Origin of the sequence: Methanobrevibacter sp. (assembly GCF_015062935.1) — an archaeon.
In the GTDB taxonomy this organism is placed as follows: Archaea; Methanobacteriota; Methanobacteria; order Methanobacteriales; family Methanobacteriaceae; genus Methanocatella.
Map to the genome: position 1 here is coordinate 57,672 of NZ_SUTM01000009.1, position 47,016 is coordinate 104,687.

Sequence of the window (47,016 nt, forward strand, 5' to 3'; positions counted from 1 at the left end):
CATCACTTACTACTTTATCAGTGAATTTTAAATGGTTTTTCTCAATGTACAATACGGAAGTACTGTCCCAAGACCATTTATCTCCTTCAGTACCTACTGTGGAACTGTGTTCACTTCTTTCAGAAATGATTTCAATTTCAGAAATAAAATCGGTTTCAGTTAAAATTCCAGATAATTTTGCATCATCATCTAATGCTAAAACAGATTTTAAACCAAACTGATTCATAGTTTCAAAAGCAACATTTAATGGAGCTTTTTCCCAGGTAGTTGGAACTGTAGTAATCATATAATTTTCAACAGCATCATTTATTTCGATTTTAGTTAAAGCTTTAGACACTAAATCAAAAGAGGTGATGATTCCTACTAATTCACCATCATCATTAACAACAGGAACTCTTCTAACATCATTCTCCATCATTTTACGAGCAGCGTCAATTACATCATCACCAGGTTTAACTGTGACTAAGTCTCTGCTCATTAACATTGCAATTTGTTCTTCATCAGGATTATTAATTAAATCAGAACGAGTTACTAGTCCTACTAAAATATCAGTATCTTCTTTAACTACAGGAAGTACTGCTTTGTTTTCTTTTCTCATTAAGTCTAAAACTTTTTCACGGTTCCCAGGTACGGAAACACTTACAACATTTTTAGACATTGTTCTTTTAACTAACATATAAACACCTATAATTAACAAATATATAAAAATTAAATGATAATATTTAATGAACCACAAGTACTGCGCATTTAGCTGAATTTACAACCTTGTCTGCTACACTACCCATTATAAATCTATCGAATCCGGATTTCCCAGAACTACCCATCACGATTAAATCAACATCTTCATCGGCTGCCACTTCCAAAATACACTTGGCCGGAGAACCTTCTTTTATTACATGAGTTATCTTTAAATCATCATCATTTAATTTATCAAACTCTGCAAGATTCTCTTCTGATCTTTCTTTTAAGATTTGATTTAACTGGTATACTTCATCATCCAATGGAAGTCCGTTAACAAAATTATTTTCTGTGACACTCACAGCGATTAATTCAGCACCAGAAACACTAGCTAAGAATAATGCATGTTTTTGAGCTTTTTTAGCAAATTCTGACCCATCTGTAGGGACCAATATTTTTTTATACATCATTAACATCTCCCATAATATATAGATTTATATCCATGATATTATACAATACATTTTTTATTAATGATATATAATATATTTTTCGTTTCTACACGATTACATATATTAAGGTAAGGATTTTTAGAAAAAGATTTGAAAATAACAAATTCAGCCAGATTACCCTCATTCATGACCGCTTTTTGTATAACATTATTTACATCATGTCTGCAAACGTTAGTTGTAGCCATCTGCAATAACTTTGACGGTTCAATATAACCATTATAATATACAGACATTAATTTTAAAGTGAATTCCAACTCCCTTAACATATTTGGGGAGTTTAACATTACATTATCTGTTCCAAGAAGTGGAGTCATACCCATATCCAACATTTCATTCAGCCTGCAGACCCCAACATTAAGTGTGGCGTTTGCCCTCGGACATACCACCGTATTGGTATTGGCTTTTAAAACAAGCTCCAAATCATTGTTTTTGGGGTTTGTTAAATGAACCAGCTGGTCAAAGTTACTGTCAACACCTTTTTCTATTTCAGTTTTTCCAAATTTATCCAATGATTCAATCTGGTTTGAATCTGATTCCGCCACATGAATTGAGGATATTTTATTTTGCCTTTTACATTCACTGGCAATTATTCGAGCAACATCGTCAGTTATTTCACCAAAACCGCTTGGAGCAATGCCGTCACAAACCTTCAATAGCTTTCTGATTGCATTTTTCACTTTACTTAAATCAGGATCTTCACCATAGAAACTATCGTCACGGCCCAGAATTATCGGTTTGATTGGAATATCCTCACTGGCTTTTCTTAAAAGTTTAGCTCCCTTAAGTCCACCTTCACGGTAATCTATAAAATGAGTTGTGCCTGAGTTGACCATGTCCCACATTGACTGTTTCATTGCTTCAATCAATTCATCATCACTGGCATTGGCCAAGGCTTTATGCTTGACGCCATTCGGTGGCTTTACCATTTCACTTAAGGATAATCCATATCCTTCATCTTTAATAATTGAATCCCCAATATGAATATGGCCATTGATAAATGAAGGACATACAATTGCCCCTTCGACATCAATAATTTTACCTTCGTTTAGGTCTTTTCCAATATTAATGATTTTACCATCATCAACGACGATATTTTCTTTGGCTGGAATTAAATTTTGACCTTTTAAAATAATTCCGTTAGCTATTGTAAACATTAAAGTAGAATCTAATTTTTTTTATTAAAATAATTTTTCATTCATTACATTTATTTAATTGAAATTAATAATAATATACTATAACGGTTGAAAAACCACAGATACTTAAAACCTCACTAAATCCCTTTTAGCAAACGGAGATGATTTCTATTAACTCTCAGGAAATAAGATACTTCTACAGAAATATTGTAAAAACTGGCGATGTATACAGAGTTAAACATAACAATAAAGATTATGGAGAGTTCAGGAAATTATCCGATGCACTGTATGAACGTGACGCGCTGTTTTTTTGTAATTTCGACTATGATTTGCTTGTTGAATGCGACCTCGAAAACAAATATGAACATATGGAACTGCCACCATTTCCTGAAAAAAGACCTAAAGGCCGTATAAGAGGTACAAAATTCAACAAAAAGGAAAGGGAAGGTGAAATTCTTTTTGACCACAAGGTGAAAGGATTCTATATTAAAAGAATGGACGATATTATCGGTTATTATGATACCATGACCGAAGCATTTTATTACAAAAAGCTATTGATGGACAATGACTGGGACATGAGCGTTTTAAAAAGCAACATTACCGAAAGAATTGAAGTCAATAAGGTTATCGACCAAACCAAAGAGTATAAAGTTCAATTAAATTATTGTCCTAAATGTAAAAGCAAGTTAAAAATCGATGCGAAAGAGTGTCCTTCCTGCGGTATCAATATTGAAGAATATCTGTATAATAATTAAAAAAAAGAGATGGAAAATGATTATTCCCCATCTGCATAGTCATTTAAAGATTTAACATTGAGTTCATTATCCTGTACTGCTGCAATTGCATTTAATACTGCTCTTGCACCTGACAATGTGGTAACATATGGAATACCCAGTTCAATTGCTAATCTTCTGATAATATAACCGTCTTTAGCAGACTGTTTACCTTCAGATGTGTTAATAATCAAATCAATTTCCTTGTTTAAAATTGCATCACGGATGTTTGGAGATCCTTGAGATACTTTTTTAATGAATTCAACATTATCCAAACCTGTTGCAATTCCAGTACCTTCAGTGGCTACAATTTCAAATCCTAAATTAGAAGCTTTTTCAGCGATAGGTCTGATTTTCTTTTTATCGGCTTCTTTAACACTCATAAATATTTTACCTTCTTTAGGCAATTCCATACCTGCGGAAAGTTGGGATTTATAAAATGCCATTCCAAATGATTCATCAATACCTATACTTTCACCGGTAGATTTCATTTCAGGACCTAAAACAGTATCTGATTCAGGTAATTTCAAGAATGGGAATACGGATTCTTTTACAGCCACATGATCAATTTTAATTTCTTTTGTTAAATTGAAGTCTTTTAATTTAGCACCATGCATAATCCATGTCGCAACTTTGGCTAATGGTACGCCAATAGCTTTACTTACAAATGGAACAGTCCTACTTGCACGAGGGTTCGCTTCAATGATGTAAACCATTTCTTCATCAAGTTTGACTGCATATTGGATGTTCATTAAACCTTTAACATCTAATTCCAATGCTAATTTTCTTGAATTTTCACGGATAGTGTCTAGAATATGTACTGGAATAGTTTGAGGTGGTATTACACAAGCGGAATCACCTGAGTGAACACCTGCTTCTTCAATGTGTTCCATAATTCCTGCGATGAATACATCCTCACCATCACATAAAAGGTCAACATCAAGTTCAATAGCATCTTCCAGGAACTTGTCTACAAGAATAGGGTGGTCTGGTGAAACTTTCACAGCCTCTTTCATATATTCTTCAAGTTCATTAACATCATAAACAATTTCCATAGCTCTTCCACCAATAACATATGATGGACGTACTAAAACAGGATATGTGATTCTTTCAGCAATTTCTTTTGCTTCATCAAAGGAATTAGCTGTTCCATATGGTGCTTGATGAATGTGTAATTTTTCTAAAACTTCTGCAAACAATTCTCTGTCTTCAACTCTGTCAATACTTTCATAAGGAGTTCCCAGGATTTTTACACCAGCGTTTGCCAGAGGAACTGCCAGGTTAATGGAAGTCTGACCACCGAACTGTACAATGACACCGTCAGGTTTTTCCTGTTCAATTACTCCCATTACATCTTCAAAGGTTAATGGTTCAAAGAACAGCTTATCTGAAATGTCATAGTCAGTACTTACTGTTTCAGGGTTGTTGTTGATTAAGATTGTTTCAATTCCATCTTCTTTTAAAGCTAAAGATGAATGTACACAACAGTAATCGAATTCAATACCCTGACCAATTCTGATTGGTCCCGCACCAAGAATTACAACTTTCTTTTTATTGGTGGAAACTAATTCATTACCTTTATCGTAACTGCTGTAGTAGTAAGGAGTTTTTGCTTCAAACTCTGCCGCACAGGTATCCACCATTTTATAAGATTGTTTGATGTTGTATCTTGAAAGCAAGTTTCTGACATACTCTTCAGTCTGACCGGCCAATGTAGCCAATCTTTTATTTGAAAATCCGAGTTGTTTTGCTTTTCTTAAGTAATCTTCATCATTTAATTTATCTGCAGTAACATCATTTTCAAAGTTGACGATGTTTCTGATTTTGTATAGGAAGAAATTATCAATTTTTGTAAGTTCTCTGATTTTGTCAATGTCCATTCCATCTTTAATAGCTGAATAGATTTGGAAATAAATCAAATCAGTAGGATGGGATAAATCTTCTTCAGACCATTCAACATATTCAAACCCATCAAAGCCCATATCAAGTGATCTTAATGCTTTTTGGAATGCTTCTTCAAATGTTCTTCCGATAGCCATTACTTCTCCGGTTGCTTTCATTTGAACACCAACTTCACGGCTGATTCCTTTAAATTTATCAAACGGCCATCTTGGTATTTTAATTACAACATAATCGATTGCCGGTTCAAATGAAGCAGGGGTTTCTTTGGTAATGTCGTTTTTGATTTCATCCAGGGTCATTCCTAAAGCCACTTTTGATGAAATTTTTGCAATAGGATAACCGGTTGCTTTTGAAGCAAGTGCACTACTTCTTGATACACGAGGGTTTACTTCAATAACTTTATATTCATCGGTTTCAGGGTTTAAAGCGAACTGAATATTACATCCGCCTCTGATTCCTAATGCTCTGATAATTTTTATGGATGCATCACGCATTTTCTGAATAGTTTCATCACAGAGGTTTTGAATCGGAGCGACTACAACACTGTCCCCGGTGTGAATTCCCATAGGATCAATGTTTTCCATGGTACATACGATGATACAGGTATCTTCCTTATCCCTCATAACCTCAAATTCTATTTCTTTCCAACCAAGAACTGATTCGTCAATGAGAACCTGATTAATGAAACTCATGTCCAAACCATGATTTGCAATTTCGATTAATTCCTCTTCATTGTGGGCGATTCCCCCACCGGTTCCACCTAATGTGAATGCAGGTCTGACAATGACCGGATAACCAATTTCCTTTACAGCTTCCAGTGCTGCATCTACGCTTTCTACCGCTTCACATTTTGGAATTTCCTCACCGATTTCTTCCATTAAGTTTGCGAATAAATCACGGTCTTCCACATCTTTAATTGTTTGAACATCAGAACCAATAACTTTGATTCCTTCGAGTAAACCTAAATCTCCAAGTCCTGTTGCAATATTCAATCCAGTTTGTCCACCCATGGTTGGTAAAATAGCATCAATGTCCTCTTCTTCAATAATTTTTGCAACAACTTCAGGAGTCAATGGTTCTGTATAAACAGTATCGGCCATATCAATATCAGTTTGAATAGTAGCAGGATTACTGTTAACTAAAACAGTTTCAATTCCTTCCTCTCTTAATGATTTACATGCTTGTGAACCTGAATAATCGAACTCGGCAGCCTGTCCAATTTGAATAGGTCCAGAACCAATAATTAATACTTTTTTAATATCTTTATCTACTGGCATTTGTAATCCTCACTAAATATTTTAATAATCATCCATCATTTGACTGAACTCATCAAAAGTGCTTCTTGTATCATTTGGACCCGGACCTGCTTCAGGATGGTACTGTATACAATGCAAAGGTAATTCCTTGTGTGAAATACCTTCCGGAGTTCCGTCATTCAAGTTAACATGAGTTAATACTAAATCTGTTTCTTTTAAGGATTCCTTATCTATTGTGAATCCATGGTTTTGTGATGTGATAAATACTTTTCCAGTGTTTAAATCTTTTACTGGTTGGTTTTCACCACGGTGTCCAAATTTCATTTTGTATGACCTTGCACCGAATGATTTGGCAATCAATTGCTGACCCATACAAATTCCAAAAATAGGGAGTCTGTTTGATAACTTTTTCATAGTTTCAATAGTTTCAGTCACCCTATCAGGATTTCCAGGTCCTGAAGTAATCATCAAACCATTTGGAGAGTAATCTAAAATAGTTTTATAATCAGTATCATAAGGGAATAGAATAACTCCAATGTCCCTTTCTAAAAATGAGTTAATGATATTCTTTTTAACACCACAGTCAATTAGTGCAACTTTTTTATCGGCGTCTTCATTGAATATTTTAATTTCTTTAGTTGAAACCAAAGGCACAACATCAATATCTTCAATACTTGGTTGAGACTTTGCCATTTCAATTAACTTGTCGTCATCTATGTCTTCTGTTGTTATTGCGGCTTTAAGTGAACCTCTTTCCCTGATTTTTAAAGTTAAATCACGAGTATCGATTCCACTAATTCCAGGGGTTTCAAATTCTTTTAAGAATTCATCCAAAGTTTTTTGAGGTCCCCAGTTGGAAACTTCACGACATACCTCACGACAGACAAATCCTTCAACCTGAATTTTATCAGATTGATACCACTTCTCACTTACACCATGATTTCCTTCCAATGGGTAAGTAGACATTAATATTTCTCCTTTAAAAGACGGATCAGTTAATGATTCAGTATAACCACCCATACCTGTAGAAAAAACAAGTTCTCCTAATTTGGTGGTTTCATAACCGAATGCTTCACCTTTTAAAACAGTTCCATCTTCCAAAGCCAATTTAGCTATTTTTACCATTAAATCACCATTTTAAGAAAATATAATTCTCTATCTTTAATATATATTATTTTACTATATTATTAAATTATGGTTTTTTAAAAAATTTAAGAAAATTTTTGAATATTTTTTAAAAGTAATATTTTTAGGTATGCCAAAATATTTAAATGAAAACTTAAAAAATCATAACAAGGAGATGAAAAAATGAGAAAAAACTTTGAAAAAGCAATGGTAACTCCGCTTCCAGTCCTAATGATTGGAACTTATGACGAAGAAGGAAACGCAAATGTAATGAATATCGCTTGGGGAGGTCAATGTGGACCAAAACATATCGCAATCAACATTGGACTTCCAGAAGTGGAAAAAAAGACTTTAACAAACATTAAATCTAAAAAAGAATTCACACTAAGCTATGCAACTAAAGACACAATGGCGATATCCGATTACTTTGGATTATTCTCTGGAAATGTAGTTGACAAAATAGCTGAAGCAGAAGTGACTGTCGAAAAAGCAGAAAATGTAGATGCTCCAATAATTGCAGAATATCCTTTAACAGCAGAATGCAAAGTAATAGAAATGGTCGAAAATGATTTGGGAGAAATGCACGTTATTGGTGAAATCGTTAATGTCAGTGCAGACGAATCAATTTTAGACGACGATGGAAATGTATCTGTCGACAAATTACAGCCAATAGCATTTGATTCAATAGGAAATACCTACAGAATTGTTGGAGATGTTGTTGGAACCGCATTCGAAGATGGAATTAAAGTTAAAAAATAATTTTAATCCATTTATTATTTTTTTAAAGCAATCACACCAAATACTATTTAATAACTTAAAATATAAATTAGTAGTATTGAATTCAAAAAGTGTAAAAAATGGATTTGGAATCTCAAAACCTTATTAAAAAACACCTGAAGAGCAAAGATTTTGCCAAATTTAAAAAACTGATTAGCAAAACCACACTGTATGATGTACCTGAGTCCTTAACTGGAGAATTGAGGCCCTATCAGAAAATAGGTTACTCATGGCTGGTTCAAAACATCAGATACGGTTTTGGGAGCATACTTGCCGACGATATGGGTCTTGGAAAAACAATACAGGTACTGTCTGCAATCCTACATTATAAAGAAAAAGACCTTCTCGAAGACAGAACAGTGCTGATTATTGTACCGCCAACATTAATTTCAAATTGGGAAAACGAAATCAAGAAGTTCACACCAGATTTGACTTATTTTATTTATCACGGATCCAACAGAAGCTATCCTTTAGAAAAATATGATATCATTTTGACTTCATATGGGGTTGTAAGACTGGATTTGGACATGTTTTTGGATGAAAGATGGTTTATATGCGTCATTGATGAAGCTCAAAACATTAAAAATCCGAATACCGAACAAACAAAAGCGATTAAAAGCGTTAATGCAAGGTCCAAAATAGCTTTAACAGGAACACCAATTGAAAATAGATTAATGGACTATTGGTCAATATTTGACTTTACCAACAAAGGATACCTGTCAACAAAAGATGACTTCAAAAAGCAATTTGTCATGCCAATAGAAAAGCTTGAAGATGAAGAAACTCTTCTGGAGTTAAAGACAATAGCTAAACCGTTTGTTTTAAGACGTCTGAAAAGCGACGACGACATTAAAGATGAGCTTCCTGAAAAATTCATAAATGACATTTACTGCACATTATCCAAAAAGCAAGTTAAACTGTATAATGCAATCCTGGAAGAGATTTTCTTCGATATTGAAAACTCCAAAGGAATTCAGCGAAAAGGAATAATTTTAAAGATATTGACTGCACTAAAACAAACTTGCAATCATCCGGCACAGTTTTTAGCTATTAAAAATCCTAAAATCAGTGAATCCGGCAAGATGGAGCTTTTGGTAAATATTTTGGAAAATATATTGGCTAACGATGAAAAGGTCATAATATTTACCCAATATGTGGAAATGGGCAAATTAATCCAGGAGTTAATCTCCAAAAAATTTAAACAGGAAGTGCTCTTTTTACATGGCTCACAAACCCTTAAAGAAAAAACCAGAGTGATTGATACTTTCCAAGAAGATGAAAACTATAAAATTTTTGTTGCAACCCTTAAGACTGGAGGAACTGGTTTGAATTTAACCGCCGCACAAAATGTAATCCATTATGACTTGTGGTGGAATCCTGCAGTGGAAAATCAGGCAACAGACAGGGTTCACAGAATAGGTCAGGACAAGGACGTGATGGTTTACAGATTCATTACAAAAGGAACACTTGAAGAGACAATAGATGCCATAAGCAAACATAAAACTGATCTTGCGGCCAAATCCATAAGTAACGATGAAACATTCCTTACAGAAATGACCGACGAAGAGTTAAAAGAAGTGTTAGAGTTGAGATTATAATCAGAATCTCATACTGAAATTAAGGCTTCTTGATGAATGTGTTAATGCACCGATAGATATGATGTCCACACCCAATTTTGCATATTCCACAATAGTTTCATCAGTTATTCCACCAGATACTTCAATCAATGAATTTTGACGAATGTTTAACTCAGATAACTTATCAATGACTTCACTTACTTCATCAGGCGACATGTTATCAAGCATTACGATATCCGCACGATTTTCAACACATTTTATTGCATCATCTAAAGTTTCCACTTCAATTTCTATTTTTTTAGAAAAGCTGGTGTTTGCCTTTGCTTTTAGCAGCGCATCCAATGGACTTTCACATGTTGCAATATGATTGTCTTTAATTAAAACCATATCATCCAAACCGAAGCGATGAGTATCCGCACCACCTACTTTAAGGGCGTATTTGTCAAATTTGGCTATTGCAGGTGAAGTTTTACGTGTTCCCGCAACCCTCACATCATAATCCTTAACCATATTAACATAATGATTGGCTGCGCTAGCCACTCCACTCATTCTCATTGACAAATTTAAAACAGTCCTCTCCAAAAGCAGAATTGTCCTTGCATCTCCGGAAACAGACATCAGCAAATCATTTTTAGAAATTGGAGTCCCATCCTTTAACCAGAACAGAACATTTATCCCATATTCTTCAAATACATCTCGAATTATATCCATACCTGCTAAAATACCTTCATCTTTAGAAATTATTTGGGCGCTGACCTCACAACCTTCATCAACAACTGCCTGTGAAGTTATATCCCCAAATCCCATATCTTCATCTAACATGTATTGAATAATCTTGTCCAAAAAATCACCTAAAAATTTAATATAATTATGAATATATATTATTTAAAGAACTATAAAAGTGATTACATTATGGAAATAATATTTTTAGGGACTTCATCTGCGGTCCATTCAAAAGAAAGAAATCATCCTTCAATAGCTCTGAAGGCTTTTGGTGATGTCATGCTGTTTGACTGTGGTGAAGGAACTCAAAGACAAATGCTTCATACAAAAGTAAGTCCTATGAAGATATCTAAAATATTTATCAGCCACTTTCATGGAGACCATATTTTAGGCCTTCCAGGGCTGTTACAGTCATTGGGGCTTCAGGACAGAAAGGAAAAATTAACAATATACGGTCCAAGAGGATTGAATAAAGTTAAAGATGCAATCTATAACTTTGGTTACTGTAAATTTGATTTTCCAATTGATTTTATTGAAATTGAATCTCAAATCATTGAAGAAACTGATGAATATATCATTAAATCACAGTTGGTAAAACATAATGTTCCATCACTTGCATATTCAATTGAAGAGAAGAAAAAACCGAGATTCTTACGTGACAAGGCTATTGAATTGGGAGTTCCTGTAGGTCCTGCTTTTGGTAAACTGCACAATGGTGAAGAAGTTGAAGTAAATGGCAAAATCATTAAACCTGAACAGGTACTTGGAGAACCTAGAAAAGGAATTAAAATAACTTACTCCGGAGATACAAGGCCCTGTGAAGAAATGATTGATCTGGCAAAAGACAGCACCATACTGATTCATGAATCCACATTTTCACTGCAGGATGAAGAAAATGCGCTTGAGCATGGCCATTCAACAGCTTCCGATGCTGCATATGTTGCCAAACATTCAAACAGCAAAGAATTGATATTGACCCATATCAGTACCCGATATAATGGAGAATTTTACAAAATACTGTTGAAAGAGGCCAGAGAAATTTTTGAAAATACCCGAATGGCCTATGACCTAATGGAAATTGAGCTATAGTGATACAATGAATATTCCTCAAACAACAATCAATGACCCCTGGATGACCCTTATTTATATACTGATTGTAATTATAATCACAACAATTATAACAAGACTTATTGCATTTTCAATGAATAGAATGAAACGATTCCATGAAAATGCGACTGTAATTTATCTTATTCGAGATATAATTAATTATATCATTTATTTCATTGCATTAATGGTTATTTTACAATTCTTTGGAATAAATCTTGCAGGAACTCTGCTGAGTGTAGGTATTGTAGGTATAGCTGTGAGTTTTGCGGCAAAAGACATTATATCCAATTTATTTTCAGGAATACTTTTGATTCTGGGAAAAAGTATTAAAGTTGGAGACACCATTGAAGTTAATGGAAAAAAAGGTTTCGTTGAAAGAATTTCACTTAGATCAACCGTTATTGTTGATGATTTAGGTGTTAAAAATCATGTTCCAAACTCAACATTAACAAATGACTATTATCTCCAGTTCAAACCTCCTGAAAAGTATAGGGTGGACATTTTGACAGGATTGCCACTTAATATTGATGTGGAAGATTTTGTAGAACATATAGTGGCAAAAATGGAAAGTTATGATGCAATAGCTGAAGACCCGAAACCTGCCGTTTTTGCGAATCAGATAAGTTTTAAACAAAGTAAGGTTAAAGTTTCATTTTGGGTAAAAGATTATAATAATAAAGACCAATATAAAATAATAATCACAAACGATATTAGAAAATATATTACAATGGGTGAGACAAATGAGTAACTCTCTTCAAGAAGAAATTTTAAAATTGAAAGACGAAAAAAATGCAATTATTTTAGCACACAATTACCAACCAAAAGAAATTCAAGAAATTGCAGATTTTCTTGGAGATTCATTGGAATTATGCATTAAAGCATCTAAAATTGACGACAAGGATTTAGTTATCTTTTGCGGTGTTGATTTCATGGCGGAAACCGCTTTTATTTTAAATCCTGATAAAAAAATTGTCATACCAACTTTAGAAGCGGAGTGCCCAATGGCACACATGTTGCCTGAGGACGTTTTACTTGAAGCAAAAAAAGAACATCCTGATGCAGGTGTTATTTTATATGTGAACAGTATTGCTGAAGCAAAACAACATGCTGACACTTTATGTACTTCCGCAAATGCAGTTAAAGTTACTGAAAGTTTACCACATGATAAAATACTATTCGGCCCTGATAAAAACTTAGGAACCCATGTTGCAGAAAAATTAGACAAAGAGATTATTCATGTCCCAAAAGACGGCCATTGCTATGTCCACAGACTATTCCATGTGGAAGATATTGAACTAAAAAGAGAACAGCATCCTAATGCAGAGGTAATTTGCCATCCAGAATGTAATATCAATGTTCAAAATGCAGCAGATAAAGTAATGTCAACCGGAGGCATGTTAAAATACATCGCTGAAAGCGACAAGGAAGAGTTTATTATCGGAACAGAAGTTGATATGATTACAAGAATCAATGCAGAAGTTCCTGGAAAAAAACTTTACCCACTCCTGGAAGGTGCAATCTGTGAAACTATGAAATTGCACACCCTGGAAAAAGTAAGGGATGCTCTTGTTAATGAAGAGCCTCAAGTAACATTACCTAAAGATGTTGCAGAAAAATCCAGAAAAGCCGTTGAACATATGTTAAATGCTAGTTAAACTAGCTTTAACTATTCTTTTAATAATTGCTCAAAAAATGAAATTACCTCATCTCCAAGATAAGAGTAATCTTCATTTTCGAAAAAATAACTTTCAAGACCCTGGTCCTGAATCAAGGTTACTGAATCTTTTACACAATCCTTAAATGGCATTAAATCCAAATCATAATCAAAATAATTCTTATTTGTCGCCACAAATAATGATTTGGCCTTTATTTTATGTAACTTATCTATAACATCAAATTGAAGATCGCATTCATTTCTAAATTTGAAATCATAAATGTCAACAAATAAACCTTCATCCAGAAAATCATCAAAAATTGCATGAATCTGATTGTTATCCAATTTACTGAAAGCTTTTTTGGAAGCTGAATGAGCAAATAATAACGAATTTATTGCAATGAGCGCCTTATTTTTTGAAATACTATATTCATCTGAATATAAATCCTCAACCGAATCAATAATGTGTTCAAAGGTTTTTCCCAGTATAAATCTATAACCGGAAGTTTTAGCTGCAGTATTTACCAGAAATATACAGTCCATCTCGTCAGGGTATTCACAGGCCCATGTTAAAACTTGAAAACCCCCTATGCCTTCACCGATTAACCCCTTTATTTTCTTAATTTTAAATTTTTCGGCTATGAACTGTCTCTTAAAATTTACCGCATCAAGACAGGTGTAATTTGGAAAATCATAATTTAAACCAGTAGTTGATGGAGAACATGACCCGGGAGTTCCTAATGAACGAATATCAATACAATACAATTTACTAAGCAGGTCAGAATTACTGTTAATATACTCCTGAGAATTTGATAAAAAGGAATAAGTTCCTTTAAAAGTTGAAAAAAACAACACCGCATTAACAATATATCCTTCATCATCATATATTGGGGTTCCGTAAGTTGCATATTCAACTTCAACATCATTAAGGACACGGCCATACTGGAATTCAAATGAATCCATTTTACAGAAACCATGTTCATTCATAATCATAAAATTTCACCTTTAATAATAAGTAATTCTTGATTACATATAAAGTTTTATTAAAAAAAATTGAATAAAATTACAATTTTCATTCCATTTCGATTTTGAAATTTGCCAAAAGTTCTCTAAAAACATCACTGACAATTTCAAATAATCACATATCTTCCAGAAAACTGGTTAAAAATACAGTCATTTCAATTTCTTCACGGGCAATGAAATCATCCAACTTTATTTTAGCAACATCACTCTGGAAAGGATATAATCTCTCATCAAAATACATTTTGATTTTTAACATGCCCTCATGAATTTCACATTCTTCAGACAGATTGTTATGGAGATAATCCAACTGATTTGAAGACAGCCCGGATACGAAATATTCTATGAAATACTGTCCGTCAGCTTCACCATAATTTTCAATTTTAACCCTCATCAAAAATCACTCATAAACTCCTTAAGCTCGTAAGATATATTTTCAAGTTCATTAAAACATAAATGACCCAATTGAGAATCCATTATAATCAATTCAGAATTTTTTATCAATTTTGACATTGGAATTCCGTCAAGTTCCGGCGGGAAATGCGGGTCTTGCTTACATGAAACAATCAAAACTTTGGATTTGATTTTATCCAAATCATTTTCAACATTGAACTCCATGCTGGCCTTGTTGCAGTATTTTAAATCATAGATATCTGTTTCAATCATTTCATTTCCGAATTCTTCAAATTCAATACTTAACTCATCATTAGTTTTGCTTCTTAAAGCTTCCTTTGAAAGCCCAAAATTGAATTCTGCTAAACAAGCTATTCTTAAAGTTCGAATTAATGAATATGTCAATTCTCCTTTCGCATAATCCGGATCAGATTCAATGATTTCATCCACAAATCTTGAAAGGATAAAATCATGACCTGCAACCTTGTAGCTACTTACACCACAGATAATGAAGTCTTGAAAGTCAGGGTATTCGATTGCCTGGGTTAGGCCAACGAAACCTCCCATGGAATTTCCAATTAGTCCCAGAATATGGTCAATGTTGAATTTTTCAGATAAGAATTGTTTTTGAAAATTAACTACGTCAAGCATAGTATATTTGGGGAATTTATTTTTCAAACCAGTCTGTGATGGAGAACATGATCCTGCAGAACCTAAAGCAGTTAGACTAATAAAATAATATTTATTACTGTCAAACGGACAATCAGGATAGGTTAACGGCAAAATCTTATTAATGCCCTCGAAGCTGCCTAAGGAACCGCTGCAGTAAAGAATTGCATTGCTGATTAAACCATTTTCATCATGTTTTGGAGTTCCGTAAGTCATATATTCGACTTTAACATCGTTTAACACTTCTCCATTTTCAAATCTGAAAGAATCCATTATGAACTCTTCTTTTTTATTTTCAAAAAATTCTTCATCAAAAATATAAATTCCTCCTAAAACTTATCAATATATCTAAAAAACAAATTATTTAAATTAAACTAGACAATGTTATTGTGATGAAATATAAAATTTTAGAACACCCCAACAGTGATGAGGCATACGATTTAGTTCATGAAGCTTTAAGAAAAAGAGCGACTATAACAATCTTTGCTTGTTGTAAAGTGAATTATGAAGGTCGTGCATTAAGTGAATTAAACTGGGGAGAAAGAATAATAATGATAAAGCCGGATGGAACATTTTTAATCCATCAGGAAAAGAAAGTGGAACCTGTTAACTGGCAACCTCCAAAATCAAAAACAAGAGCTTACATTAAAAATGAAAACTTATTCCTGGAAAGTCACAGAAGGACTCCAAAAGAACTTTTGACAGTTGAAATAAGACAAATCCAATTTATTAATTATGCCAATATTGAAGACTTCGAAGAATTGGAACAGGCAGGATACGAAAAAGACATGGGCGATATGATAATGGATAAACCCCATATGATTGAAGAGGGATTTACTCCAACTGCAAGAGAATACAGTGTGGAACATGGATTTATTGACATTTTAGGAAAAGACAGTGACAATAACTTAATGATTCTTGAGCTAAAAGCCCGTAAAGCAGGCGTTAATGCTGTCAAACAACTTAAAAGATACCTTCTGGATTTTGAAAACACTGAAAATGATTATCTTAGAGAATGCCAAGCACAAAAAAAGAAAATAAGAGGTTTGCTTGTAGCACCATCAATCATGGATGATGCATTAGAAATGATTGAGGAAGAAGGTATCGAATTTGTATCAATAGAACCCCCTCGTGAATTGAAAAGAGATAAAAAAGTAACATTGGATGCATTTTAGTCTAATGCATCTTCAATTTTTTTAAGCTCATTTTTGTAGAATTCCTTAGTGAAATCATTAGCCGGAATTGAAGTGGTTACATGACACTCCTTTTCTAGTTTATATATTAGATATTCTTCATTCTGAAGAGGAACAGTACTGTCTTCATCCAATAATTCCAAACCTTCCAATTCGGCCATTATATTGTCAAATTCTTCTTGTTCTAATGAAATGACATCATCCAATTCCATTTCTTGAACTTTAGGATTTAACTGCATAGCAATAGCTACAAAACCATTAACTTCCTTATCTGAAATTGAAAATCTTGAATTCCTGATTTCATCCATGGAAAATTTAATATGGGTAATGGTGTTTTTTGTAACTGGAATCTCATGGGACAGTCCAATTTGATTAATTTCATAGTTATTTTTCCAATCCCCAATTTTATAGATTGCATAATTCATATCATTAACATTAATTTTTTCGTCAGCCATCATATCACAATCATAAATATATTTTTATAATAATAAAAACATTATTATAAATATACATTATTAATAAAATGTAAATTTTAATGGAGGTTAAGTTGTGAAAAAATGTCCTGAATGTGGAAATCCTAGTTATGATGGAGCTCCTGTTTGTGGAAATTGTGGATATAACTTCCCCAAACCAAAAGTTAAAGCTCGTAAAAAAGACAGCATATTTCAAAATGAACAACGAGCTGAAATTCCTAAAAAAGAGAACATCATTCGCGAGGAACCAAAAGTTGATATTTCCAAAGATAAGCCAAAAGTGGAAAAACCTTCCAATCAACAAAGTACACTCGACATAATTAAAGAAAAAAAACTTATTATTGGAGCCATTGTGCTTATTACTTTAATTGTAATTTGTGGAATTGTCCTTACAGGGTCAAATAAAAACACCTCTCCTATTCAAGGCAGTAGTAATTTACTTGAATATAATGCTGGTGATTTTGCATTCAAATACCCTGAAAGTTGGAATAGTGTAAATCTTAGTGATGCAGATCATGAAGGCGCTGTATTTTTCCAAAATGATAATAATACAATTATAGAACATTATAACATTACAAGTAGTGCTAGTTCACTAAAAGACATCAATCAACAAAGAATCAGTCATGCATTAAGTAATGGTGACGCTATTGAACTTGTTGAAACCGTCACATTAGATGGCAGAAACGGGTCAAACATCATTGTTGAAAATGCCGATGGAAACTACACCAGATATGTTTCAATGTTTACTGATGGAGAATTATACGTGTTCAAGATTACTGGAGATTCTATTAACTCCATTACATCAGACAGCATCAATCAAGTAGTTAATTCCGCAGATATTATTTAAGTATGATTTAATTCATACTTATTTTTCTTATTTTAAAAGGTCATAATATGACAAAAATCAAAATTGCTCTTTGTCAAATGAATGTCATTGACAATAAAGAGGAAAATTTAAAAAAAGCAAGTTCAATGATTAATAAGGCTTGCAAGAATGCTGATTTTATTGTTTTACCTGAAATGTTTAACTGTCCCTATTCTAATGATAAATTTATAGAATATGGTGAAGTGGAAAATGACAGTTACACATTAAACCAGATATCCTCATTAGCTAAATCCAATAAGACATACATTTTAGCAGGCTCAATTCCTGAAAAAGAAAATGAAAAACTTTACAATACATCCTATCTTTTCAACAAAGAAGGAGATATTATAGCAAAGCATAGAAAAATGCATCTTTTTGATATTGATGTTAAAGATAAGATTACTTTTAAAGAATCCGATGTTTTAACAGCTGGAGATGAATTTACCACCGCTGAAACAGAATTTGGAAAAATAGGTATTGGAATCTGCTATGACATCCGTTTTCCAGAGCTTGCACGAATTATGGTGGAAGACGGAGCATTAATATTATTCTACCCCGGCGCATTCAATATGACCACCGGCCCTGCCCACTGGGAACTTCTTTTTAAATCACGTGCTCTGGACAATCAGGTTTATTGCGTGGGAGTTGCACCTGCATTAAACAGGGACGCATCATATCACAGTTTCGGACATTCAATAATTACAAATCCCTGGGGCGAAATTATAGCAGAAGCTGGTGAAAAAGAGGAAATAATATATGGTGAAATTGATTTAGATGAAATAAAAAAAATAAGGGAAGAACTTCCTCTTTTAAAAAATAAAAGAGAAGATCTCTATGAAATTATTAAAAAATAACTATTTCAATTTAGCCAATCTTTTCTCGAAGTAAGGTAATTTCTTTTCATTATCAGCAAATACTTCAATTGCAGTTTCAATGACCCTTATTTCATTGTCTCTATCATTAGCTTTTCTGTAAAGAACACATAATCTTTTATATGGAGCATCTTTAGGCTGTTTTGCATCAACATATCTTTCGTATTCTTTTATAGCTTTTTGAAGATTGGTTTTTTCCATTTCTTTAATTGTACTCATAGGTATTACTTTAACAATGGATTTTCCTGAAGATTTAGCTTTTTGTCTTTTTTGTGCTTTTTTAATAGCTTTATTACATGATTTTTTGAAATCCTTATCCTCTTCTGATTTTCTTGCTTTTTTAATCAAATTGATTGATTCATCTGTTGCAATATCCCCTAATGCCTGGATTGCAGCGAGTCTGACACCCCAATCTTCATCTTCAAGACATTTTGCAATAGTATCCAATTCATCTTCAGCCTGAAGATCACCAAGAGAACGTACTGCAACTTTTCTAACACCAAAATCTTCATCTTCAGTTGCTTCAACAAAATAAGGAATAACTTTTTTATCTTCAGTTTCTTTAAGTGCAAAAGCTAAAAAACGTTTGTCTTTACCTTCTGCATTTTTAAATTCATCAATTAATTTATCGACAGCCACATCCCCCATACTACCTAAAATTTCAGCTGCTTTAAATCTTACTTGAGCATTTTCATCAGTGGTAGCTTTAATCAATGGTTCAATAGCTGATTCATCATTAGTTCCAACTAATGATTCTATAGCTTCTTTTCGAACTTTAACATCATCATTTGATAAGTTGTTAATAGCTTCATCAAAACTTAAATTAGACATGATATTAAATTAGTTTTTAAGAATATATAAATACCCATTACACATGACCGTTTAAAATTCATATGAAACAGAAAACAGTTAGTCAAAAAAAGTAAAAATAATTAGACACTAAAAAAGAAATTTACATCGATTAATTATCGAAAAAAAGAAAAAAAGAAAATTGAAAATAAAATTTTCAATTTAAATACAGGTGTATCCACCATCTACAGCAATTGCTTGACCAGTTACGTAACTGGATTTAGGGGATGCTAAGTATACAACAGTGGAGTCTAATTCACCATCAACACCAGATCTTCCAACAGGTACAACAGTTTTTGTGTATGCTTTGTATTCGTCATTGTCGATAGTTGAACGAGTAAGTTCTGTTGGGAAAGTACCTGGACAGATTGCATTTACAGTAATGTTGTATTTTGCCCATTCTGCTGCTAATTGTCTTGTGAGGTTTACTACTCCACCTTTTGCAGCTGCATATGGGGATGTTGGGGTTGCCATTGTTCCAACTAAACCAAACATAGATGCGGTGTTAATGATTCTTCCGTATTTTTGTGGAATCATTGCTTCACGAGCAACAGCTCTTGACATTTTGAAGGTACCTGTGAGGTCTACATCAACAGTTTTGTTCCATTCATCGTCAGTTAATAATTCTGCTTCTTTTGTTGCTCCGTATCCTGCATTGTTGTGGAGGATATCAATTCTTCCAAAGTGATCCATGACTTCTTTTACGCAATTTTCAACACTTTCAGTATCGGTTACATCACAGACTACGCCGATGCAGTCTACGCCAAGTTCTTTAATTTCTTCTGCAACTTGATCTAATCTTTCTTTCCTTCTTCCGGTAACTACGATGTTAGCACCATATCTTGCATATGCTTTTGCCATATCAACACCAATACCGGAGGATGCTCCGCTTACTAAAGCTACTTGTCCTGATAAATTAAATAAATCATTCATGTTTTCACGCTCCACCACATAAATTAACATCATAAGTTATTCATATGGTTAATATAAATTATGTCAAGATTAGTTTATAAATTTTTCATTTTTATATCATTTTTTAGAATAAAAGTTGATTGTTGATGGATTATATCTAATATTTTTGACATTTAGACAATTCATGTTTAATTTCTATTATAGGACTCCATTTCTATAACCCCCATATTTAAATTAGAATCTAATTTAACGTGAAAAAAATCATATTTAATAACGATTAATACAAAATTAAAACCATAGAAAATTATCAAAAAGGGAACCTGCGAAAATGATTGAAGAGCAAACAAAAAGTTATACCAAAAAGCAAATTTTAAAAACCCTACATCCATGGGTTCAAAAATGGTTTAACTCAAAGTTTAAAGACTTTACTCCTGCACAGAAAAAATCAATCATTGACATCCACAAAAGAAATAACATCTTAATTTCATCACCGACAGGTTCAGGTAAAACATTGACCGCATTTTTATCTGTCATCAGCGAACTGACATCACTTGCCGAAAAAGATCAATTGGAGGACAAGGTTTATTGCATTTACATCTCACCATTGAAGGCATTGGATAACGATATCGAAAAAAACTTGGATGAACCCCTGAAGGGAATTGAAGAAATAGCCGGCCGTGATTTAGGAATTAGAAAAGCCGTAAGAACAGGAGACACTTCCCAGTATCAAAGGCAGAAAATGCTTAAAAAACCGCCGCATATTCTGATTACTACCCCCGAAACATTATCCATTTTGCTTGTTGCACCGAAATTTAGGGAAAAATTAAGTGGGGTGAAATATGTCATAATAGACGAAATTCACTCATTGGCCGAGAATAAACGTGGAGTTCACCTCAGTTTATCTTTGGAAAGACTGCAGCATCTAATAGGACAGTACACCCGTATCGGATTGTCTGCAACAGTAAGCCCGATTGAGGAAGTTGCACGATTTTTAGTAGGCTATGAATACGGAGTTGAGCGGAACTGCAAAATTGTAAATGTAAATTATTTAAAAGAGCTGGACATGGAAGTAATGTGTCCGGTAAGCGATATTGTTCTAGCTGACGAAGAGGACACCAGACTCGGAATGTATGATTTACTGGATGATTTGATTTGGGAAAACAAGACCACATTAGTATTTACCAATACCCGTAGCGGAACAGAGAGATTTGTCTATAATTTAAAGAAAATGTATCCAATGCACTATAATGATACAAACATTATGGCACACCACTCATCACTATCCAAGGAAGTGCGCCTGGAAACCGAAAACAAACTAAAAGAGGGAAAACTGAAAGCAGTTATCTCATCAACATCTCTTGAACTTGGAATCGATATAGGATACATTGATCTGGTCGTTTTAATCAATTCACCAAAATCCGTATCCAGAGCCCTTCAAAGGATTGGAAGAAGCGGTCACAGATTGCATGAAAAATCTAGGGGAAAAATCATTGTTACCGACCGTGACGATTTAGTGGAATGTTCCGTATTGCTTAAAAATGCAAAAGAAGGTAAAATCGATAAAATATCAATACCAACAAACTGCTTGGACGTTTTAGCACAACACATTTATGGGATGAGCATTGAAAATCCATGGGACATTGACTATGCATATGATGTGATTTGCAAAAGCTACTGCTATAGACATCTCACAAGGGACGATTATGAAGATGTTTTAAGTTACATGGCCGGAGAATATCCTGAACTTGAAGAAAGATACGTTTATGCAAAGATTTGGATTGATTATAAAGAAAATACCTTTGGAAAACGTGGAAAACTAGCTAGAATGCTTTATTCAACAAACATCGGAACAATACCAGATTCATCTGGAGTTTTGGTTAAATGTGATGGAGAAACCGTTGGTAAAATAGAAGAAACATTCATGGAAAGACTTAAAAAAGGAGATACATTCGTTTTGGGCGGTAGAACCTACAGATTCAACTACGGAAAAGGAATGACAATCAATGTAACTCCAGCAAGCGGACCTCCGACAATACCTTCATGGTTTTCACAGCAGCTCCCACTGGCTTTTGACCTAGCAATGGACATACAGCAATTCAGAGACCACATGGATTCTAAATTCCAATATCGCAGAAGCAAAGAGGAAATCATGGAATTTATTCATGAATACTTATACGTAGACGATTTTGCGGCAAATTCCATATATGAATATTTCGTGGAACAATTCAAATATGCTAAAATCCCAACCAAACGCAGGTTATTAATCGAATATTATAAAGGATTTGGCGGAAGACGCTTTGTCATATTCCATTCATTATTCGGAAGAAAGGTCAACGATGCCCTTTCAAGAGCTGTCGCATACATTGTTGCTCAAAAATACAACATGAACGTTACCATTTCAATATCCGATAACGGATTCTATTTATCATCAGACAGTAAAATCGGAGGGCTCGAATCATTTAGAGAAATAAATCCTGAAAACTTTGAAACCATTCTGATTAATGCATTGAATAAAACAGAAACTTTAGCTTCAAGATTCAGGCATTGTGCCGGAAGATCCCTGATGACACTTAGAAGATACAAAGGGGAATCCAAATCCGTAGGCCGCCAACAGGTCAGGGGAAAAATTTTACTCAAGTTTGTTCAGGAAATGGACGATAACTTCTCAATATTAAAAGAAGCCCGTAGAGAAGCTCTTGAAGATTACATGGACATTAAAAATGCCCTGAAAGTAATTGAAATGATTGACAGAGAAGAAATGGAAATCAAAACAATAAATACTGTGATTCCAAGTCCTTTCGCATTTAATTTGGTCTCACAGGGATATCTCGATGTTTTAAATCAAAATGACAAGGGAGAATTTACAAAAAGAATGCATCAGGCAATACTTGACCAAATCAAAGATAAATTAAAAGACATCTATTGATTAAAAAAATAATTAAATACTTATATTAACATATTAAATAATGACTTAAAAAAAGGTGATACTATGACTAAATGGAGCGCTGTAATTACCGGTTTCATATTAGCTGTAATTGTACAGTCATTCTTTGCTAGATATGAATTCATTGGATTGTTAATCGTTGGATTTATTACTGGATATATTGCCCATTCCGGAATACTGGGAGGCCTGTGGAATGCTGCAGTTGCAGGAGCATTCGGCACAATTGTCTGCGCAATATTATTTATCATAATTGCTACTTTCGGAGGAAGCCTATTTGGAATTTTCGGAGGTTTGACCGGATTTACATTATCTGGAATCTCAAGCATTGTTGCAATTATTTCAAAATTAATCCACTATGCAATTGTCATGGGAATTACTGGAGCTATTGGAGGAGCAATAGCTTCTAAAAATGAAAATTAAGTTTTTGGAGATATAAAATGAAATATGATTTCGGCATAAACATTAAAGCACTAGTGTTTGGAGCGGCAATAGCTGCTGCATTTATACTATTCGGATATCAATATTGGGATTGGTTTTATCCATTTTCAGCAATAGGACTTATTTATGCAGGATATGGGCAAGATAACCTTAAAGCAGGTACATTAATGGGTTTACTTGCTTCAACACCTATTGTAGTTTTAACATTACAGGGATATATGGGGCAATTCGACGGATTCTTTTTAACAGAAACCGGAATAATAACCGTGACATTAATTATCCTTATTGTTGGTGCGGTTGTCGGTTTTGTTGGTGCATGGACAAAAAGAAGCCGTGTTAAAGCTTTAGAACAATATGAAAAACAACAAAAAATAGGTAAAAATAAAAAGAAAGGCAAAAAATAATAACAAATTTATGTTATTATTTTTTCTAATTCATCTCTTTCTATTCCGTTTTTAATTTCAACTGCAATTCTTCTACCCATACTCATTGGTTTGCCATAGGTTAAGTAGGAGTAAGGAGAACCATCCATAAAGGTATTTGTTCCACCGTCAGTTCTTGCACTGATTTCGAAACAGATTACTTCAAGGTTATCATTTACTAATGTTTGCATACAGAATGGACCGTTTAAACCTGGAGCAACTAATTTTTTAGCACTTTCAGTTAATTTGTCTGCAATATCAAATACTTGAGGAAGTAATGATTCACGTATTACAGCAGGGTGATTACCAGTTACAACATAAGATGGACTTAAATCAATGTCTAATTGGTCTTTTGCAGGCATCCTTACAAATCCGTCAATACTGGATTCATATCTTGTGTCCATACCCATTAATTCAACTGTATCATCAAGTGCAGAGTAAAAATAGTGTATACAATAGTTACAACCGGAAACATATTCTTCAATGTGTGCTGCTTCAACATCACTGTCTTCTAACCAGCCACGTGCTTTCATAGCTTCGATTTTTGCATCAAACTCTTCAGTAGATGATGCTACAAAGTAACCTCTTCCACCTCTTGCACCAGGGAATTTTACCATTACCGGCCTGTCAATTTCAGACGGGTCATTGTATTTGAATGGAATTCTTACATCGCCTTCAACAAGCAAAGCTCTTTCCTTGTCTCTTTCAGCTTCCCATCTAAGCACATCCCTGTTACCGAACATTGGCACATTGAATTTGTCTTCGACATTATCCAAACCTGCATATGCTACAAAAGATCCGTGTGGGATAACAATTGCATTCATGTCTCTAAGCTGTTGTTGAACATCTTCATTGACAATGTCTTTAAATTCATCGACTATGATATATTCATCAGCAACGCCAAATCTTTGATATGGAACTTCTCTGCCTTTTTGACAAACGATAGCTGTTCTGAATCCTTCTTCTTTAGCACCTTGTAAAATATGTAAAGAAGTGTGGCTTCCTAAGGTAGCTATGGTTATATTTTCCTTGTCATAACCAGCCAAAATTTCCAAAATGTCTTCTTTTTTAACTTCTCCCATTATATCTTCTCCTTAAAAGAACGATAATATTATATATATTTTTAGAATTTATAATAGTTTTTATTTTGAATAACATTAAAAATAATGAAAAACAAACAGTAAACTGAATTATAAAGGAACAGATAAAATGTTAATCGGTTTAATTTCAGACACACATATTCCAGATAGGGCAAGACAACTGCCAGATAACGTGCTTGAAGCGTTTAAAGATGTTGATTTAATATTGCATGCAGGTGATTTGACTTCACCGAAAGTTATTGAAAAATTAGAAAGCATAGCTCCGGTTATGGCAGTTCAGGGAAATATGGATAGAGCTAATGGAATTAACCTGCCTCAGGCAAAAACAATCGAAGCCGAAGGCCTTAAAATCGGATTGATACATGGAGAAGTATATCCGAGAGCAGACACACAGCAATTGGTATATATTGCAAAGGAACTTGATGTGGACATATTAGTTTCCGGACATTCACATCAGCCAAAAATAGAGCAGACCGATGGGGTGCTGTTAATCAACCCAGGAAGTCCGATAGTGCCTAGGCTTGCAGACAGAACAGTGATGTTGCTTGAAATTAACAACAAGGAAGTGGATGTTGAAATTGTTAAAATAGGCGCTCCGGTTTGCAGTGCTCTAGATTTCGATAAATTCAAGAGGGATTGAAATGGGAAGCAGATGGCAAGTGGAAAAACATCATGATCCATATTATAAAAAAGCTAAAAAAGAAGAATACCGCTCACGAGCATCATACAAACTTAAACAGTTGGATAAAAAGTTTAAACTACTTAAAGAAGGAAATACCGTAGTTGATTTGGGAGCCGCTCCTGGCGGATGGTCACAGGTAGCGCTTGAAAAGGTTGGCGAAGAAGGAATTGTAGTTGGAGTCGATTTAAACAGATTCAAAAAGTTCCATGAAGAAAACTACCATGGCCTGAGAGGGGATTTCACAACTCCCGAAGTGCAGGAAAAAATTATGAACATCATCGGAGGAAGAGCGGACGTGGTCATGTCAGATGCCTCACCATCACTATGTGGAATAAAAAACATTGACCAGCTCAGGTCCATTGATTTAACAAATACCGTGATAGAAATTGCAGAAAATATCCTGGAAAATAAGGGAAACCTTGTCATGAAAGTGTTTCAGGGTCCGGATTACAAACCGATGCTGGATTCTCTTAAAGGAAAATTCAGAAAAGTTAAGACCACAAAACCTGCATCATCACGTAAAAAAAGTTCTGAAATGTATGTTGTAGGACTGGAATATAAATCTAAAAAAAATAGAAAAGGAAAATAAATTTAAAGACTGTTATATGCGTCATTAGCAGTTTGAAGTTTCTGTTTGGCAAAGTCGATTCTACTGTCTACTTCATTGGATGGTTTACCTGCATCCAAAGCACTTTGTACATTTTCAATAGCAGAATTTGCCCGTGACAACTCTATTTTTGCATCATTATACACTTTAATATCATCGGTACTGCCTGAATAATAAGTAGATTTAATACTGTCAAATTTAACAGACAGGTTGCTGTATGATGCTTTCAAATCAGCGAGCTCATCATATTGAGTGCCGGATGATATTTCATTAGTAATACCTGATGAAACCATGCTATAACCCACATAAGCTACAACTATGATTGTTGAAATTACCATGATAATTCCAACGACAGAAATTAACATAGAAGTAGATTTAAATAAGCTTAATCTAGATTTCCTCATAATAACCTCAATTAAAAAATTAATTTACTAATTAACTATTAGGTATATAAATTTTAATATATATCTTTTACTTATCAAATGCTCTCATACAATATTTTTTTAAGTGATGAAATATTAAGTATTAGATAATGAATTCTACTACTAAATCTCAAACATCAATTATAAAATTCGAAGAATTTTTTGCAACATCTTATAAGGATGATGTATTCGAAATACTTGAAACATATCCTGATGAGCGGTCACTAATCGTAGATTACAATGAACTGGAAATGTTTGATCCAGACCTTGCGGATTTGTTAATAGATAAACCGGAAGAAGTTATTGAAGCTGCACAGATAGCTATAAAAAATATCGACCCTCTTGTAAAGGATGCAGATATCAATATTCGTTTTGAACATACCTCCAATGTAATACCTTTAAAGACATTGCTAAGTAAATACATTGGAACATTTGTCGCAGCGGACGGAATCGTTAGAAAAACAGATGAAATCAGACCTCGTATTGAAACCGGTGTTTTTGAATGTAGAGGATGTATGAGATTGCATGAGGTCGAACAAACTTCTGGAAATAGAATAATTGAACCTTCATTATGTAGCGAATGTGGTGGAAGATCATTTAGACTGCTTCAGGAAGAATCAAAATACATTGATACCCAAACAGCAAGAATGCAGGAACCTTTAGAAAACCTGTCCGGAGGAACTGAACCTAAGCAAATGCTGATGGTTTTGGAAGACGATTTAGTAGACCAATTAAATCCTGGAGATAAAGTTAGAGTTACAGGAACTTTAAGAACATTCAGGGAAGAAAGAAGCGGTAAGTTTAAAAATTATATTTATGTTAACCATATTGAACCTCTGGAACAGGAATTTGAGGAACTGCAGCTTTCTGAAGAAGATGAAGAAAAAATTTTAGAATTATCAAAAGACCCTAATATTTATGACAAGATTATTAAATCAACTGCACCTTCAATTAGAGGATACAGGGAAGTTAAAGAAGCTATTGCATTGCAATTATTTGGAGGGGCTGCAAAACAACTTGAAGATGAAACCAAATTAAGAGGAGATATCCACATTCTCATTGTCGGGGACCCTGGTATCGGTAAATCCCAAATTCTGAAATACGTTTCAAGACTGGCACCAAGAAGTATCTATACAAGTGGTAAAGGTACAACCGGTGCAGGTTTAACTGCAGCAGCTGTCAGAGACGAACTTGGAGGATGGTCACTGGAAGCCGGAGCATTGGTTCTTGGAGACCAGGGAAACGTATGTGTTGACGAGCTGGACAAGATGAGATCTGAAGACAGGTCTGCACTTCACGAAGCTTTAGAACAACAAACAGTAAGTATTGCAAAAGCAGGAATTATGGCAACATTGAATTCAAGATGTTCAGTTCTTGCAGCGGCAAACCCTAAATTTGGAAGATTTGACAGATTTAAAGTGCTTGCAGAACAAATTGATTTGCCTGCTCCGATTATTTCCCGTTTTGATTTGATATTCGTTATCGAAGATAAGCCAAGCGTTGAAGGGGACTCAAAATTAGCGGAACACATTTTAAAAATACACCAGGAAAATACTGTTGATTATGAAATTGAACCTGAACTGCTTAGAAAATATATTGCATATGCACGTAAGAATGTCCACCCTGTTTTAACTGACGAAGCTAATGAAATTCTAAGGGAGTTCTACGTCAGTACAAGAAACAGCAATACCGAAGAACAGGCTCCAGTACCAATTACTGCAAGGCAGTTAGAGGCTATTATCCGTTTATCAGAAGCAAGTGCAAAAATCAAACTCAAAGATACTGTTGATAAAGAAGATGCGGAAAAAGCTGTCAGATTACAAATGGCATGTCTTAAAGAAGTAGGAGTGGATCCTGAAACCGGAGAAATTGATATCGAAGTAATGGAAGGAAGAACACCTACTTCCGAGAGAGAAAAAATGCAGAAAGTTATGGAAGAAATTGGTCTTTTAGAAGAAGAATTCGGCAATCAGGCTCCGTTAAATGTTTTAGTATCAAATATGGCTGAAAAATTCGACATGAGTGAAGATAAAGTCGAATCAATTGTTAGAAACTTAAATCAGAAAGGATTAATTTATATTCCATCCACAGGATATCTTAAGCGTGCTTAAGATTTCCGCCATTAACTTTTTTTTAAATTTTTTTAAAATAATCTGCATCACCGTCAATTAACAATACATTAATAAATGATTAAATCAAAATTTAATATATTATACTTATACTAATTTTCATAGGAGAGATAAAATGGATAAATACGAAGATTTATTAGAAAGAGCAATAGACCAATTACCTCCTGAAGTATTTGAACATAAAAGATTCAAAATCCCTAAAGCTTATTCAGATATCCAAGGTAATAGAACCTTTATTAAAAACTTTAAAGATGTTGCAGAAGGTTTAAACAGAGACCCTCAACATTTATTAAAATTCTTAATGAGAGAATTAGGTACAGCAGGAAATATTGAAGGTCAAAGAGCAATATTACAAGGTAAATTTACCCACTACTTAATCAACGAAAGAATTGAAGACTATGTGGACAAATACGTAATTTGCCACGAATGTAACAGACCAGATACTAGAATTATAAGAGAAGGTAGAATATTCTTACTCAAATGTGCTGCATGCGGTGCAACAGCACCTCTCAAATCATTATAATTCTACTTTTTTTATTTATTTTTATTGATAACATGTTTTGTCCAGAGTGCGGCAGTACCGATAAGGAAATGGTTGGCGACGTCTGCATCGACTGTTTTTTAAAGGATTTTCAAATGATTGAACTTCCGAAACGCATCGAAGTAGAAATATGCAGCCACTGCAACAGCAAACTTGAAGAGGGAAAATGGAGTGACGAATTTATCCCTGAAGAAGAAATAATCTACAGAGCACTCGAGAGAAATATAAAAATTGCAGATGAAGTTTCAAACGAACTCATAAATCTTGAAATTGAAAATTTCAAAGGCACAATAGCTAGATGTTATGTTGAAGTGGTTGGCGAAGTTCATGGAGCTCAAATTGAAGAAACCCATGACTGCGAAGTTAAAATTAAAAAAACAGTTTGTCCAACATGCAGCAAAGTACAGTCAGGATACTATGAAACTGTAATTCAGTTTAGAGCAGATAAGCGGGAAATCAAACCGGAAGAATATGCTAAAGCCGATGAAATTGTTGAACGTACATTACTTAAGCAATCCAGTTCAGATAAATTGGCATATTGTCCTCAAATAGCTAAACTGAAAGAAGGTTATGATTATTACATAGGATCTTTCAAATCAGGTAAAAAAGTGGCCGAAGCACTGAAAGAGGAATTCGGAGGAATAATCAAGGAATCCCCAAGATTAATCAGTGAAGACAAATCTACCGGAAAAGGACTTTACAGAGTTTGGATTTCTGTTAGAATTCCTGAAGCGGAAATTAATGATTTCATAAGTTATGAGAACAAAATTATTCAGCTAACAAGCATCAGCAAAAACAGCTTTGTTGGAGTTGACATTACCACAAGCAAGAAACATAATATTCCAATGAAAAATATGGAAGATATTGAGCTTGTTAAAAAAGCGGATGAAGTTGAAACTGCAACCATTATATCAAAATCTCCTCAATTTATACAGATTTTAGATCCTATTGACTATTCCGCAGTTGATTTGGATATGAAAGAGGAATACGATAAGTATAATGTTGGAGAAGAAGTTAAACTCATTAGAATCAATAATATCGTTTATTTATTAAGTTAAAGTGATAAAATGGACATTGAAGAAAAAATTCAATTAATTGAGGAAGGAACATTAGAAATCATAGATATCGAAGAGTTAAAAGAAGTTCTTAAAAAAGAACAGCCTATAGCTTATACAGGTTATGAACCTTCCGGAAAAATACATTTAGGACATGCAGTAACTGTACAGAAATTAAAACAATTGCAAAAGTTAGGATTTAAAATAAAAATTCTTTTAGCAGACTATCATGCATTTCTAAACGGAAAAGGTACCGTTGAAGAAATTGCTGAAACTGCCGAATACAATAAAAAATGTTTCCAGGCTTTAGGTCTTGATGAAACAACAGAATACGTATACGGTTCATCCTTCCAATTAGAACCAGATTATACTGATAAAGTTTATCAATTAGCTACAATGACCACTTTAAAAAGAGCTAGAAGAAGTATGGATCAGGTAAGCCGTGCGGATGACAATCCTAAAGTGGCAAGTGTAATTTATCCGATTATGCAAACTGTTGATATGGCTGCATTGGAAGTTGATATTGCACTCGGAGGCATGGAACAGAGAAAAATCCAAATGCTAGCACGTGAAAACCTGGAAAAAATCGGTGAAAAACCACCTGTTTGTATTCACACACCATTATTACATGGACTTGACGGTGACGCTAAAATGTCTTCAAGTAAAGGAAACTACATTGCAGTGGACGACTCCGTTAAAGAAATTACCAAAAAAATCAACAAAAGTTACTGTCCTCAAGGAGAAATTGAAGGCAATCCTATGATTGAAATAGCTGAAACCTTCGTTTACCCTAATCAAGATACTTTACTTATTAAAAGACCTGAAAAATTCGGTGGAGACATTGAATTAACACATGATGAGTTAATTAAAGACTTCAGTGAAGGAAACTTACATCCAATGGATTTGAAAAACGGAATCAAAGATTTCCTAATTGAATTCTTTGCCCCTGTAAGAGAATACATGGAGGAGAATTAAATGGCTGTAGAAGAAAAAGAAGAATTTGAAATGGGATTACCTAACGGTGTCGGCGAACAGATGCTTGCTCATGCTTATGAAAAATTCGACATTAAATTGGAACAGACTGAATTTGGACCTAAAATAATCGGAGAATATGATGAGCTTGTAAAAGTAAGAGAATTCTTGGAAAATGCTATTCGTGAAAGATTACACGAATTAGAAAGTGGAGAATAATTATTCTCCATAAATTATTTTTTTAAAATTATTCTAAAAATGAATTTAACTTATTTTTAAAATCGCCGGATTTTACTTCTTTTGTAGTTAAAGCCAGTGTTTTCAATGGGGATTTACCAACAAACTTTTCCATTTGTTTAAAAGCTCCTTCAAATCCGCTGCTTCCTGCAGTTGCAAAGAATTTGACATCAGCAAATTTACCTTCATTCTGTTTAATATAGGAAATCATAGGGTTTGCAGCTTTTCCTGCCCATACAGGAACTCCCATATATATCAAATCATAATCGGAAGGGTCATGCTTTAAATTCTCCAAATCAATTATTTTTGCAGTCATACCGTCTTTACCTGCTCTGGCATAACCCAGTTTTCCGTCATAATTTACTTTTGAAATGATTTCTTCTGTATCTGCATTGGTTGCTTTTGCAATCTCCAATGCAAGTTCTTTTGTAATGTTTGTTCTTGAATAATAAGCAACTAAAACGTTCATAATATCACCTAATACAATCCGGACAGATTCCAAGATATGGTGCTACGGCCTTTTTGATATCTGAAGATACCTTATTTATACCCTTATCGGCATCTATTATTTCATGAGTGTAATTTTCAGCCAATTTCAGATAATTTTCTCTAACACCAGTCAAATAATTCACATTTTCAAATGTATCTTCACCAGATGTTCTTGCAACAGATTTTTTAGCATCCAAATCAAGTAAAATCAATAAATCCGGTTTTTTAGCATATCTGTTTAAGGTTTCAACCCATTCGGCAGGTTCCTGATAAGCCAGTGATGAAATAAATGACCTGTCTGAAATAATTATTTTGGATTCATCTTCCAGTTTATCCATTATCATCATCCTGTCGGCTGCGAAAAGCAGGGCCAGAATTTTTTGAAACTTGTCAGACTGAGCATCAGGATGCTGCAGAATACGTCTAATCAGTTTTCCCACTTCGGAATCAGTTGGTTCGACCAATGTCTCGACTCTGAAACCGTTATTTTCCAGCCATTCGGCCAACATTTGAATTTGGGTGGATTTACCTACACCATCTATTCCTTCAAATACTATGTACATAAAATAGATTATGTTTTAATTTAATATATAATTAATTACAAAAATATAAATGTATAATCGAAAAGGTGTTTAAATAAAATGGTTTTAGAGGAATTACTGGCCCCAGCAGGTTCTTATGAAGTGTTAGTTATCGCAGTCAATGCAGGTGCTGATGCAGTTTATATTGCTGGGCAAAATTATGGTGCTAGAGCATATGCTAAAAATTTTACCCTGGAAGAAATAGAAAAGGCTGTTAATTATGCTCATTTAAATGGCGTTAAAGTTCATGTTACTGTCAATACATTGATTAACAATTTTGAGATTGTTGATGTTTTAAAATACTTGTTCAAATTATATCAGATTGGAGTCGATGCAGTTATCGTGCAGGATTTGGGATTGATTTGGCTTTTAAAGACATTCATTCCTGATCTGGAAGTTCATGCATCAACACAGATGGGTCTGAACAATTATCCGTCAATAAAATGGGCGAGCAAAAACAACATCAAAAGGGTTGTGCTTCCAAGGGAAGTTACCATTGAACAGATTAGTGAAACTACAGAACGCCTTAAAAAGGACAACATTGACATGGACATTGAAACATTCGGCCATGGGGCGCTGTGTTACTGTGTCAGCGGAAAATGTTACATGTCTTCATACAACAGCGGAAGAAGCGGGAACAGAGGAGCATGTGCACAGCCATGCAGACGTGAATACCGTTTGAAATATAGAGGATACAATATCGGAAACGGATATCTTCTCTCAACACATGACCTTGCAACCTACAACAATCTTGAAGCCATTTCAAATGCCGGAGTCAAATCTCTGAAGCTGGAAGGCAGAATGAAATCAGGAGATTATATAGGAACCATTGTAAACAGTTACAGAAATCTCATTGACGGAAATCCCGGAGATTACAAAAAAGACCTTCACCTTGTATTCAACAGACAGTTTACAAACGGATACATGATGGGAGACACCCCCGGAGAAGTAATGGGAAGAGGTCATTCCGGCCATGAAGGACTATACATCGGAGACATAACTGACATTGACGGCACAAAAGTTACAATTGAAGTTAAAAACAAAGAAATCCCAGTCATATTGGAACCTGGAGACGGAATTGCATTTAAATACAACGGCAAAATCAAGGGGATTTATCTTGAAAACATCATAAAGCAGGATGAAAATGAAATCATTATCGACACCACCAGACTTGTCAAGGTAGGAACTGAAGTATTTATCAGCTATTCCAAATCAACTCACGAATACTTAAAGCAGTTTGAAAAAGAGACCATTAAAAACAATGTCGGAATCAATTTATCACTGACATGGGATGAAAATTTAAATTTATTTACCAAAGTCGAATATTATCTCGACGACGAACTGATAAATTTCAGACATAAAACATTGGATAAATTTGAAAAGGCTAAAAATAAGCCAGTTACTGAAGAAACCATTGAAAAACAGCTCAAAAAGACTGGAGGAACACCGTTTTACATCAACAATATCAGATTCAACAACATGCCTAAAGACCTTTTCATACCAATCAGTGAAATCAACCAGATCAGGCGTGAAATTCTGGATACTGCAACAGATTTGCTTCTAAAACATTATACACCTACTAAAAAATCAGTTAAGGCAGTTCGTAAAGATTTAACAAAATTCTTTGAAGATTACACCAGCAATGAAGGTAAAATAAAAAGGAAAACACCGAAATTATCTTTATTTATAGATGACATTTCACAGATTAAAGCTGCATCAGGCTTTGATTTGAAGAGGATTTACTTTGATGGAAACTGCCACTATAACAATCCTGACGACTATTTTGAAAACATTAAAGAAACACTCAAACAGGGAAGTCTGATGGCTGCTCCAACCGAATTTGTTTGGGTTTTATCATCATTTATCAGCGAAGAGGATGCAATAAAATGCAACGAAATCATCAAGGAGCTTGAAAATGAGGGAATAATCATTTCAGTCATGGGAGATTTCCCTGGAATGGATGAAATATTCGACTGCAGAATCTACGGAAACCATAATCTGAATGTATGGAACAGCTTCTGCGTACACAACCTAAATGCCGCAGGTTTCAAATCACTTATTTTATCATCTGAACTGTCCGGCCGTGAAATTAAAGAGATAGTTCTTAAAAACCATGACAGAAACATTGACCTTGAGATGATTGTTAATGGAAACCTTGAAGTTATTGTAAGCAAAGACGACTTTACCAACTTGAACGACGGAAAAGATTTCATCATCTCAAACGATGCTGATTATGCTACTTTAGAAGACAAAAAAAGAAAAAAATTCAAATATAAAATCTTTTTTGACTACAACAGACAGAGCCACATCATCAACAAGGACTGCCTATGTCTGATTGAAGAGATGAATGAGATTAAGGAGATGGGTCTTGACTCCCTGATATTGGACTGCAGATACTCCAATGAAAAATACACCTCTCAGATATTGTCAATATACACAGAAAGCCTCAAAAATAAAGACCAGGAGGAACTGACCAAATACAAATATCAGATTATGGATTTCTCCCAGTCTTACATTAACAAAGGCAATTACATTGAAGGAAGATTACACGAGGACAAATAATGAGAATTCCAGAATTGCTTGCACCAGTCGGATCCATGGACCATTTGAAAGTGGCAATAAATGCAGGAGCCAGTTCAGTATACCTGTCCGGAAAAGACTATGGAGCCCGCAAGTTTGCCGAGAACTTCACCTTAGATGAAATTGATGATGCAGTAAACATAGCCCATCTGCATAACGTTAAGGTTTACGTTACCGTCAACACACTAATCAAAGAGGACGAACTGGAAGATGTTATAAACTATCTTTCAAAGCTATATGCTATTGGAGTAGATGCCGTTTTAATTCAGGATTTAGGATTGGTCGAACTGATAAACAGACATCTGCCCCACTTGAAAATTCATGCCTCAACCCAGATGACCTGTGAAAATCAGCTGAAACTGAATTATATTGAAAGCAAAGGAATTAAAAGAGTTGTCCTTCCTCGCGAAATGAGACGTGAAGAAATTTCCCAGCTTAAAACAAATATGGAACTTGAAATATTTGCACATGGTGCGCTTTGCTATTCCTATTCAGGACAGTGCCTCATGAGCAGTTTCAAAGGAGGGCGCAGCGGAAACAGAGGAACCTGTGCCCAGCCATGTCGCCAGAAATATAAAATCAATGGAATGAAAAGAGAGGACTATTATCTCTCCCCATGCGATTTAAACCTGTTCAATCAGCTGAAGGAAATAGCCGAGCTAAATATATCCTGCATAAAGATTGAAGGAAGAATGCGCAGCAAGGAATACCTGGCAATTGTAATAAGCAATTACAGAAAAGCACTGAACAAGCTAAAAAGTATGAAAAACACCAATGATGAAGAGTTAAGCTTGGTATTCAACAGAGGATTTGTTGAAGGACAGTTCAGCCACAAATCCAAAAGAAGCATCAGGGCAGGGCATGTCGGCTTGAAAATAGGTAAGGTCATAGACAGCCAGAAAAACCAGATTGCAGTTAGAATAGATGACTCCATCAAAACCATACCTGAAAAAGGAGACGGATTGCTGATTGTTAAGAAAAATAACGATTATGGACTGGAAATATCCCAAAATCCAATAATAACAACTTTAAATCATTTTAAAAAAGGTAAAAATAAACAGATCAAGGATTTTACCCGAAAAGACAAGGTGATGATTGTTAAAAAGGTTTGGCAGAACAAGAAAATTACTTTTGATTTAACCGATTCCAATGTGTATCTAACCAAAAGAAATAATTTAAACAAGAAAGTTAAGGAAATAGAAAATAAAGGAAGGAGCTTTATCAAATCAAAGCTTACAATAACATTTTCACTGAAAAATAAGTTCCCACATTTAAAGGGCAGGCTGACACTTGCAAACCGTAGGCAGATAGAATGTGAAGTAAGAGGAAATACTCCTTTTGAAAAACCCCTAAAAAAGAGTGTTACAGCAGAAACCGTTAAAAAACAGCTTGCAAAAATTGACAATTACCCTTATGAGATAACACAAATCAACATAAACTATGACGGGACACTGTTTATTCCAATCAGCAAACTCAATGAACTTAGAAGGAACCTCTTTGAAGCTTTGAAAAAGGAAGTTGAAAACTCATATAAACACGAATGCGAAAAAATTACATTAACACATGAAAAATCAGAGCATAAAAAAAATCCTGTTAACTTTTCATTTTACACAAACAACCTGAATCACCTAAAAGAGATTGATAATGTCAAGAGAGTCTACCTTGAAATTCCCCCTGAACATGATGATGTGGACATAACCAGTCCGAACACTCCAAATATCAATTACATGGTGAATTTTATAAAAGAAGCTTTGGAAATTTCATATGATAAAGATTACGAGATTATCTGGAAATGGCCAGACATTACCCATGACAAATTAATCAAAACATTGAATAAAGTAAGAGGGATTCTTAATAAGATGCATTATTCACTGCCCGTCATGACCGGCAACTTTAACGGAGAATATGGACCATATTCAATGAACATCACAAATACACAAAGCATAGACAGTTTAGAAAACTACAAAATAATTACACTATCCCCTGAATTAACCAAAAAAGACTATGAAAATATTATTGACAATGCTAAAAATCCCGAAAAGATTGAAATGCTTGTTCAGGGATCAGTTGAACTGATGAAAAGCAGATACTCAATTTTATCCAAAAAAGAATTCAAACAAATCAAAAATAAGAATAACTTCTATTTAATCGACAGAAAAAATAACAGATATCCGATTCATAAAAGCATTTCACAGGAAGAGTTGGAAATCTTTGATGACAGCGAACTCTCATTACTTGATGAAATTAAACATCTAAAAAAGATTGGTTTTTGTAATTTCTCTATAGACGGTCGCTGGAGAGATGATGAATACTGTAAAATAATTGATATTTATAAACAGGCTATTGATGAAGATATTGATGAGAAAAAACTGTTAAAATACAGTTCCAAAAATACACTGGGAAACTACTGATATTACTTATCAAATGCTCTCGGCAATATTGAATATATATTAAAAATTATATTTTAACTACAAAAGGGTTTGGTAAAAATGCAAGGAGAAAGAATTACATTGCAAAACATAAAAGGTATAGGAGATAAAATATCCGAAAAAATAATAAACAGCGTTGGAGGAGAAGAAGAACTCCAAAAAATAGTTGATAATGTGGATGTTGAAAAGATATCCAATATTGAAGGAATTAGTCAAAGAAAAGCTATTGAAATAATGAATCAACTATTGAACAATCCCGAATATGAATTTATAAAAAGTGACAGAGCAATAGATCTCTATGAAGACATTATAAATAAAATATTATCCTATTCCAATACTTCCTATTCAAAAAACAGAATACTGCTGCTTTCTCCTTCAAAAGACATTGACAAGATAAATTCTCAGCTCGACTTTGTGATGAATGCAAAGGAACATGTTTCACAGCTCCCAATCATCAAGCTAAGAGGATTGATGAAAAATCTGAAAGAGGTTGAAGAAGCCAAAGCCGAATATGATCCAAGTAAAGTCATACTTGTTGAAAGGGAAGAAGACAATTCCTACCTCTGTGATTTAGGTTTAAATCAATATTACCCAATTCTTACAGCAAGCGATTCACCATTGCTTCAGGAAGAAATGATGAATTATGACCTTGTATTCTATGTTTATTCTGAAGGAATTCTTGATTTTGAAGGAATGCCAAACCTTGTAATGATTAATATTGAAGACAATGATTATGAAATCGTTCCTGAAAAAATAATCAACTTTTTCATGCAGAATAAAGACCTGTTCAATAGAGTTCATGAAATTCAAAAAATCAGAAATAAGGAAAGTGTTCTAGGAGACATCATTCCAATACTTGATGAACTTAACATTATTGATAAAAGAGAAGTTGACATTGAAGAACTTGTTAATTCCTTAAAGGATGATATGGATGATGAGTTAGAAAAATCCATAAAACAAGTTGACCTTGAAGGAGATGAAGTTCTCAACCTATTAAACAATAACTTCCCACCAAAGATAAGCAAAATATTTGACGAAATTATCAATAAACGTAAAGACATTATTCGTGAAAAAACCGGGCTAAGTTTTGACCCGTTCTTAAGAACATACCCAATTCAAATTGATGAAAATGAAATCCAAAGAGTAACCCTGGAACAGTCATCCAAAAAAGAAAATGACATATTTGACATTAAAAAAAGTGCTGCAATTGAATTAAACTCAATAAAGAAAAGAGCAATTGAAGAAGTCGAAGATGCTATAAAATTCGATTACGAATTCAGTTTAGGCAGTTTTGCATATGAATATGATTTATGCAAGCCGGAATTTGGTGATGAAATCAAATTAAACGGCGCACTGCATCTGGAACTTGCACTTAAGAAAGACAATGATTATGTTCAGACTGTCGACTATCAATTAACAAAAGATGAAAATATTGCACTTTTGACCGGTGCAAACAGCGGTGGTAAAACCACACTTCTTGAAACATTGACACAAATTCAAATTATGGCGCAAATGGGACTTCCTGTAAGTGCGCAGAATGCTGAGATTAAATTATGTGATGAAATTTATCACTTTTCCAAAAAACGATCTTTAGATGCAGGCGCATTCGAATCATTCTTAAATGTGTTCATACCAATCGTCACCACCAATAGTGAAAAGTTAGTATTACTTGATGAACTTGAAGGAATCACAGAACTTGATGCAGCAGTTAAAATCATATCCACATTTATTGATATGATTAAAGAATCCAATTCCTATGGAGTCATTGTCACACACATGGCCCGTGAACTAATGAACTACACAGACATCAGAGTAGATGGTATTGAAGCCAAAGGATTGGACGAAAATTATAATTTAATTGTTGATAGAACACCTAAAATGAATTTCCTTGCAAAAAGTACCCCTGAATTAATTCTAAAAAGAATCTATGAAAAATCAGATGATGATTTAAAAGCAGTATATGCCAGAATTTTAGAAAAATTCTAAAAAAACATATACTACTTTTTACTATTTATATTTGATGAAAGTTATTTCCCATCCTCAAAACGAAAACATTAAAAGAATTAATGAAATATATCAGGTCCTTAAAAAGAACTATTTAGGATATCTGATTGAAGAAAATAGTTTTTTTAGCAAATTTCCATTTATAAGAAATCGTAAAATCGAAAAGGAAGAAAAAACTGCAGATGAATCTATTTCAGTAAGAATTAGGAAAGTATTTGAGGAATTGGGACCGGCTTATATTAAATTAGGCCAAATGCTAAGTACAAGACCCGACCTTGTTGGAATCGAAACTGCCGAAGAGCTCCAATCCTTAAGGGATAACACTCCAACCACACCTTTTAATGAAATGAAAGAAGTTATTGAAAGTGAACTTGGAAAACCAATTGATGAAATTTTTTCAAAAATTGATGAAACTCCTATTGGTTCAGCTTCAATTGGACAAGTATATAAAGCTAAATTAAAAGAAAATGGAGAATATGTTGCAGTTAAAGTTCAAAAGCCAAATTCATATGAAATTGTGAAATCAGATATAGAAATAATGAAATTTTTGGCAAAAAGAGTCGACAAATACATTTTCCAAACAAGAACATACAATCTGCCTGCAGTGGTTAAAGAGTTTGAAAGGTCAATATTCAAAGAGCTTAACTATTTGGACGAAGTAATGAATATGCAAAATCTTTCAAAGAACTTCAAAGGCGTCCATTATATCAAAATTCCGGAACCATATACTGATTACTGCGCTTCAAAAGTAATTGTTATGGAACTGATAAAAGGTATTGAAGTTACAGATTTGCTTAAAAAAGAATATCCAGACATCAATAAGAAGAAAATATCAAAATATGGTGTTAAATCTTATTTTAAACAAGTTTTGATAGATGGATTTTTCCACGCCGACCCCCATCCGGGAAACCTGATTGTCACTGAGGACAATAAACTGTGTTATATCGATATGGGAATGATGGGAATATTAACTGAGGACTTTAAAGAGAGTCTGGCCGAATTAATCCTGCTTTTAATAAATAGAAATAGTGGTGACATTATCAAGCAGTTAATCTACATGGACATTATCACACCTTCCCAAAACACAGAGGACCTGCAAGCAGACGTTGAAGACCTGTTAAATCGCTATTATGGTGCCGAATTGAAAAACATGGATGGTGTAATGGAAGATTTACTTAATGTAATGGTTAAAAATAATGTCGTTCTTCCAAAAGAATTCATTATGATTGGACGGGGAATTGCTTTAATTGAAGATACCGGTAAAAAGTTAGATCCCGAGTTCAATGCGGCAACCGAATTAAAGAAATTATCCCGAAAGATAGTTATTAACAAATACAAACCTGGACGATTGGGAAGAGTGGGTGTAAATTACCTCATGCAATTAGAACATCTCGCAAAAGACTTGCCCGATACAATAAACAACACAATCTCCAAAATAGAAGAAGGAAACCTTGAAGTAAACATAAGAGTTCTTGAAATCAGTGAAATTATAAATCAGCTATCCATATCATTGATCTTGTCTGCATTAATTTTAGGTTCATCACTAGCACTAGTAAGCAATGTGGGACCGAAAATATTTGAAATCCCCCTATTAGGATTAGGAGGATTCTTGTTCAGTGCCGTATTGGGCGGAATTTTAATAGTCAAATATATGATGGAAACCGATTAAGTACGCCACTTGTAAATATTTATGAAATTTAACCCAATGAAAAAAATAGACCTTAAAAAAAATTCAATAAATATGAAAAAAAAGCAGAATAATATTTTTCTGCTTAAAATAATCTGTTTAGTTTTTTTTCTTAAGACAGCTGCACCACCTAATACTGCTGATACTCCAAGTAATATTAAAATTGGATTACCTGTAGCTAACATTGTGTGAGAAGATGTTGCGTTTGCAGTCATGTTAGTTGCGCCAGTTGGTTCTCCTGCTGCAGGAGCTGTTTGGTTTGCTGCAGCGTTTTCTGCAGTTTCATTGTATTGGCTTCCAGCCCAACCACCATCATCCTGACAGTTGCTTCCGGCATAACCCCTATCTTCATATTGACTACCGGCATAACTTCCCATGCCATCCGCATAGTCACTTCCCACATAACCACCATCATTATCTGCTGCGCAAACAACACCAGCAGATGCAATTACACAAAATATTGCAAGTAAAGTTAATAATTTTTTTGAAAGATTCATAATAATCACCCATGAAAATTAGAGGTTGATTTTGAAATAACACCTCTTTACACAAGTAATTATATTAAAAAGCCATTATATAAAGTTTTTCGAATACAATCGCTTATTTTCATCTTAAAATACTTAAATAAGACCAAATATATCTTATTTAAAAATAACAAGGTCGATACAAATATTTTAAAAAAATCAGAGGATTATTCACAAGCAATAGGGTCTGTTAAAATATGCTTGAATCATTGAAAATAAGTGAAAAAAATTAGAAGAAAAAATAAAAATAAAAAATGGTTTAATATTATGCGTCTGCAAATAATAAACCGACAGCTCTATAGAAAAACAGCACCATAAATGGCAGTCCGACAAAAATGCCTATGAAAACACCAATATATGGAATCAATCCGATTAGAGTGATGACAAATATCAAAGCGAATGAAATTATATAAATTACAATTAAGGTAACTATAATCTTTATAAAACCGACTTTTGACATGTCTTTCAGTATTTCTCTGAATCTGAGACCTTCAGTTCCGCTTCCGGATTTTGCAAATCTGACTCTTGCAGTAAATGACATCAATGAAAATATGATAAATAATATAATTCCAACAATTAAAGAAATGGTTAACGCATTAGTGAATGTGTTCATTGTTGCTTTTGGAATTGCTGACATTATCATGGTTGCATTGCTTGCACCATTAGCCATTGCGTCAATACTTGCATATATGATTTTAGTGAGTGAAGAAAACAGTCCTGTTGCTGAAGCGACAAGTAAGACAATGACTGCAGGTATGATGAAATATATCACATCTAAAATAAATGCCTTGATCCCCATGACAAACTGTTTTACATAATCAAAATCAGGAAGTGTATCCTCACCATCAGTTCCGCTTTTAATGACCTCAACTGAGTACCCTAAAACTACAAATGAAACAATTAAAGTCACAAGGCTTAAGATAATAGTCAAAGTATTATTCTTCAAGCCATAAGATGGAAGAATTGTTGATAAGCTCATTATAATAATTAAAACACAGAATATTAAAAATTTTCGAGTATCGCTAATAGGATATTTAATAGCGTCCATTATAATTTCACGTAAATTCATATTTATCACATAACTTAACTGCTTTATAGGTATATATTTTTAGATAATAGTATTTAAAATTTAAAGAATATGGGTCGAAAACCGAACAAATGTACGGAAATTCCTGTATGAAAAATCAACCGACTACAATAATCTTAATATATGTGAATAATATAAATTATAAGTAAAGAGGCGTAATATGAACAAAAAAATAGTTGCATTGATTCTGGTTATATTAATATCCTTTTGCTGTTTAAGCATTGTTGTAGCAGACAATGCCACACAGGATGATGATTCTACACCTGGTGATGACAGCACAGTCGATGGAGACGACTCCGATGATGGTAACGATGACGATACATCGGATGACCACAAAAAGGATGATAAAAAGAACACTGATAAGGACAAAAAAACGAATAAAGATAAAAAGGACGATAAAACAAAAAAGGGCGATGTTACAGCTAGAGGAAAAGGAAATGGAATTGCATTTAGCGACGGATTTAGAGGATTCATTCTTGATTATTCAAAATCCCCAGCAAGTTCAGGGGACCAATTCAACCGAGTATCCACCTCACATGCCAGCGATGCAAATACTCTCAAACATGCCATAATCGAATGCTACAAGCATGGTTCTTCAGGACAGATTAAAAAAGTAATATCAGATATTGTAAAAACCGGATCCACCGGTGGCAAGATTGGAAAAGCGATTGAAGAGTCACACGGAAATGTTGGTGACCATGCAGTTGTTCAAATAGACAATAGTACTGAAGCCATTTTTGACTTTGAAGTTTTAAAATCCGTATCAGGTAATGAATCAGATTATTTCGCATATAAAGTGTCATTCAGATCCATCGATAATGCTGCGGGCGAAAATCAGACAACTAATATGACCAATACCACTAATGCAACCAATAATGTAACTAACGCAACAAATACAACCAACCTTACAAATTTAAACCAAACTCTCGATAATGACACAAATGCCACATTCCTACAGGCATTATATGATTATCTGGCTTCACTTATGAATGCACTCTATGACAGCTGGAAACCTATTATCGATGCGTTAGTAAATGACTATTTAATGATTATGGGCGCTATTCAAGGACTGATAGACATGTATACAAACTTCATGGCGGAACTTCAGTCTCTGATAGATGCGATTCACCAGCTTATAGATATGCTCGAGTCGATATGGAAAGAACTTGCGGGACTTTTAAATCTCATATTGAATGCTCTTCAGCAGCTCATAAACTTGATTTCATACATAATAAATCTCATTATGGGAATTATATCCGCAATTATTGGCCTTATACAATGGATTTTAGGATTGCTCTCCTCATTGATAAATTTCCTTATTGATTTAATCAATCAGATCATAGCATTAATTCAGTCAATCATAGACTTCCTGAAATCTGTTGGAAGTTTCCTGATGAATGTTATTGGAAATGCAGCAATCATAGTAGTTGCATTTGTCGCAATTACAATCGGAGCATTTGTTTACAACAGAATAAGATAATATCATCTTATTCATTTCTTTTTTTATTAAAATTCTCATTTTACAAATAACAAAAACATTTTACTTTTTCAGAAAGTATCATTTTAATTAAAAATAGCCACAATTATATTAAATAAACCCTACGATAAATAATATAATGGCGGTTATGGAAGTATACCTTAAAATCAGTTTATATAATTCATCTTTATCATTACACCTTATCAAATCACTTCCAAACAGCATTCCAGCTGCAGGTATGATAAACCAGTTCAAAAATGGAAAACAGCTAACAATATTCTGCCCGACAGTTTCAATGAAATTGTCCAAAAGCTGATTTAAATACATATTTTGCAGAGTAATGTCCGGAGGGTAAGATACGATTAAAGACAACAAAATAGCAATCAACAGAATCTGAGTATGACTTAGGTTAAGTTTTTTAAAGATTGCAACTGCAATAAATGTTATTCCTGCAAACTGCAATATGTCATTTGCCAAAAAGGACAGTAAGGAGTATTCAAGAGGAACTCCTGCAGAATAATTTAATAAAAAATACATTGTGTTGATTACCAAACCAAGCATCAGTAACTTGATTCCCCTAACTACAAATTCATTTGGAGAATCATGTCGAGTATACACCATCCCAATCCCCATTGCAAACATGAATATTGGTGCAGAAGACTGAGTCAAAATAAATAAGTATTCTTCAAGATATCCGTAGTCTATTTTACTAAATGTACAGAACGCCAGAAAATGAACAAAAATCATTGCAAAAATTGCAAAAACCTTTGCATAATCCCATTCAATCTGCCTTCCTTTATTGACATCAATATTGCTAAAAAGCTTTCCTATAACAATAACTTTATTTTTCATTGTTAAAATAGTATTTATCCAGATTGAATACAAATTGAAAAATAACTGTGAAAAAATATATGACTAAATAGGATTTAAAAAAAAGTAAAATTGATTAAATGGACTAATCATCCATCCCTATCAATTTTTTTAAAAGCTAAAGGATATACGGCAAGTATTATGAATGTAAATAGAGAATACTTGATACAATCAACTAATTCACCGCCGCCGAGAAGTTTCGGGATTAATCCAAAAAGTAATGCAAACAATATTAATGCACCCACAAATCTAACTATTGCATCCCTGCTGCTTTTAGGGTTTTCAAAGTTAACATATTTTTCTTCAAAAAGAAAACCTAATGAAATACCTGAAGCCAATGCCACATATTTAATATAGCTTATTACAGGACAGAATACAATTCCCACAATGGACAGTGCGACAATAGCTAAATAAAGATATGATCTGTTTTCAATCCTATCATAAATACGGGACAATATTAATATTATCACTAAAGCAATGATAAAACCTGCAATAGTGTCTGTCGGAAAGTGAACGCCCAATCCCACTCTTGAAAGCGCAACAATGAAAACTCCAATCAACCCAACAACGACATACGGAATCTTTTTGAGATATATAGGAATAGCCAGAAACAGGTTGGTTGCCAGCATTGAATGCCCGCTTGGAAGGGAATATCCCTGGATTTTAAAGTCCAGAGGATTCTGGTCCGGCACATTGGCATAAATACACTTGATTTTATCCACAGCAGCATATGGCCTTAAACGTGCAACACTCACCTTGATAAATTCGCAGCATACACCTGCCACACCCAATGAAAGCAATGTGAATTTACCCCAATCCTTGTTGTATACCAGATAGACTGAAATGAATAAAAATGCAAGGACATTTTTAGAAACCACATCTGCAATAACTTTAAAAAATCCGAATGCTAAATCAGGAAGCGAACTTTGCAGGAATAAAATCAGATAAACTTCCCATGGAAAATAAAAAACTGTTCCAAACATAATGTTAGATATATTTTATATTTAATAAAAAGATTACTAAAAAAGGACTGTCACTATTTAATCCAGTTTAATTTTTTCAATTAAATTGTTTCTGCAAACACTCCAAAAAAAAACAAAAAAGAAATATTAGGATATCTTCATAAATATTTTTTATATTGCTTACAATATTTCAGTTTACTAGATTTTTAATAAGTTTGTAACAAAGTTATCCGGTTTTTGTGGCTCTTTCAAAAACTTAAGTGATTCGGATTAAAAAATTTTTGAGGAGCAAGATTTTTTTCTTTTCTAATTTTTCT

Annotated in this window: 44 protein-coding genes (1 of these 44 cut by a window edge); 24 read left to right on the forward strand and 20 right to left on the reverse strand. The window is 33.9% G+C overall.

All coding sequences use genetic code 11. The features are described from left to right. The 3 genes in view from E7Z81_RS05755 to E7Z81_RS05765 are tightly spaced (at most 46 nt apart) and all read right to left on the reverse strand, a layout consistent with a single transcriptional unit that may run on beyond the window. Positions 1-676, reverse strand: partial view of a CBS domain-containing protein gene (locus E7Z81_RS05755; RefSeq protein ID WP_292745239.1) — the 5' portion only. 164 nt of this gene lie to the left of the window's left edge; only the first 676 of its 840 coding nucleotides appear in the window; it begins with the start codon at positions 674-676; its stop codon lies off the left edge, out of view. A gap of 46 nt (positions 677-722) precedes the next feature. Continuing rightward, on the reverse strand, positions 723-1,145 hold the full coding sequence (locus E7Z81_RS05760; RefSeq protein WP_292745328.1) for a universal stress protein: 423 nt from the start codon (positions 1,143-1,145) through the stop codon (positions 723-725). 41 nt (positions 1,146-1,186) lie between these two features. Beyond that, positions 1,187-2,341 carry an amidohydrolase family protein gene (locus tag E7Z81_RS05765; protein ID WP_292745241.1) on the reverse strand — a complete coding sequence of 385 codons (1,155 nt, stop codon included), beginning with the start codon at positions 2,339-2,341 and terminating at the stop codon, positions 1,187-1,189. A 140-nt stretch (positions 2,342-2,481) separates the two neighbouring features. On the opposite strand from E7Z81_RS05765, the gene E7Z81_RS05770 reads away from it, so the two are divergent. Next, complete coding sequence (locus tag E7Z81_RS05770; protein ID WP_292745243.1) at positions 2,482-3,075, forward strand: zinc ribbon domain-containing protein; 594 nt, start codon at positions 2,482-2,484, stop codon at positions 3,073-3,075. Between the two features lie 20 nt (positions 3,076-3,095). On the opposite strand, the gene carB is transcribed toward E7Z81_RS05770, so the two are convergent. Further along, positions 3,096-6,272, reverse strand: a complete 3,177-nt coding sequence (gene carB, locus E7Z81_RS05775) for a carbamoyl-phosphate synthase large subunit (RefSeq protein WP_292745245.1) — start codon at positions 6,270-6,272, stop codon at positions 3,096-3,098. Positions 6,273-6,293: 21 nt separating this feature from the next. Next, on the reverse strand, positions 6,294-7,376 hold the full coding sequence (gene carA / locus E7Z81_RS05780) for a glutamine-hydrolyzing carbamoyl-phosphate synthase small subunit (protein WP_292745247.1): 1,083 nt from the start codon (positions 7,374-7,376) through the stop codon (positions 6,294-6,296). 183 nt (positions 7,377-7,559) lie between these two features. Between carA and E7Z81_RS05785 the strand changes: the two genes are divergently transcribed. Then, on the forward strand, positions 7,560-8,135 hold the full coding sequence (locus E7Z81_RS05785) for a flavin reductase family protein (protein WP_292745249.1): 576 nt from the start codon (positions 7,560-7,562) through the stop codon (positions 8,133-8,135). 98 nt (positions 8,136-8,233) lie between these two features. After that, positions 8,234-9,751: a DEAD/DEAH box helicase gene (locus E7Z81_RS05790; protein WP_292745251.1), complete on the forward strand. Its 1,518-nt coding sequence runs from the start codon at positions 8,234-8,236 to the stop codon at positions 9,749-9,751. Here E7Z81_RS05790 and nadC read toward each other — a convergent pair whose 3' ends face one another. Continuing rightward, positions 9,752-10,573 (reverse strand): carboxylating nicotinate-nucleotide diphosphorylase, encoded by an 822-nt coding sequence (gene nadC / locus E7Z81_RS05795; RefSeq protein WP_292745254.1) that lies wholly within the window; start codon positions 10,571-10,573, stop codon positions 9,752-9,754. A gap of 69 nt (positions 10,574-10,642) precedes the next feature. Here nadC and rnz point away from each other — a divergent pair, with 69 nt between their 5' ends. The 3 genes from rnz to nadA are packed head-to-tail and all read left to right on the forward strand — an operon-like array spanning position 10,643 to position 13,215. Next, a complete protein-coding gene (gene rnz / locus E7Z81_RS05800) occupies positions 10,643-11,542 on the forward strand; it encodes a ribonuclease Z (protein WP_292745256.1) in 900 nt (299 codons plus the stop codon). Between the two features lie 7 nt (positions 11,543-11,549). Next, positions 11,550-12,308, forward strand: coding sequence for a mechanosensitive ion channel domain-containing protein (locus E7Z81_RS05805; RefSeq protein WP_292745258.1), 759 nt, complete (start codon positions 11,550-11,552; stop codon positions 12,306-12,308). Continuing rightward, positions 12,301-13,215: a quinolinate synthase NadA gene (gene nadA / locus E7Z81_RS05810; protein ID WP_292745260.1), complete on the forward strand. Its 915-nt coding sequence runs from the start codon at positions 12,301-12,303 to the stop codon at positions 13,213-13,215. The genes E7Z81_RS05805 and nadA overlap by 8 nt, the downstream gene beginning before the upstream one ends. 11 nt (positions 13,216-13,226) lie before the next feature. Here the strand turns inward: nadA and E7Z81_RS05815 are convergent, their stop codons facing one another. The 3 genes from E7Z81_RS05815 to E7Z81_RS05825 all read right to left on the reverse strand — a co-directional run bounded on the left by E7Z81_RS05815 (position 13,227) and on the right by E7Z81_RS05825 (position 15,569). Beyond that, positions 13,227-14,207 carry an alpha/beta fold hydrolase gene (locus tag E7Z81_RS05815; protein ID WP_292745262.1) on the reverse strand — a complete coding sequence of 327 codons (981 nt, stop codon included), beginning with the start codon at positions 14,205-14,207 and terminating at the stop codon, positions 13,227-13,229. A 145-nt stretch (positions 14,208-14,352) separates the two neighbouring features. Further along, positions 14,353-14,628: a DUF5750 family protein gene (locus E7Z81_RS05820; protein WP_292745264.1), complete on the reverse strand. Its 276-nt coding sequence runs from the start codon at positions 14,626-14,628 to the stop codon at positions 14,353-14,355. Then, the gene (locus tag E7Z81_RS05825) at positions 14,628-15,569 is read right to left on the reverse strand and encodes an alpha/beta fold hydrolase (RefSeq protein WP_292745266.1); all 942 of its coding nucleotides are present in this window, start codon (positions 15,567-15,569) and stop codon (positions 14,628-14,630) included. Before E7Z81_RS05825 ends, E7Z81_RS05820 begins: the two co-directional genes overlap by 1 nt. A gap of 119 nt (positions 15,570-15,688) precedes the next feature. Here E7Z81_RS05825 and nucS point away from each other — a divergent pair, with 119 nt between their 5' ends. Beyond that, complete coding sequence (gene nucS, locus E7Z81_RS05830) at positions 15,689-16,471, forward strand: endonuclease NucS (protein ID WP_292745267.1); 783 nt, start codon at positions 15,689-15,691, stop codon at positions 16,469-16,471. On the opposite strand, the gene E7Z81_RS05835 is transcribed toward nucS, so the two are convergent. Beyond that, positions 16,468-16,944 (reverse strand): hypothetical protein, encoded by a 477-nt coding sequence (locus E7Z81_RS05835; RefSeq protein WP_292745270.1) that lies wholly within the window; start codon positions 16,942-16,944, stop codon positions 16,468-16,470. The two genes, nucS and E7Z81_RS05835, sit on opposite strands and share 4 nt — an antisense overlap. A gap of 94 nt (positions 16,945-17,038) precedes the next feature. Here E7Z81_RS05835 and E7Z81_RS05840 point away from each other — a divergent pair, with 94 nt between their 5' ends. Together E7Z81_RS05840 and E7Z81_RS05845 are read left to right on the forward strand one after the other, a co-directional pair. Beyond that, positions 17,039-17,809, forward strand: a complete 771-nt coding sequence (locus E7Z81_RS05840) for a zinc ribbon domain-containing protein (protein WP_292745272.1) — start codon at positions 17,039-17,041, stop codon at positions 17,807-17,809. Positions 17,810-17,856: 47 nt separating this feature from the next. Continuing rightward, positions 17,857-18,681, forward strand: a complete 825-nt coding sequence (locus E7Z81_RS05845; RefSeq protein WP_292745273.1) for a carbon-nitrogen hydrolase family protein — start codon at positions 17,857-17,859, stop codon at positions 18,679-18,681. Here the strand turns inward: E7Z81_RS05845 and E7Z81_RS05850 are convergent, their stop codons facing one another. Together E7Z81_RS05850 and E7Z81_RS05855 are read right to left on the reverse strand one after the other, a co-directional pair. Continuing rightward, positions 18,682-19,530 (reverse strand): HEAT repeat domain-containing protein, encoded by an 849-nt coding sequence (locus E7Z81_RS05850; RefSeq protein ID WP_292745275.1) that lies wholly within the window; start codon positions 19,528-19,530, stop codon positions 18,682-18,684. Between the two features lie 180 nt (positions 19,531-19,710). Next, positions 19,711-20,481, reverse strand: coding sequence for an SDR family oxidoreductase (locus tag E7Z81_RS05855; RefSeq protein ID WP_292745277.1), 771 nt, complete (start codon positions 20,479-20,481; stop codon positions 19,711-19,713). A 307-nt stretch (positions 20,482-20,788) separates the two neighbouring features. Here E7Z81_RS05855 and E7Z81_RS05860 point away from each other — a divergent pair, with 307 nt between their 5' ends. The 3 genes from E7Z81_RS05860 (at position 20,789) to E7Z81_RS05870 (ending at position 24,246) form a co-directional block, all read left to right on the forward strand. Beyond that, positions 20,789-23,386 carry an ATP-dependent helicase gene (locus tag E7Z81_RS05860; protein ID WP_292745279.1) on the forward strand — a complete coding sequence of 866 codons (2,598 nt, stop codon included), beginning with the start codon at positions 20,789-20,791 and terminating at the stop codon, positions 23,384-23,386. A 63-nt stretch (positions 23,387-23,449) separates the two neighbouring features. Beyond that, on the forward strand, positions 23,450-23,824 hold the full coding sequence (locus tag E7Z81_RS05865; protein WP_292745281.1) for a DUF5518 domain-containing protein: 375 nt from the start codon (positions 23,450-23,452) through the stop codon (positions 23,822-23,824). 17 nt (positions 23,825-23,841) lie between these two features. Continuing rightward, positions 23,842-24,246 carry a hypothetical protein gene (locus E7Z81_RS05870; RefSeq protein WP_292745283.1) on the forward strand — a complete coding sequence of 135 codons (405 nt, stop codon included), beginning with the start codon at positions 23,842-23,844 and terminating at the stop codon, positions 24,244-24,246. Positions 24,247-24,254: 8 nt separating this feature from the next. On the opposite strand, the gene E7Z81_RS05875 is transcribed toward E7Z81_RS05870, so the two are convergent. Next, positions 24,255-25,346: a formate--phosphoribosylaminoimidazolecarboxamide ligase gene (locus E7Z81_RS05875; RefSeq protein ID WP_292745285.1), complete on the reverse strand. Its 1,092-nt coding sequence runs from the start codon at positions 25,344-25,346 to the stop codon at positions 24,255-24,257. 127 nt (positions 25,347-25,473) lie between these two features. On the opposite strand from E7Z81_RS05875, the gene E7Z81_RS05880 reads away from it, so the two are divergent. Both E7Z81_RS05880 and E7Z81_RS05885 read left to right on the forward strand, forming a co-directional pair. Beyond that, the gene (locus E7Z81_RS05880) at positions 25,474-26,004 is read left to right on the forward strand and encodes a metallophosphoesterase (protein WP_292745287.1); all 531 of its coding nucleotides are present in this window, start codon (positions 25,474-25,476) and stop codon (positions 26,002-26,004) included. Position 26,005: 1 nt separating this feature from the next. Next, positions 26,006-26,635 (forward strand): SAM-dependent methyltransferase, encoded by a 630-nt coding sequence (locus E7Z81_RS05885; protein ID WP_292745289.1) that lies wholly within the window; start codon positions 26,006-26,008, stop codon positions 26,633-26,635. Positions 26,636-26,637: 2 nt separating this feature from the next. Here E7Z81_RS05885 and E7Z81_RS05890 read toward each other — a convergent pair whose 3' ends face one another. Beyond that, positions 26,638-27,057: a hypothetical protein gene (locus E7Z81_RS05890; protein ID WP_292745291.1), complete on the reverse strand. Its 420-nt coding sequence runs from the start codon at positions 27,055-27,057 to the stop codon at positions 26,638-26,640. A 128-nt stretch (positions 27,058-27,185) separates the two neighbouring features. Here E7Z81_RS05890 and mcm point away from each other — a divergent pair, with 128 nt between their 5' ends. From mcm to E7Z81_RS05915, 5 genes are all read left to right on the forward strand, one after another. Next, positions 27,186-29,186, forward strand: coding sequence for a minichromosome maintenance protein MCM (mcm, locus tag E7Z81_RS05895; protein ID WP_292745293.1), 2,001 nt, complete (start codon positions 27,186-27,188; stop codon positions 29,184-29,186). A 133-nt stretch (positions 29,187-29,319) separates the two neighbouring features. Next, entirely contained in the window at positions 29,320-29,727 is a 408-nt protein-coding gene (locus tag E7Z81_RS05900; protein WP_067040760.1) for a translation initiation factor IF-2 subunit beta, read from the forward strand. 32 nt (positions 29,728-29,759) lie between these two features. Then, the gene (locus tag E7Z81_RS05905; protein WP_292745295.1) at positions 29,760-30,803 is read left to right on the forward strand and encodes a 60S ribosomal export protein NMD3; all 1,044 of its coding nucleotides are present in this window, start codon (positions 29,760-29,762) and stop codon (positions 30,801-30,803) included. Between the two features lie 9 nt (positions 30,804-30,812). After that, positions 30,813-31,775, forward strand: a complete 963-nt coding sequence (locus E7Z81_RS05910) for a tyrosine--tRNA ligase (protein WP_292745297.1) — start codon at positions 30,813-30,815, stop codon at positions 31,773-31,775. Next, positions 31,776-31,991, forward strand: coding sequence for a hypothetical protein (locus tag E7Z81_RS05915; RefSeq protein WP_292745299.1), 216 nt, complete (start codon positions 31,776-31,778; stop codon positions 31,989-31,991). A 28-nt stretch (positions 31,992-32,019) separates the two neighbouring features. On the opposite strand, the gene E7Z81_RS05920 is transcribed toward E7Z81_RS05915, so the two are convergent. Together E7Z81_RS05920 and tmk are read right to left on the reverse strand one after the other, a co-directional pair. Next, complete coding sequence (locus E7Z81_RS05920) at positions 32,020-32,478, reverse strand: flavodoxin (RefSeq protein ID WP_292745301.1); 459 nt, start codon at positions 32,476-32,478, stop codon at positions 32,020-32,022. Positions 32,479-32,482: 4 nt separating this feature from the next. Next, entirely contained in the window at positions 32,483-33,061 is a 579-nt protein-coding gene (tmk, locus tag E7Z81_RS05925; RefSeq protein WP_292745303.1) for a dTMP kinase, read from the reverse strand. 78 nt (positions 33,062-33,139) lie between these two features. Here tmk and E7Z81_RS05930 point away from each other — a divergent pair, with 78 nt between their 5' ends. From E7Z81_RS05930 to E7Z81_RS05945, 4 genes are all read left to right on the forward strand, one after another. After that, positions 33,140-35,641 (forward strand): U32 family peptidase, encoded by a 2,502-nt coding sequence (locus E7Z81_RS05930; protein ID WP_292745305.1) that lies wholly within the window; start codon positions 33,140-33,142, stop codon positions 35,639-35,641. Beyond that, entirely contained in the window at positions 35,641-38,070 is a 2,430-nt protein-coding gene (locus tag E7Z81_RS05935) for a U32 family peptidase (protein WP_292745307.1), read from the forward strand. Before E7Z81_RS05930 ends, E7Z81_RS05935 begins: the two co-directional genes overlap by 1 nt. Before the next feature lie 78 nt (positions 38,071-38,148). Next, on the forward strand, positions 38,149-40,074 hold the full coding sequence (locus tag E7Z81_RS05940; protein ID WP_292745309.1) for an endonuclease MutS2: 1,926 nt from the start codon (positions 38,149-38,151) through the stop codon (positions 40,072-40,074). 34 nt (positions 40,075-40,108) lie between these two features. Next, positions 40,109-41,761 carry an AarF/ABC1/UbiB kinase family protein gene (locus E7Z81_RS05945; RefSeq protein ID WP_292745311.1) on the forward strand — a complete coding sequence of 551 codons (1,653 nt, stop codon included), beginning with the start codon at positions 40,109-40,111 and terminating at the stop codon, positions 41,759-41,761. Here the strand turns inward: E7Z81_RS05945 and E7Z81_RS05950 are convergent. Further along, positions 41,758-42,276 (reverse strand): LPXTG cell wall anchor domain-containing protein, encoded by a 519-nt coding sequence (locus tag E7Z81_RS05950; RefSeq protein ID WP_292745313.1) that lies wholly within the window; start codon positions 42,274-42,276, stop codon positions 41,758-41,760. The genes E7Z81_RS05945 and E7Z81_RS05950 overlap by 4 nt on opposite strands. A gap of 292 nt (positions 42,277-42,568) precedes the next feature. Then, complete coding sequence (locus E7Z81_RS05955; protein WP_292745315.1) at positions 42,569-43,351, reverse strand: DUF4013 domain-containing protein; 783 nt, start codon at positions 43,349-43,351, stop codon at positions 42,569-42,571. A gap of 199 nt (positions 43,352-43,550) precedes the next feature. Here E7Z81_RS05955 and E7Z81_RS05960 point away from each other — a divergent pair, with 199 nt between their 5' ends. Continuing rightward, positions 43,551-44,870 carry a hypothetical protein gene (locus E7Z81_RS05960; RefSeq protein WP_292745317.1) on the forward strand — a complete coding sequence of 440 codons (1,320 nt, stop codon included), beginning with the start codon at positions 43,551-43,553 and terminating at the stop codon, positions 44,868-44,870. A gap of 108 nt (positions 44,871-44,978) precedes the next feature. Here E7Z81_RS05960 and E7Z81_RS05965 read toward each other — a convergent pair whose 3' ends face one another. Continuing rightward, positions 44,979-45,719, reverse strand: coding sequence for a heparan-alpha-glucosaminide N-acetyltransferase domain-containing protein (locus tag E7Z81_RS05965; RefSeq protein ID WP_292745319.1), 741 nt, complete (start codon positions 45,717-45,719; stop codon positions 44,979-44,981). A 107-nt stretch (positions 45,720-45,826) separates the two neighbouring features. Then, positions 45,827-46,720: a phosphatase PAP2 family protein gene (locus tag E7Z81_RS05970; RefSeq protein ID WP_292745321.1), complete on the reverse strand. Its 894-nt coding sequence runs from the start codon at positions 46,718-46,720 to the stop codon at positions 45,827-45,829. Positions 46,721-47,016: the final 296 nt, after the last annotated feature.

Coding starts and splice junctions, on each gene's coding strand:
- E7Z81_RS05930 (WP_292745305.1), top strand. CDS start 33,140: ATGGTTTTAGAGGAATTACTGGCCCCAGCAGGTTCTTATGAAGTGTTA.
- E7Z81_RS05860 (WP_292745279.1), top strand. CDS start 20,789: ATGATTGAAGAGCAAACAAAAAGTTATACCAAAAAGCAAATTTTAAAA.
- E7Z81_RS05865 (WP_292745281.1), top strand. CDS start 23,450: ATGACTAAATGGAGCGCTGTAATTACCGGTTTCATATTAGCTGTAATT.
- E7Z81_RS05965 (WP_292745319.1), bottom strand. CDS start 45,719: ATGAAAAATAAAGTTATTGTTATAGGAAAGCTTTTTAGCAATATTGAT.
- E7Z81_RS05950 (WP_292745313.1), bottom strand. CDS start 42,276: ATGAATCTTTCAAAAAAATTATTAACTTTACTTGCAATATTTTGTGTA.
- E7Z81_RS05940 (WP_292745309.1), top strand. CDS start 38,149: ATGCAAGGAGAAAGAATTACATTGCAAAACATAAAAGGTATAGGAGAT.
- E7Z81_RS05960 (WP_292745317.1), top strand. CDS start 43,551: ATGAACAAAAAAATAGTTGCATTGATTCTGGTTATATTAATATCCTTT.
- E7Z81_RS05870 (WP_292745283.1), top strand. CDS start 23,842: ATGAAATATGATTTCGGCATAAACATTAAAGCACTAGTGTTTGGAGCG.
- E7Z81_RS05820 (WP_292745264.1), bottom strand. CDS start 14,628: ATGAGGGTTAAAATTGAAAATTATGGTGAAGCTGACGGACAGTATTTC.
- E7Z81_RS05915 (WP_292745299.1), top strand. CDS start 31,776: ATGGCTGTAGAAGAAAAAGAAGAATTTGAAATGGGATTACCTAACGGT.
- tmk (WP_292745303.1), bottom strand. CDS start 33,061: ATGTACATAGTATTTGAAGGAATAGATGGTGTAGGTAAATCCACCCAA.
- E7Z81_RS05970 (WP_292745321.1), bottom strand. CDS start 46,720: ATGTTTGGAACAGTTTTTTATTTTCCATGGGAAGTTTATCTGATTTTA.
- carA (WP_292745247.1), bottom strand. CDS start 7,376: ATGGTAAAAATAGCTAAATTGGCTTTGGAAGATGGAACTGTTTTAAAA.
- E7Z81_RS05955 (WP_292745315.1), bottom strand. CDS start 43,351: ATGGACGCTATTAAATATCCTATTAGCGATACTCGAAAATTTTTAATA.
- nucS (WP_292745267.1), top strand. CDS start 15,689: ATGAAATATAAAATTTTAGAACACCCCAACAGTGATGAGGCATACGAT.
- E7Z81_RS05880 (WP_292745287.1), top strand. CDS start 25,474: ATGTTAATCGGTTTAATTTCAGACACACATATTCCAGATAGGGCAAGA.
- E7Z81_RS05890 (WP_292745291.1), bottom strand. CDS start 27,057: ATGAGGAAATCTAGATTAAGCTTATTTAAATCTACTTCTATGTTAATT.
- E7Z81_RS05900 (WP_067040760.1), top strand. CDS start 29,320: ATGGATAAATACGAAGATTTATTAGAAAGAGCAATAGACCAATTACCT.
- E7Z81_RS05875 (WP_292745285.1), bottom strand. CDS start 25,346: ATGGGAGAAGTTAAAAAAGAAGACATTTTGGAAATTTTGGCTGGTTAT.
- E7Z81_RS05790 (WP_292745251.1), top strand. CDS start 8,234: ATGGATTTGGAATCTCAAAACCTTATTAAAAAACACCTGAAGAGCAAA.
- E7Z81_RS05785 (WP_292745249.1), top strand. CDS start 7,560: ATGAGAAAAAACTTTGAAAAAGCAATGGTAACTCCGCTTCCAGTCCTA.
- carB (WP_292745245.1), bottom strand. CDS start 6,272: ATGCCAGTAGATAAAGATATTAAAAAAGTATTAATTATTGGTTCTGGA.
- mcm (WP_292745293.1), top strand. CDS start 27,186: ATGAATTCTACTACTAAATCTCAAACATCAATTATAAAATTCGAAGAA.
- E7Z81_RS05850 (WP_292745275.1), bottom strand. CDS start 19,530: ATGTCTAATTTAAGTTTTGATGAAGCTATTAACAACTTATCAAATGAT.
- E7Z81_RS05855 (WP_292745277.1), bottom strand. CDS start 20,481: ATGAATGATTTATTTAATTTATCAGGACAAGTAGCTTTAGTAAGCGGA.
- E7Z81_RS05760 (WP_292745328.1), bottom strand. CDS start 1,145: ATGTATAAAAAAATATTGGTCCCTACAGATGGGTCAGAATTTGCTAAA.
- nadA (WP_292745260.1), top strand. CDS start 12,301: ATGAGTAACTCTCTTCAAGAAGAAATTTTAAAATTGAAAGACGAAAAA.
- E7Z81_RS05825 (WP_292745266.1), bottom strand. CDS start 15,569: ATGGATTCTTTCAGATTTGAAAATGGAGAAGTGTTAAACGATGTTAAA.
- E7Z81_RS05765 (WP_292745241.1), bottom strand. CDS start 2,341: ATGTTTACAATAGCTAACGGAATTATTTTAAAAGGTCAAAATTTAATT.
- E7Z81_RS05845 (WP_292745273.1), top strand. CDS start 17,857: ATGACAAAAATCAAAATTGCTCTTTGTCAAATGAATGTCATTGACAAT.
- E7Z81_RS05805 (WP_292745258.1), top strand. CDS start 11,550: ATGAATATTCCTCAAACAACAATCAATGACCCCTGGATGACCCTTATT.
- E7Z81_RS05905 (WP_292745295.1), top strand. CDS start 29,760: ATGTTTTGTCCAGAGTGCGGCAGTACCGATAAGGAAATGGTTGGCGAC.
- E7Z81_RS05935 (WP_292745307.1), top strand. CDS start 35,641: ATGAGAATTCCAGAATTGCTTGCACCAGTCGGATCCATGGACCATTTG.
- E7Z81_RS05885 (WP_292745289.1), top strand. CDS start 26,006: ATGGGAAGCAGATGGCAAGTGGAAAAACATCATGATCCATATTATAAA.
- E7Z81_RS05910 (WP_292745297.1), top strand. CDS start 30,813: ATGGACATTGAAGAAAAAATTCAATTAATTGAGGAAGGAACATTAGAA.
- E7Z81_RS05835 (WP_292745270.1), bottom strand. CDS start 16,944: ATGGCTGACGAAAAAATTAATGTTAATGATATGAATTATGCAATCTAT.
- E7Z81_RS05815 (WP_292745262.1), bottom strand. CDS start 14,207: ATGATTATGAATGAACATGGTTTCTGTAAAATGGATTCATTTGAATTC.
- E7Z81_RS05920 (WP_292745301.1), bottom strand. CDS start 32,478: ATGAACGTTTTAGTTGCTTATTATTCAAGAACAAACATTACAAAAGAA.
- E7Z81_RS05770 (WP_292745243.1), top strand. CDS start 2,482: ATGATTTCTATTAACTCTCAGGAAATAAGATACTTCTACAGAAATATT.
- E7Z81_RS05945 (WP_292745311.1), top strand. CDS start 40,109: ATGAAAGTTATTTCCCATCCTCAAAACGAAAACATTAAAAGAATTAAT.
- rnz (WP_292745256.1), top strand. CDS start 10,643: ATGGAAATAATATTTTTAGGGACTTCATCTGCGGTCCATTCAAAAGAA.